The sequence below is a fragment of the Streptomyces sp. NPDC048483 genome (genome assembly GCF_040651455.1).
In the GTDB taxonomy this organism is placed as follows: Bacteria; Actinomycetota; Actinomycetes; order Streptomycetales; family Streptomycetaceae; genus Streptomyces.
Genome location: NZ_JBEZJZ010000053.1, coordinates 1 through 55,116 on the forward strand (window position 1 = coordinate 1; position 55,116 = coordinate 55,116).

At 71.3% G+C, this 55,116-nt stretch carries 50 protein-coding genes and 3 tRNA genes; 30 read left to right on the top strand and 23 right to left on the bottom strand.

The window, feature by feature from the left end; genetic code table 11:
- Nucleotides 1–151 precede the first annotated feature (151 nt).
- Nucleotides 152–1,819 (bottom strand): ABC transporter permease, encoded by a 1,668-nt coding sequence (locus AB0D04_RS24585; protein ID WP_362707059.1) that lies wholly within the window; start codon nucleotides 1,817–1,819, stop codon nucleotides 152–154.
- Nucleotides 1,816–2,808, bottom strand: coding sequence for an ABC transporter ATP-binding protein (locus AB0D04_RS24590; RefSeq protein WP_362707061.1), 993 nt, complete (start codon nucleotides 2,806–2,808; stop codon nucleotides 1,816–1,818). The genes AB0D04_RS24585 and AB0D04_RS24590 overlap by 4 nt, the downstream gene beginning before the upstream one ends.
- Nucleotides 2,809–2,902: 94 nt before the next feature.
- On the opposite strand from AB0D04_RS24590, the gene AB0D04_RS24595 reads away from it, so the two are divergent.
- On the top strand, nucleotides 2,903–3,448 hold the full coding sequence (locus tag AB0D04_RS24595) for a MarR family transcriptional regulator (RefSeq protein WP_362707063.1): 546 nt from the start codon (nucleotides 2,903–2,905) through the stop codon (nucleotides 3,446–3,448).
- A gap of 187 nt (nucleotides 3,449–3,635) precedes the next feature.
- On the opposite strand, the gene AB0D04_RS24600 is transcribed toward AB0D04_RS24595, so the two are convergent.
- Nucleotides 3,636–4,622: a hypothetical protein gene (locus AB0D04_RS24600; RefSeq protein ID WP_362707066.1), complete on the bottom strand. Its 987-nt coding sequence runs from the start codon at nucleotides 4,620–4,622 to the stop codon at nucleotides 3,636–3,638.
- Nucleotides 4,623–4,828: 206 nt separating this feature from the next.
- On the opposite strand from AB0D04_RS24600, the gene AB0D04_RS24605 reads away from it, so the two are divergent.
- The 6 genes from AB0D04_RS24605 (at nucleotide 4,829) to AB0D04_RS24630 (ending at nucleotide 8,462) form a co-directional block, all read left to right on the top strand.
- Nucleotides 4,829–6,115, top strand: a complete 1,287-nt coding sequence (locus AB0D04_RS24605) for an adenylosuccinate synthase (protein ID WP_362707069.1) — start codon at nucleotides 4,829–4,831, stop codon at nucleotides 6,113–6,115.
- Nucleotides 6,116–6,259: 144 nt separating this feature from the next.
- The gene (locus tag AB0D04_RS24610; RefSeq protein ID WP_362707072.1) at nucleotides 6,260–6,607 is read left to right on the top strand and encodes a DUF6247 family protein; all 348 of its coding nucleotides are present in this window, start codon (nucleotides 6,260–6,262) and stop codon (nucleotides 6,605–6,607) included.
- 80 nt (nucleotides 6,608–6,687) lie between these two features.
- On the top strand, nucleotides 6,688–7,539 hold the full coding sequence (locus AB0D04_RS24615) for a Scr1 family TA system antitoxin-like transcriptional regulator (RefSeq protein WP_362707075.1): 852 nt from the start codon (nucleotides 6,688–6,690) through the stop codon (nucleotides 7,537–7,539).
- Nucleotides 7,540–7,552: 13 nt separating this feature from the next.
- Nucleotides 7,553–7,738: a DUF397 domain-containing protein gene (locus AB0D04_RS24620; protein WP_362707077.1), complete on the top strand. Its 186-nt coding sequence runs from the start codon at nucleotides 7,553–7,555 to the stop codon at nucleotides 7,736–7,738.
- A 308-nt stretch (nucleotides 7,739–8,046) separates the two neighbouring features.
- Nucleotides 8,047–8,181 carry a hypothetical protein gene (locus tag AB0D04_RS24625; protein WP_362707080.1) on the top strand — a complete coding sequence of 45 codons (135 nt, stop codon included), beginning with the start codon at nucleotides 8,047–8,049 and terminating at the stop codon, nucleotides 8,179–8,181.
- Nucleotides 8,182–8,213: 32 nt separating this feature from the next.
- Nucleotides 8,214–8,462: a hypothetical protein gene (locus tag AB0D04_RS24630; RefSeq protein ID WP_362707082.1), complete on the top strand. Its 249-nt coding sequence runs from the start codon at nucleotides 8,214–8,216 to the stop codon at nucleotides 8,460–8,462.
- Nucleotides 8,463–8,513: 51 nt separating this feature from the next.
- On the opposite strand, the gene AB0D04_RS24635 is transcribed toward AB0D04_RS24630, so the two are convergent.
- Nucleotides 8,514–9,260 (bottom strand): hypothetical protein, encoded by a 747-nt coding sequence (locus AB0D04_RS24635; protein WP_362707085.1) that lies wholly within the window; start codon nucleotides 9,258–9,260, stop codon nucleotides 8,514–8,516.
- Between the two features lie 199 nt (nucleotides 9,261–9,459).
- Here AB0D04_RS24635 and AB0D04_RS24640 point away from each other — a divergent pair, with 199 nt between their 5' ends.
- From AB0D04_RS24640 to AB0D04_RS24650, 3 genes are all read left to right on the top strand, one after another.
- Complete coding sequence (locus tag AB0D04_RS24640; RefSeq protein WP_362707087.1) at nucleotides 9,460–10,416, top strand: DMT family transporter; 957 nt, start codon at nucleotides 9,460–9,462, stop codon at nucleotides 10,414–10,416.
- A 164-nt stretch (nucleotides 10,417–10,580) separates the two neighbouring features.
- Nucleotides 10,581–11,432, top strand: a complete 852-nt coding sequence (locus tag AB0D04_RS24645; protein ID WP_362707090.1) for a DUF4132 domain-containing protein — start codon at nucleotides 10,581–10,583, stop codon at nucleotides 11,430–11,432.
- Nucleotides 11,422–15,081 carry a hypothetical protein gene (locus AB0D04_RS24650; RefSeq protein WP_362707092.1) on the top strand — a complete coding sequence of 1,220 codons (3,660 nt, stop codon included), beginning with the start codon at nucleotides 11,422–11,424 and terminating at the stop codon, nucleotides 15,079–15,081. Before AB0D04_RS24645 ends, AB0D04_RS24650 begins: the two co-directional genes overlap by 11 nt.
- Here AB0D04_RS24650 and AB0D04_RS24655 read toward each other — a convergent pair.
- Nucleotides 15,078–16,919 carry a protein kinase gene (locus tag AB0D04_RS24655; protein ID WP_362707094.1) on the bottom strand — a complete coding sequence of 614 codons (1,842 nt, stop codon included), beginning with the start codon at nucleotides 16,917–16,919 and terminating at the stop codon, nucleotides 15,078–15,080. The genes AB0D04_RS24650 and AB0D04_RS24655 overlap by 4 nt on opposite strands.
- Before the next feature lie 158 nt (nucleotides 16,920–17,077).
- The gene (locus AB0D04_RS24660) at nucleotides 17,078–18,700 is read right to left on the bottom strand and encodes a serine/threonine-protein kinase (RefSeq protein ID WP_362707096.1); all 1,623 of its coding nucleotides are present in this window, start codon (nucleotides 18,698–18,700) and stop codon (nucleotides 17,078–17,080) included.
- Nucleotides 18,701–18,923: 223 nt separating this feature from the next.
- Here AB0D04_RS24660 and AB0D04_RS24665 point away from each other — a divergent pair, with 223 nt between their 5' ends.
- Nucleotides 18,924–19,601 carry a DUF4956 domain-containing protein gene (locus AB0D04_RS24665; protein ID WP_362707098.1) on the top strand — a complete coding sequence of 226 codons (678 nt, stop codon included), beginning with the start codon at nucleotides 18,924–18,926 and terminating at the stop codon, nucleotides 19,599–19,601.
- Nucleotides 19,598–20,392, top strand: a complete 795-nt coding sequence (locus AB0D04_RS24670; RefSeq protein WP_362707099.1) for a polyphosphate polymerase domain-containing protein — start codon at nucleotides 19,598–19,600, stop codon at nucleotides 20,390–20,392. Before AB0D04_RS24665 ends, AB0D04_RS24670 begins: the two co-directional genes overlap by 4 nt.
- Nucleotides 20,393–20,411: 19 nt before the next feature.
- On the opposite strand, the gene AB0D04_RS24675 is transcribed toward AB0D04_RS24670, so the two are convergent.
- Both AB0D04_RS24675 and AB0D04_RS24680 read right to left on the bottom strand, forming a co-directional pair.
- The gene (locus AB0D04_RS24675) at nucleotides 20,412–21,800 is read right to left on the bottom strand and encodes a HAMP domain-containing sensor histidine kinase (protein ID WP_362707100.1); all 1,389 of its coding nucleotides are present in this window, start codon (nucleotides 21,798–21,800) and stop codon (nucleotides 20,412–20,414) included.
- Between the two features lie 2 nt (nucleotides 21,801–21,802).
- Nucleotides 21,803–22,513: a response regulator transcription factor gene (locus AB0D04_RS24680; RefSeq protein ID WP_362707102.1), complete on the bottom strand. Its 711-nt coding sequence runs from the start codon at nucleotides 22,511–22,513 to the stop codon at nucleotides 21,803–21,805.
- Between the two features lie 136 nt (nucleotides 22,514–22,649).
- Between AB0D04_RS24680 and AB0D04_RS24685 the strand changes: the two genes are divergently transcribed.
- On the top strand, nucleotides 22,650–23,156 hold the full coding sequence (locus AB0D04_RS24685; RefSeq protein ID WP_362707105.1) for a hypothetical protein: 507 nt from the start codon (nucleotides 22,650–22,652) through the stop codon (nucleotides 23,154–23,156).
- Nucleotides 23,157–23,204: 48 nt separating this feature from the next.
- Here AB0D04_RS24685 and AB0D04_RS24690 read toward each other — a convergent pair whose 3' ends face one another.
- The gene (locus AB0D04_RS24690) at nucleotides 23,205–23,558 is read right to left on the bottom strand and encodes a hypothetical protein (RefSeq protein ID WP_362707108.1); all 354 of its coding nucleotides are present in this window, start codon (nucleotides 23,556–23,558) and stop codon (nucleotides 23,205–23,207) included.
- Nucleotides 23,559–23,754: 196 nt separating this feature from the next.
- Here AB0D04_RS24690 and AB0D04_RS24695 point away from each other — a divergent pair, with 196 nt between their 5' ends.
- The 3 genes from AB0D04_RS24695 (at nucleotide 23,755) to AB0D04_RS24705 (ending at nucleotide 26,716) form a co-directional block, all read left to right on the top strand.
- A complete protein-coding gene (locus AB0D04_RS24695; RefSeq protein ID WP_362707111.1) occupies nucleotides 23,755–25,131 on the top strand; it encodes an aspartate aminotransferase family protein in 1,377 nt (458 codons plus the stop codon).
- 152 nt (nucleotides 25,132–25,283) lie between these two features.
- Nucleotides 25,284–25,961 carry a GntR family transcriptional regulator gene (locus tag AB0D04_RS24700; protein WP_362707113.1) on the top strand — a complete coding sequence of 226 codons (678 nt, stop codon included), beginning with the start codon at nucleotides 25,284–25,286 and terminating at the stop codon, nucleotides 25,959–25,961.
- Between the two features lie 107 nt (nucleotides 25,962–26,068).
- Nucleotides 26,069–26,716, top strand: coding sequence for a hypothetical protein (locus AB0D04_RS24705; RefSeq protein WP_362707116.1), 648 nt, complete (start codon nucleotides 26,069–26,071; stop codon nucleotides 26,714–26,716).
- Nucleotides 26,717–26,759: 43 nt separating this feature from the next.
- Here AB0D04_RS24705 and AB0D04_RS24710 read toward each other — a convergent pair whose 3' ends face one another.
- Nucleotides 26,760–27,620, bottom strand: a complete 861-nt coding sequence (locus tag AB0D04_RS24710) for an SLATT domain-containing protein (protein ID WP_362707118.1) — start codon at nucleotides 27,618–27,620, stop codon at nucleotides 26,760–26,762.
- A gap of 322 nt (nucleotides 27,621–27,942) precedes the next feature.
- Here AB0D04_RS24710 and purD point away from each other — a divergent pair, with 322 nt between their 5' ends.
- From purD to AB0D04_RS24725, 3 genes are all read left to right on the top strand, one after another.
- Nucleotides 27,943–29,265: a phosphoribosylamine--glycine ligase gene (gene purD / locus AB0D04_RS24715; RefSeq protein WP_362707120.1), complete on the top strand. Its 1,323-nt coding sequence runs from the start codon at nucleotides 27,943–27,945 to the stop codon at nucleotides 29,263–29,265.
- Between the two features lie 490 nt (nucleotides 29,266–29,755).
- Nucleotides 29,756–31,501 carry a hypothetical protein gene (locus AB0D04_RS24720; RefSeq protein WP_362707172.1) on the top strand — a complete coding sequence of 582 codons (1,746 nt, stop codon included), beginning with the start codon at nucleotides 29,756–29,758 and terminating at the stop codon, nucleotides 31,499–31,501.
- Nucleotides 31,502–31,725: 224 nt separating this feature from the next.
- The gene (locus tag AB0D04_RS24725; protein ID WP_362707123.1) at nucleotides 31,726–33,204 is read left to right on the top strand and encodes a N,N-dimethylformamidase beta subunit family domain-containing protein; all 1,479 of its coding nucleotides are present in this window, start codon (nucleotides 31,726–31,728) and stop codon (nucleotides 33,202–33,204) included.
- Nucleotides 33,205–33,312: 108 nt separating this feature from the next.
- On the opposite strand, the gene AB0D04_RS24730 is transcribed toward AB0D04_RS24725, so the two are convergent.
- Nucleotides 33,313–34,212 carry a LysR family transcriptional regulator gene (locus AB0D04_RS24730; protein ID WP_362707125.1) on the bottom strand — a complete coding sequence of 300 codons (900 nt, stop codon included), beginning with the start codon at nucleotides 34,210–34,212 and terminating at the stop codon, nucleotides 33,313–33,315.
- Between the two features lie 270 nt (nucleotides 34,213–34,482).
- On the opposite strand from AB0D04_RS24730, the gene AB0D04_RS24735 reads away from it, so the two are divergent.
- The gene (locus tag AB0D04_RS24735) at nucleotides 34,483–35,397 is read left to right on the top strand and encodes a phosphoribosylaminoimidazolesuccinocarboxamide synthase (protein ID WP_362707128.1); all 915 of its coding nucleotides are present in this window, start codon (nucleotides 34,483–34,485) and stop codon (nucleotides 35,395–35,397) included.
- Nucleotides 35,398–35,487: 90 nt separating this feature from the next.
- On the opposite strand, the gene AB0D04_RS24740 is transcribed toward AB0D04_RS24735, so the two are convergent.
- From AB0D04_RS24740 to AB0D04_RS24775, 8 genes are all read right to left on the bottom strand, one after another.
- Nucleotides 35,488–35,560, bottom strand: a tRNA-Gly gene (locus tag AB0D04_RS24740).
- A gap of 34 nt (nucleotides 35,561–35,594) precedes the next feature.
- Nucleotides 35,595–36,197 carry a response regulator transcription factor gene (locus tag AB0D04_RS24745; protein ID WP_362707174.1) on the bottom strand — a complete coding sequence of 201 codons (603 nt, stop codon included), beginning with the start codon at nucleotides 36,195–36,197 and terminating at the stop codon, nucleotides 35,595–35,597.
- 11 nt (nucleotides 36,198–36,208) lie between these two features.
- Nucleotides 36,209–37,507 carry a histidine kinase gene (locus AB0D04_RS24750; RefSeq protein ID WP_362707130.1) on the bottom strand — a complete coding sequence of 433 codons (1,299 nt, stop codon included), beginning with the start codon at nucleotides 37,505–37,507 and terminating at the stop codon, nucleotides 36,209–36,211.
- A gap of 54 nt (nucleotides 37,508–37,561) precedes the next feature.
- Nucleotides 37,562–38,380, bottom strand: coding sequence for an ABC transporter permease (locus AB0D04_RS24755; protein ID WP_362707133.1), 819 nt, complete (start codon nucleotides 38,378–38,380; stop codon nucleotides 37,562–37,564).
- On the bottom strand, nucleotides 38,377–39,429 hold the full coding sequence (locus tag AB0D04_RS24760) for an ABC transporter ATP-binding protein (RefSeq protein WP_362707135.1): 1,053 nt from the start codon (nucleotides 39,427–39,429) through the stop codon (nucleotides 38,377–38,379). The genes AB0D04_RS24755 and AB0D04_RS24760 overlap by 4 nt, the downstream gene beginning before the upstream one ends.
- 173 nt (nucleotides 39,430–39,602) lie before the next feature.
- A tRNA-Gly gene (locus tag AB0D04_RS24765) sits at nucleotides 39,603–39,675 on the bottom strand.
- Nucleotides 39,676–39,749: 74 nt separating this feature from the next.
- Nucleotides 39,750–39,821 (bottom strand) — tRNA-Gly (locus AB0D04_RS24770).
- A 118-nt stretch (nucleotides 39,822–39,939) separates the two neighbouring features.
- On the bottom strand, nucleotides 39,940–40,260 hold the full coding sequence (locus AB0D04_RS24775; RefSeq protein ID WP_362707138.1) for an Lsr2 family protein: 321 nt from the start codon (nucleotides 40,258–40,260) through the stop codon (nucleotides 39,940–39,942).
- Nucleotides 40,261–40,558: 298 nt separating this feature from the next.
- On the opposite strand from AB0D04_RS24775, the gene purS reads away from it, so the two are divergent.
- The 6 genes from purS (at nucleotide 40,559) to AB0D04_RS24805 (ending at nucleotide 46,165) form a co-directional block, all read left to right on the top strand.
- A complete protein-coding gene (gene purS, locus AB0D04_RS24780; protein ID WP_046927287.1) occupies nucleotides 40,559–40,822 on the top strand; it encodes a phosphoribosylformylglycinamidine synthase subunit PurS in 264 nt (87 codons plus the stop codon).
- Nucleotides 40,819–41,499 (top strand): phosphoribosylformylglycinamidine synthase subunit PurQ, encoded by a 681-nt coding sequence (gene purQ, locus AB0D04_RS24785; protein ID WP_362707141.1) that lies wholly within the window; start codon nucleotides 40,819–40,821, stop codon nucleotides 41,497–41,499. The genes purS and purQ overlap by 4 nt, the downstream gene beginning before the upstream one ends.
- A complete protein-coding gene (gene purL, locus AB0D04_RS24790; RefSeq protein ID WP_362707143.1) occupies nucleotides 41,499–43,748 on the top strand; it encodes a phosphoribosylformylglycinamidine synthase subunit PurL in 2,250 nt (749 codons plus the stop codon). Before purQ ends, purL begins: the two co-directional genes overlap by 1 nt.
- 113 nt (nucleotides 43,749–43,861) lie before the next feature.
- Nucleotides 43,862–44,410, top strand: coding sequence for an ArsR family transcriptional regulator (locus AB0D04_RS24795; protein ID WP_362707146.1), 549 nt, complete (start codon nucleotides 43,862–43,864; stop codon nucleotides 44,408–44,410).
- A gap of 31 nt (nucleotides 44,411–44,441) precedes the next feature.
- Nucleotides 44,442–45,326 (top strand): M23 family metallopeptidase, encoded by an 885-nt coding sequence (locus AB0D04_RS24800; protein WP_362707148.1) that lies wholly within the window; start codon nucleotides 44,442–44,444, stop codon nucleotides 45,324–45,326.
- 41 nt (nucleotides 45,327–45,367) lie between these two features.
- A complete protein-coding gene (locus tag AB0D04_RS24805; RefSeq protein WP_362707151.1) occupies nucleotides 45,368–46,165 on the top strand; it encodes a sterol carrier family protein in 798 nt (265 codons plus the stop codon).
- Nucleotides 46,166–46,179: 14 nt separating this feature from the next.
- On the opposite strand, the gene AB0D04_RS24810 is transcribed toward AB0D04_RS24805, so the two are convergent.
- A complete protein-coding gene (locus AB0D04_RS24810) occupies nucleotides 46,180–47,697 on the bottom strand; it encodes a sulfatase-like hydrolase/transferase (RefSeq protein WP_362707154.1) in 1,518 nt (505 codons plus the stop codon).
- Between the two features lie 234 nt (nucleotides 47,698–47,931).
- A complete protein-coding gene (locus tag AB0D04_RS24815; protein ID WP_362707156.1) occupies nucleotides 47,932–48,186 on the bottom strand; it encodes a putative leader peptide in 255 nt (84 codons plus the stop codon).
- Between the two features lie 4 nt (nucleotides 48,187–48,190).
- On the opposite strand from AB0D04_RS24815, the gene purF reads away from it, so the two are divergent.
- Complete coding sequence (gene purF / locus AB0D04_RS24820; protein ID WP_362707159.1) at nucleotides 48,191–49,750, top strand: amidophosphoribosyltransferase; 1,560 nt, start codon at nucleotides 48,191–48,193, stop codon at nucleotides 49,748–49,750.
- 33 nt (nucleotides 49,751–49,783) lie between these two features.
- Nucleotides 49,784–50,854 carry a phosphoribosylformylglycinamidine cyclo-ligase gene (gene purM / locus AB0D04_RS24825; RefSeq protein ID WP_362707162.1) on the top strand — a complete coding sequence of 357 codons (1,071 nt, stop codon included), beginning with the start codon at nucleotides 49,784–49,786 and terminating at the stop codon, nucleotides 50,852–50,854.
- A 182-nt stretch (nucleotides 50,855–51,036) separates the two neighbouring features.
- On the opposite strand, the gene AB0D04_RS24830 is transcribed toward purM, so the two are convergent.
- Nucleotides 51,037–51,282, bottom strand: a complete 246-nt coding sequence (locus AB0D04_RS24830) for a DUF3073 domain-containing protein (protein WP_362707165.1) — start codon at nucleotides 51,280–51,282, stop codon at nucleotides 51,037–51,039.
- Between the two features lie 323 nt (nucleotides 51,283–51,605).
- Nucleotides 51,606–52,733 carry a Glu/Leu/Phe/Val dehydrogenase dimerization domain-containing protein gene (locus tag AB0D04_RS24835; protein ID WP_362707168.1) on the bottom strand — a complete coding sequence of 376 codons (1,128 nt, stop codon included), beginning with the start codon at nucleotides 52,731–52,733 and terminating at the stop codon, nucleotides 51,606–51,608.
- Nucleotides 52,734–52,986: 253 nt separating this feature from the next.
- Between AB0D04_RS24835 and AB0D04_RS24840 the strand changes: the two genes are divergently transcribed.
- Nucleotides 52,987–53,823 carry a hypothetical protein gene (locus AB0D04_RS24840; RefSeq protein ID WP_362707170.1) on the top strand — a complete coding sequence of 279 codons (837 nt, stop codon included), beginning with the start codon at nucleotides 52,987–52,989 and terminating at the stop codon, nucleotides 53,821–53,823.
- A 458-nt stretch (nucleotides 53,824–54,281) separates the two neighbouring features.
- The gene (gene bldC / locus AB0D04_RS24845) at nucleotides 54,282–54,488 is read left to right on the top strand and encodes a developmental transcriptional regulator BldC (protein WP_003949541.1); all 207 of its coding nucleotides are present in this window, start codon (nucleotides 54,282–54,284) and stop codon (nucleotides 54,486–54,488) included.
- The last annotated feature ends 628 nt before the right edge of the window (nucleotides 54,489–55,116 follow it).

Genomic DNA, 55,116 nt, shown 5'->3' on the forward strand with positions numbered 1-55,116 from the left:
CCCCGCGCGCGGCGCCCCCCCCGCCCCCGGGGCCCCCCCCCCCCCCAGCGCCCCCCGGGGCGGCCCCGCGCCGCCCCGGGCGGCGCGGCCCCCCCCGCCCCCGCGCGCCCCGCACGCCTGGGGAGGCGGCCCGGGGCGGGCCGGCCGGGGATCAGTCCATGTCGCGCCGGCGCAGTCCCGTCAGTCCCGCGACCATGAACAGCGCCGAGAGGCCCAGCAGCCAGAGGAACGGGGCGGCCGTGGTCCCGGCGCCGGGGAGCTTGGGCAGGTGGCTGAAGGGGGAGAGGTCCATCGCCCACTGGGGGAACTTCAGGCTCGGGCCGATCCAGCCGATGGCGAGGCAGCCGCCGACCACGGCCCAGACGGCGGTGGTGGCCTTGGGGAGCAGGCCGTAGACGAGAACCGCCACACCGGTGAGCGTCCAGACGGCGGGGACCTGGGCGAGCGCGGCGCCGAGGACGGGGCCGAGCTGTCCGGCGACGTCATGGGCGGTGATGCCGTAGCTGATGCCCAGGGCCAGGCCGCCGGAGCCGAGGATCACGGCGGTGCCGAGGTAGGCGACGGCCAGGTGGCCACAGGCCCAGCGGAGGCGGCCGACGGCGCCGGCCAGCACCGGTTCGGCGCGGTCGCCGGTCTCCTCGCTGCGCAGCCGGAGCACCGAACCGGCCGCGTAGATCGCCGCGACCATGCCCAGCATGCCCGTCATCGTGGCCAGGAAGGCGTCCGTCAGCCCCTGTTGGCCGCCCATCCGCTGGACGATCTCCAGGGTCTGCCGATTGCCGCCGACCAGGTCGGAGGCGCCCTTGGCGATGCCGCCGAAGACGGCGCCGGCGCACAGGAAGCCGAGCGTCCAGCCCAGCAGGGTGGTGCGCTGGAGGCGCCAGGCCAGGCCGGTCGGGCCGCTCAGCGAGCGGGGCGCGCGGGCCGGGCCGGGGCGGGCCGGCAGAAAGCTCATCCCGATGTCACGACGGGCCGTCAGGACGTAGGCGGCGCCGACGGTCAGGAGGGTCGCGGCGATGAACAGCAGGGTGACCCACCAGCGTTCGTCGGCGTAGGCCCGGAGGTTCTCGGCCCAGCCGATCGGGGAGATCCAGACGAGCGGGGAGGATGCTCCCCCGGCGCCCGCCCCGGAGGGCCCCGAGGCGGCGGCGTCTCCCGCGGCCCGCAGCGCGAAGGCGAGGCCGAGGACCGCACCGGTCAGCCCCTTGGCCAGCCGGGCGCTCTCGGTGAGCTGGGCGGCGATGGCGGCCAGCCCCGCGAAGAACATCCCCGCGCCGCCGATGGCGACCCCGAGAGCGAGTGAACCGGCCGCCGGCTGTCCCGACTTGGCCAGCCCGCCGGCAATCAGCACGGCGAGCGCGGCGTTCGCGATCAGGGCGGTCAGCAGCGCCGCCGTCAGCGGCGCACGGCGCCCCACCATCGCCGCGGACAGCAGCTCCTGACGCCCGGTCTCCTCCTCCTCGCGGGTGTGCCGTACGACGATCAGCAGGCTCATCACCCCGGCGAGCACCGCACCGAAACCGGCCATCCGCCAGGTGACCAGGCCGCCGATGGTGTCGCTGAAGATGGGGCCGTACAGCGCACGCAGCGAGGCGTTGGCGTTCATCGACGCCGCCAGCTCGGCGCGCTGGGCGGCAGTGTCGTACAGCGCCTCGAAGGACGCGCCCATGGAGGCGACGGCCAGTCCGAGGACCAGCACCCAGGCCGGGATCATCACCCGGTCACGGCGCAGGGCGAGCCGCAACAGGGCGCCGGTGCCTGCCAGATGACGGGGTTTACGGGCCGGGGCGAGGGCGGCCGCGGCTGCTACGGCGGTCATCGCGCGCTCGCCTCCTCGCCGCGCACGCCGTTACCGCGTACGCCGTCGCCCTGTACGCCGCCCCCGCGCACCTCATCCTGATAGTGCCGCAGAAAGAGCTCTTCCAGCGTGGGCGGAGTGCTGGTCAGACTGCGGACGCCGGATGCGCTGAGCGAGCGCAGCACGGCGTCGAGCTTGTCGGTGTCGACCTGGAGCCTGACCCGCAGGCCCTGGCCCCCCGCGATGGGCTGAGTGGCCACGTCATGGACACCGGGCAGCTGGGCGAGCCCGTTGGGCGGGCCCGCCAGCTCGGCGATGACGGACGTACGGGTGAGGTGCCGCAGCTGCCCGAGCGAGCCGGACTCGACCGTCCGTCCCTTGCGGATGATGCTGACCCGGTCGCACAGCGCCTCGACCTCGGACAGCACATGGCTGGAGAGCAGGACCGTACGGCCGCGGTCGCGCTCCTCGGCGACGCAGCTCTGGAAGACCCCCTCCATCAGCGGGTCCAGCCCCGAGGTCGGCTCGTCCAGGATCAGCAGGTCGACTTCGGAGGCGAAGGCGGCGACCAGGGCGACCTTCTGCCGGTTGCCCTTGGAGTACGTCCGCCCCTTCTTCGTCGGATCCAGCTCGAACCGCTCCAGCAGCTCGGCCCGCCGTGCGGTGTCGAGCCCGCCCCGCAGCCGGCCGTAGAGGTCTATGACCTCCCCGCCGGAGAGATTGCGCCACAGCGTGACGTCCCCGGGGACGTAGGCGACGCGGCGGTGCAGCGCGACCGCATCGCGCCAGGGGTCCTTGCCCAGGAGCTGAGCGATGCCGCCGTCGGCGCGCAGCAGGCCCAGCAGGACGCGGATGGTGGTGGACTTCCCGGCGCCGTTGGGCCCGAGGAAGCCGTGCACCTCACCGGCCTCGACGCTGAGGTCGAGGCCGTCCAGCGCGTGGGTCCGGCCGAACGACTTGTGGAGGCCGGCCACCCGGATCGCGACCGAGGGAGAGATTGCCTTCGTCATGATTTTGAAGATACGTTAGATTCACAAATTTGTGAAGTTAAGAAAGCGTATTAAGTTGGAGCTGCGGTTCTGATCAAGGGGAGATGATGCGGGCATGGCCGAGCGGGAACAGGAACAGCAACAGCGCGAGCAGGGCGAGCGGCAGGACGCCGGCCGGCGCGACGCCGAGGCGGTCTCGGAGTTCGTCGAACGGTTCGCCTCACAGCTCGTCGACGCCGGCATGCCGCGGATGCCCGCCCGCGTCTTCGCCTGCCTGCTGGCCTCCGACTCCGGCGTGCTGACCTCGGCCGAACTGGGCGAACGCCTCCAGGTCAGCCCCGCCGCCGTCTCCGGCGCGGTCCGCTACCTCTCCCAGGTCAACATGGTCGGCCGCGAACGCGAGCCCGGCTCCCGCCGCGACCGCTACCGCGTCCACAGTGACCAGTGGTACGAGGCCCTGACCCGCCGGGACAGCGTCCTCACCCGCTGGGAGGCCACCCTGCGCGACGGCGTGGCAAGCCTCGGCGAAACCTCCCCCGCAGGCCACCGGATCAGCGAGACCCTCGACTTCTTCGAGTTCCTGCAGGGCGAGCTCGGCGGACTGATGGAGCGCTGGCGCAACCATCGCGATCAGCTGCGGGCGGGGAACAGCGAGAGCTGACGGCAGGGGCGTGCCGCCTCTTGGTCCGTGTCGCGGCGGCGGAAGAAGGTGCAGCGGGCTGTAGTGCGCCCCGCTCGCGCCGTACCGCAGACTGATCCGCGTCCGGCCTCGACCGAAGCAGGAGCGATCCGGGCGAAGCGGTCGAGGCGATGGAGAGGCAATGGGGGAGCGGGCCCCAGGGACCCGCTCACCTCGGCACCGTCAGCCGCCACGCCCCCGCCTGCACCGTCCACGTACGCGTCCGCACCGGCCCGCCCACGACCGCATCCGCCCGGTAGTGGAAGTCCGCCCCGGACACCGTCACCGCCCGCGCCCGTGCCCGTACGGGCCGCGCCTCGCCCGGCCAGCGGACCTCGACCTCGGCCAGACCGCCGCCACCGTCCCGGCGACCCGAGGTGGCGGTGCCCTTCCAGCCCTCCGCCATTTCCGCCATCCCCGCCGTCCCCGACACCCCCGGCACCACCGAAACCGCCCGCACCGGCCGGTCCAGATCCGCCAGGACGACCCCGTCCGCCTCGATCCGCAGCCGGTGCGTCGGCACCCGCCCGCGCCGCCCGCCGAGCCCGAGCCCCGCCGTCGGGGCGAGCAGCGACAGGGCCGTACGGGCCGTCCGCGCCGCCGGCCCCCACCAGGACCGGTGGCCGTCAACGCTCCCGGACCCGTTCCCGGACCCGGCGTGCTCCACCGGGCGCGAGGCGGCCCCCGGCCGGTACGGCACCTCGGCCGGCTCCCCGTCCCCGTAGGGAATCCGCAGCCCGCCCAGCACAATCCCGTCGCTGTCATCGGTCAGCAGATCCATCGACCGCTCCTTGCCGTCCAGAACGGTCCGCGCCGCCGCCACCGTGTCCGTGGGCACCCCCAGCGCCCGGCTCAGCGCGACCGACGCCGGCGCGCCCACCGGGACCATGGCCACCGGCACCTGCCCCAGCTCCCGCTCCTTGTGCAGCAGCCCCACGACCCGCAGCAGCGCACGGTCGTCCCCGATCACCACCGGCCGCCGCTGCCCGCGCTTCGCCAGCGCCCGGGCAAACTCCTCCGGCCCCTCCGGAAGGCAGATCTTCGCCCCGGCCCCCGCACACAGCACATCCCGCGCAATCCGTACGGATTCCCCGTCCGTACTGCGCGCGACCGGGTCGATGACCACGAGCAGGGAATACCCCCGAACGGAGTCCACGGGAGAGTCCCCAGAAGGCTGCGCCGACACCTCGGTCCTTCCTCAGGTAGCATCTCGGTGCAAGAGCCCCTTGCGCTATTGCGCCAGGGGCTTCGTCTATTCCGGGGCACCGGTCCGACGGCACGCGCGATGACGTTGGCGTGAACACGCACGCTAACCCCATCCATGCACGTTGGACATGCCCCGCCCGGAAGGGGTGTACGCCTGTGCCCGCACTTGTGCTGCTCGGTGCTCAGTGGGGTGATGAGGGCAAGGGAAAGGCCACCGACCTGCTCGGTGGATCCGTTGACTATGTGGTGCGCTACCAGGGCGGCAACAACGCCGGCCACACGGTCGTCGTGGGCGACCAGAAGTACGCGCTGCATCTTCTCCCTTCCGGAATCCTCTCGCCGGGGTGCACCCCGGTCATCGGCAACGGCGTCGTCGTCGACCCCGCGGTCCTGCTCTCCGAGCTGAGCGGACTCAACGAGCGCGGCGTCGACACGTCCAAGCTGCTGATCAGCGGTAACGCGCACCTGATCACGCCGTACAACATCACCGTCGACAAGGTGACGGAACGCTTCCTCGGAAAGCGCAAGATCGGCACCACCGGGCGCGGTATCGGGCCGACCTACGCCGACAAGATCAACCGCGTCGGCATCCGCGTGCAGGACCTCTACGACGAGTCGATCCTGCACCAGAAGGTCGAGGCGGCCCTCGACGTCAAGAACCAGCTGCTCACCAAGCTCTACAACCGCCGCGCCATCGAGGCCGGCCAGGTCGTCGAGGAGCTGCTGACCTACGCGGACCAGATCAAGGGCTACGTCGCCGACACGACCCTGCTGCTCAACAACGCCCTCGACGAGGACAAGGTCGTCCTCTTCGAAGGCGGCCAGGGCACCCTGCTCGACATCGACCACGGCACGTACCCCTTCGTCACCTCCTCGAACCCGACCGCCGGCGGCGCCTGCACCGGCGCCGGCGTCGGCCCGACGAAGATCAGCCGCGTCATCGGCATCCTGAAGGCGTACACGACCCGCGTCGGCGCCGGCCCCTTCCCGACCGAGCTGTTCGACCAGGACGGCGAGGACCTGCGCCGCATCGGCGGCGAGCGGGGCGTGACCACGGGCCGCGACCGCCGCTGCGGCTGGTTCGACGCGGTCATCGCCCGCTACGCGACCCGCGTGAACGGCCTGACCGACTTCTTCCTCACCAAGCTCGACGTCCTCACCGGCTGGGAGCAGATCCCGGTCTGCGTCGCCTACGAGATCGACGGCAAGCGCGTCGAGGAGCTCCCGTACTCGCAGACCGACTTCCACCACGCGAAGCCGGTGTACGAGATGCTGCCGGGCTGGTCCGAGGACATCACCAAGGCCAAGACCTTCGCCGACCTGCCGAAGAACGCGCAGGCCTACGTGAAGGCGCTGGAGGAGATGTCGGGCGCCCAGATCTCGGCGATCGGCGTCGGCCCCGGCCGTGACGAGACGATCGAGATCAACTCGTTCCTGTCGTAGTGGCAGCCGTACGGGGTTGCCCGTACGGGTTGGCCTGACGGGCAAGGGCCCGCGCACCTTTTGTGGCGGTGTGCGGGCCCTTGCCTGTACGCGGCGGTCGTGTGCTTCCCTTTGGCGGTACGCCCGCCCGCACCGGAGGCAACCGTGAGCGCGCAACCCGATGGCTCGTATGGACCGCTGATCCCGATGCCGGACCTCACCCCGGACGCCTTGCGGTCGGCGGTCGCCAGGATCGCGCCGAGCCGGGTATCCGCCCTCACCCAGCACCTGTTCGAGGCGACGACGAACGTGCAGCGGACGCAGAGCCTCGCTCCGCTCCGCGCGTTCGTCCATTCATGGGCTGTCTTCATCGCGATCCAGCGCCACCCGCAGCGGGCCGCCCGCCTTCGCGAGCTGGAAGAGATCGTGGACGGGGGTGAGGCGGACCCGTCGGACGCGATCGACGAGGTCCGCCGGATCCGGGACGTGGCGGAGGCCGAGGCCGGGCTGTGAGCCGGTGGGCTGCCGCCACTTGGTACGGCTGAGCCGGTCCCCCGCAGCTAGTCTTTGCAGCGGAAAGGAGGGGGAGGCCGATGCCGGTGCGGAAGCCACCCACGGAGCGGCGTCGTCGGCTGGGCATGGAGCTGCGCCGGATGCGCGAGCACGTCGGGCTGACGATCAACGAGGCTGCTGTGATGCACCGTACGGACCGGACGACCGTCAGCAACACCGAGTCCGCCCGGTCCGGAGTCAGCAGTGACCGGGTGCGCGTATGGGCCGCCAACTACTCCTGCCCGGACGCTGCTTACATCGATGCGCTCGCGGAGATGGCCAAGGAACGCGGTGCGCACTGGTGGGACGAGTACCGGGGCGTCGTGGTCGCCGGTGCGCTCGACCTTGCCGAGCTGGAGCACTACGCCCATGCGCTCCGGTCCGTACAGATCACGCACATGCCGGGGCTCCTGCAGCACGAGGACTATGCGCGAGCAGTCTTCGGGGAAGCCGTCCCTCCTCTGAGCCGGCGCGATCTGGAGACCCGGATCGACTATCGGGTCAAGCGCCGTGCCGTCTTGGCGCGCGAACAGCCGCCCACGTGCACCTTCATCGTTCACGAGGCGGCGCTGCGGATGCAGTTCGGCGGCCGGGACGTTGCCCGGACCCAGCTCGACCACCTCCTGAAGGAGTCCGAGCGCGAGCACATCACGATCCGCGTGGTCCCGTTCTCCGTAGGCGGTTTTCCGAACGCCGGAAGCTCCACGCTCTACGTGTCGGGGCCGGTGCCGCAGCTCGACACCGTGCAGTCGGACACCGCCGTCGGGTCGGCGTTCCTGCACTCGGAGACGCATCTCGCCAACTACCGCACCGTGCTGGACCGTACGGAGGAGCGTTCGCTCGCTCCCGGAGCGTCGAGAGACTTCGTCCGCAACCTGGCACAACACATATGAAGGCGTGGCAACCGTGCAGATCCCATGGCGCAAGTCCTCGTACTCGACGGACGCCGACGGCACCAACTGTCTTGAGCTCGCCTCGCACGACGGCGGCATCCTGATCCGCGAGAGCGACGAACCCGGCGTCGTCATCAGGACCTCGTCGGCGACGGTGCGCGCGTTCCTCGCAGACGTGCAGGCGGACGACGTGCGCTAGCCGACCAACCTCGCCCCGAAGCCCTCCACTTCACGGTGGAGGGCTTTCGCATATGCCGATCACTTGGTGTTTCACGCAACATGTTGCCTGAGCGCGCATGCGGGGCTACGTTCTGTACGCATGGGAAAGCCCCGGCGGTGTGTCCGCACCCCGGGGCATGGCCAACGCTTACTAGGAGCGTCAACATGGCCCACCGTATCGGGTCCCTCTTCGCACGGACACTCGCCTGCCTACTCGCGGTGCTGGTGCCAGCAACTGGGTTAGGCCGCAAGGGAGTTGTCGTACGTCATCGGCACCCTGCCCGGCACATGACTCCGCCGCCCCGCCCCCCGTTCCCGCCCGACCTCCCCCTCCTCGACGAAGCCGGCCCCCTCGTCCGCCCCTACCTCCCCGCCTACGGGCGTCAGGTGGCGCACCTGGACCTCGCCGCGGTGATCGCATGAACGGCCCGAACGGCCTCCCGTACGGGCTCCGCGTGAGCCGCGTACCCGGCAAGCCCGTCTGCCGTGACATGGACGGTCACTACTCCCTCCACCTCTGGCTCCGCCAGGACGGCAAGTTCGACGGCGACCTCGCGCTCACCCTGTCCCCCGTAGAGGCCGAACTCCTCCACGCCCAGCTCTGCTTCGCGCTGGACGGCGAGCCGGTGACGACGTACGACGACCTCACGCCGGACTGCCGTAAGGATCCCCGGCGGATCGTCTCTCGGGTGCGGTGGCCATAAGGGGGAATTGATTACCTTGCGCCCCGCCCCCGGGAGTACGTCCGCGGAGTCCTAGGAGGACACCTCGTGCATTTCGGTGATGGTGCCCTTGGAGTCGAGGACGACGTCATAGAAGTTCTTGCCGTAGCAGTACTCCTTGTCGTCCTTCGGCGCCTGACCGCCGTCCCATGTCTCGTGATTCGGGTCCGCGCAGGTCTTGACGTGGCCGATGCCGGTGCGGGTTCCCGGCTTGTTGGCCAGTGCCTTCTCGTTATAGAGCTCGTCGTTGATGATCGTGACCTTGGCATTCATGTCGAAGGCGTACGTCTTCAGCGTCCCATAGGAGTAGAAATGGGGATCGTTCCCGCCGTCTTCGAGGCAGCCCTTCTTGGCTTGCTTGGCGATGACGTTGGCCATCGCGCCTTCGACATTGCGGACCCAGATGATCTGGTGCCCCGGCTTCAGCGGGAAGCACATACTGTCGTTGTTCCGCTTCTGGGAGCCCTGGCCAGGGGTCTTGCCAGCTTTGCCGTTGTCGTTCTCCTTGCCGCCAGCCTCTCGATCGCCGACGTTCTTCCCGGCGTCCGTCGGATTGGCGCTTGCTGAAGAGCCCGGGGCGGCGGACTTGTCGTCCTTCGGGCCGCAGGCGGTCAGCGAAACCGCCAGGGAGGCGATTCCGGCAGCTGCGAGAACGCATCGGATGGACCGGGTGGAAATGACGAACTCCTTATTTGTGGTGATCTGCCCACGCCCGCCAGGCGTGACCCGATGGCCAATCCGCAAGCCGCCCAAGACGGGCCGGTTGAACTCGCTGAACATCGTAAGGGCGTACGTGTGGCCCAAATGTCCTTGTCAGGTCATGGATTGACGCCTGGTCAGCAACGCCTCGAATAACGGTCGGCTGCGGCAACTCAATTTATTTACCGGCAATTTCGGTGATTCGGCCCCCAGATTCCTCGCCTCTCGTCCGCGGATATTTCGTTAAGGGCCGAAGCGTCCGCGCTCTAGCGTCACAGCCATGCCCATTCCGCCGGATACCGGCTCTCAGAAGCAATGGCCCGCCCTGGCCGCAGCGGGCGTCACCGTCGTCCTGTGGGCCTCGGCCTTCGTCTCCGTCCGCAGCGCCGGCTCCGCCTACTCGCCGGGGGCCCTGGCCCTTGGCCGGCTCATCGTGGGAGCCCTCGTGCTGGGCGCGGTCTGTCTGGTGCGCCGTGAGAGCCGGCCGCCGCTCCGCGCCTGGCCAGGCATCGCCTGCTCAGGTCTCCTGTGGTTTGGCCTCTATATGGTCGTGCTCAACTGGGGCGAGCGGGAGGTCGATGCGGGGACCGCAGCCATGGTCGTCAACATCGGGCCGATGCTCATCGCGTTGCTGAGCAGCAGATTCCTGGGCGAAGACATGCCGCGTCGGCTGCTGGCGGGCATGGCGGTGTCCTTCGCCGGCACCGTGATCGTGGGGATCTCGATCTCCGATGACGGTCACGCGTCCATACTCGGCGTGCTGCTCTGTTTGCTGGCCGCCGTCTCGTATGCGGGTGGAGTCGTCGCCCAGAAGCCCGCGCTTCGCCATGCCGGGGCCCTCCAGGTGACCTTCTTCGGCTGCCTCATCGGTGCGGTCGCGTGCCTGCCCTTCAGTGGCACCCTGGTGTCGGAAGCGGGGCGTGCCCCGCTGTCCGCGACCCTCAACATGATCTATCTGGGCGCCTTCCCAACGGCTCTGGCGTTCACCACCTGGGCGTTCGCGCTGGCCCGCACGACCGCGGGCCGTATGGGCGCCACCACCTATGTGGTGCCGATGCTGGTGGTGCTGATGTCCTGGCTGGTGTTGGACGAGCTGCCTGGCCTGCTCACGCTGGCCGGTGGCGCACTGTGCCTGTGTGGGGTGGCCGTATCCCGTGGGTTGTCCCGCACAGGGGCATCGGCCGCAGCCATGGCTGCCGAACGCGATGCGGACGCCGAGGGGGTGGCGGTGAGGTAGTGCGCGATGAGGTAGTGCGGGGTGACGGGGAGTTCGGCGACGACGGCGAGGCGCTCGCTGCCGTGTGCGGGGTCGGGTGTCCTCAATTGCAGGGCAGGACAGCTCAGTTGAGGGTGCATGGTCGGGCGGCCGGATTGTCAGTGGTGCCTGTCATAGTCGACGGCATGACGACTCCACTTGCGTGGGTGGCCGCGATTCACCGCCATGAGCTGGCGCTGGACGGGACGACTCTGCGATGCCGTAAGACCGATGGGCAGGTCCTCGAATCCATCCCGAGGGCCGTACGGGCCAGTCCGGTCGGCGAGCAGTTCGCCGCACTGCAGGAGTGGTTGGTGCGGCACGAGAAGGAGTGCCGGGCCACCGTGGAGTCGTGGTTGCTGGGCGGGGCGCCGGTGCCCGCCCGGCTCCTTGCCCGGGTGTGGCCGGATCCGGGCTGGCGGGCCTGCCTGGAGCATCTGCTGGTGGACGTCGGCGGTGAGGTGGGGCTGTTGGCGGACATGACGGGGGAGGGGCGTACGTGCCTCAGGAGGGCCGGCGGCACCTGCCAGGAGCCGCCGGTGGGGCCGGTGACGCTGGTGCACCCGGTGCTGCTGGACGAGGTCGGGCCGTGGCGGCAGGCCTTGGAGGAGCGGCACGTCGTCCAGGGAATCGAGCAGTTGGGGCGGCAGGTGTACCGGCAGCCGGAGGGGACGGATCCCGCGGCCACCGGCCTGGACGACCACCCGGGCGAGCACTTCCGGAAGCTGTGGCGCGCGAGGCTCAACGCCCTGGAGAACGGCATCGTCATACAAGGCGGCTTTGCGGTACTGGGGATCGTCGAGCGGGGCGTCCGGGTGCAGGTGCGCTGCTGGGTGGACGGCGCCGGTTCCGGATCGGACGACGGGGCCGGGCGGCTCCTGTGGGTGGATGAGGACGAACGGGCCGTACCACTGGGCGAGGTGGGGCCGGTGACGTGGTCCGAGGGGCTGCGGATGGCGGGACTGATCTACGGGGAGCCGAAGACCGATGACGAGTGATCCGAGTACGACCGTGGGCACCGGTGTGCCGGTGCTGGAGGCGGGACTGGCGCCCATAGGGACGCCGGGCGGTGAGGCGGTCACGGCCCGGCAGTATGGCCATCCGCTGCTGGGTGCGCGGCCCGTCGTCCGGCTGACGGGGCAGACCGTCGCGCCTCTGGAGGACCGGCTGCTGGCCGAGGCAGGGTTCTCGGCCCCGGAGGCGGGGGAGCCCGTGGCGGCCGGGTATCGCCCGGAGCCGCTCCGCTACCCGGCGTGGGCGCTGGTCCACGACCTCGCACACGCCGAGGTCGGGCTGGCGGCGGGCGTCGAGATGGCGCGGGCCGAGCGGCTGGTTGCCCCCAGTCCTGGACCCGCGCTGGAGATGTTCCAGCAGATCGAGGCGACCCTGCCCGATGATCACCGGCCGGTGTACTGGGAAGAGGTCGGCCGGCTGTTCCTCGCCGTCGGGCGCGACAAACAGGCCACGATGATGTTCGGCCGGGCGCGGAAGGCCGGCCGGCATGCCTCCGTGGCCGCCGATCCCGCCCGGCGGCGCGCGGTGTTCCTGGAGTTCGCGCTGGCCGGGGCGCTGTCGGCCAAGGACATCAAGGCGTACGTCGGCGAGCTGGAGCAGGGGCCCGACCCGGTCGAGGCGTACCGCGCGCTGCGGGAGCTGGCCGTACGGCGGACGACGGGCGGCCTGGCGCCATGGCCCGAGATGCTCAAGCAGATCGGCAAGCTCGCCAAGGCCGCGGGGCTGGACGTCGTCACCGAACAGCGGCTGCTGCTGGAGAGTCTGGTGGACGCACCGGCGCTGTGGCGGGCGGCGGACGGGTTCTGGACGACGCAGCGCAAGCTGCTGGCGCCTGCGGTCGCCGCCTCCGCAGCGCTGAAGAAGGCGTTGCTGTGGCGGCTGACGACGGCGGCTCCGTCGGACCTCGACGGCTGGTGGTGCGGTCTGCTCGAGGAGGCCGGTGCACCGGCCGAGCTCGCGGGTGACGCCGGGGAGTGGCTGTCCGGCATGCTCGGCCGGTACGGCGGGGCCTCCGCCCCCTCGGTTCCCGAGGGGTTGCTGCGGCTGATCCCGGGGCTTGCGGCGGGTATCCGGGAAGAGGGGACGCCGGTACGGTTCGGCCCCGACACCCCGGAGGAGTATTCCGAGATCGACGCCGTGGCGCTGCTTCGTTGCCTGGAGGCGGGGATCCCCGTGGCGGACCCCGGCCCGAAGACGTACCTGCGGAACTGGCAGGGGCCCGCCCGCGTCGATCTGCAGGCGCTGATCGAGGACGTACGGTTCGGACCGGTGCTGGCCCGGTCCGTTCCCACTCAAGGCGACAAGTTCCGTGCGCTGTGGGGGAAGAAGGCCGTGCGGCCTCTCCTGGGGGAGACCATCGAAGCGGAGCTCGAGCGCGCGCGGTCGGGCGGCCTGGAGGACGCGAACAGGGCGCTCCGCTGGCTGGACGAAAACATCCGTGGGGACATGCTGAAAGAGATTCCGGACCTGTCCGCCCGGATCGCGGATCTCGACCTGGTGACGCCGCTGACCCGTACGCTGCGCGCGGGCATCCTGGACGAGCTGGGCTGGCCCGCCCTGGACGAGGCCGCCGCAGAGCTCAAGGGCGACAGCTGGTGCCGGCCAAGCTGGCCCGTCCTGGTGGTGCACGACCGCACAAAGGCCATCGCGATAGGGCCGGGCGGCCGCATCGCGGAACACCGGCTGCGGGTGCCGCGCGGAGCCGGCCAATTCAGCTACGACGTCCAGGTCTTCTTCTCCGACGGACAGTTCCTGGTCTGCCACTACATCAATGGGACGCAGACGCACTACTGGTCGGAGGCGCCGGACGAGACCTTCGGCGTACGGCCCGGGATATGGAAGTCGTTCTACTACGAGCCCGATCAGCCCGGCTACACCTTCATGGCGCCGAGCGGACGGCGGTTCATGGGCCACCGCGTCCTCGATCCCCGCGAGGAACGGCTCGGCCCGAACGGCCATATGTTCCACGACGGCCGGGAGTTCTGGTGGCACGCCACGGACGGGCTGGAATCGCAGGTGCACCGCGTCGATCTGGCGACCGGTGAGCTGGTCGACGCCGGTCTGCCGGAGTTCTTCGATCCGTCGCTGCTCGGCAAGGGCGAGCGCTGGCGCTTCGATTCCTCGTCGCTGGCGCCGCTTCCGTACGGCGTCAGCGGGTCGCCGCTGGGCAGCGACGGCACTCATGTGGGCCTGCGGGTCGCCGAGGACAGGGCCACCGGACGGGTCCGCTATCACCGCGTCGACGGCGTCCAGGGCGCGTTCGACGGGGCCGGAACCACCGCTGTGTGGGGGCTGCTCGACATACCGGGTGCCGAGCGGCGGCTGGTGCTCAGCGGAGGCGTCAGGCGTTACGACCCGGTGCTGGCCCGCGACGCCGACACGGGCGAGCTGTACTGGGCGGCGGAACGGACGAACAACGGGTACACGGACAACGCGCCGCCCCCGGTGGCCGCCGGGACGCGGCTCATACCAACGCCCGCCTTCTGGCACTTCCTCACGCCACGCGACCCCGCCGGCTCGCGGGCCCTGCGGCAGATCACCGAGAACACGGTGCGGCGCCTGCTGAAGGCCGCGGCCACCTCCGAGGAGGCCCTGCGGACCGCCGTCGGAAAGCTGCTGCCCGAGGTCGGCCATCCGCTGCTCGTACGGGGCGTCGTCGGGTGCGTCCAGGAGGCCGCCGAGAAGCGCCGTTTCCGTGATGCCTTCATGGGCCGTCTGAACCGGGTCAGGATCCCGCGGCTCAAGGTGCAGGAGGAGGACCTGGGCGGGGCGCTGGCGGGGCTGGTCAGCAAGTACAACCAGGGCTACCGCGGCACGGCGGTGCAGATCGAGCTCACCTCGGCGTTCTTCGCCGGTGCGATCGACGGGGAGATCGCGATGGAGCGCTGGGCGGACCGTTCGAGCACATGTGACTGGACCGAGCTTCCCGGCCGGATCGGGGGCCTCGGGGTCCGTGCGGTGAGCGCCGTCACCAGTGGCGTGCACCGTCGGGCGCTGGCTCGGCTGCTGAGGTTCTGGGCCCTGTCGCCGCTGGCCGAACCGGGTCTGCAGCGCGGTCTGTTGGACGGTGAGCAGCGGGCCGCGCTGTCCGATGAGGACGGCAAACTGCTGCCGTTGGACATCACCATGCTTCACGGCAGATGGGGACGATCCCATTCCGGTGCCGCCCGGGACATCGCGGCGTTTCTGCAACGGGGGACCGTGCCCCGCCCCGCCGGTTTCATCGACGTCCAACCGGTGCCCGAAGGCTGGGCCACGCCCGAGCGGCTGCACCGACTGGTGGACGAACTGGAACGACGCGGGCCGGTGCCCTTCGACCCCGACGCGGCCGCCCGGCTCGCCGAAGCCACCGACCTCGACCGCGCCGCGGCGACCCTGCTGCTGACCGGTCTGCCGCACATCTCGGACGACAGCTACAACTTCCTGCCGCCGGAGACCCGTAAGGCCCTCGGGCTCAAGGTTGCGGAGGCCAAGGCCGCCCGGGACAGGCTGCGGTGGTGGTCGATGGAGGGCGCCGCCGGCCTGCAGTTCTACGACGCCGCCATGCCCGACGACCCCGCCGACCTGTGGGACCAGGCCGCGATGGCCGAACGGCTGGCGCAGGCGTGGAAGGGGGTGGGGGCCCAGCCCTAGGAACCCTTGGAGTACGTCCGCGGCTGCTTGTCCCCGCCCAGGAACTCGCGCCGCAGCGTCCCGTCGTCGTTGAGGCGGAGGACCGAGGTGCTGCTCGGTACGCACCCGGGTGCGGCGTGGTCGATCACCGACGGGCCGACCGTAAGGCGTCCGTCCTCCGCCGCGTAGAGGGCGGCATGGGCGGTGCAGCGGCCGGCCGGGCCGTCGGTGACCGAGGTCAGGACCGTGCTGCCCGCCGGGGCCCGCTTGAGGGTGAGGCGCTGGGCGCCGGTGCCGTCGGAGGTCGGGCGCTGCCAGGTGCCGACGAGGGCGGCCGGGACGGTCCCGGTGGCGGGACCGGCGCGATGGAGGGTGGCGGTGCGGCCCGCCGCCGCCCACCTCAAGGTGCCCGCGCCGCCCGCCTCCAGGGTGTGCTCGCCCAGGGCGGCACAGCGGCCCGCCGGGACGGACCGTACGACCTTGGTGTCCAGGCGGAGGGCCGGGCGGCCGTCGTGGGTCGTGACGGCCACCAGCTTGCCGTCGCTGCGGCACTCGTAGGTCGCACCGAGGCTGGTGCTGTTGGCGACCACCTCGCCGACCTTGCCGTTCGCGATGACGAAGCGGCGCTGCTGGCCGGTCGGGGTGCCGTCCCGCAGGACCTCGCCGGACCAGGTGCCGATGTAGCGGGCGGGAATGTCGGTGGCGGCGCGCTCGCCGTTGCTCGCGCCGCCGGTCAGGAGAGGGACGGCGACGGCCGTGGCCGCCGCCGCGACGGCGGCCGTGGCGGCGAACGGAAGCCAGCGCCGGCGGCGTCGCGCGGAGGGGGCGTCGGCCTCCGGCTCCGGCGTCGGCCGCGGCGCGACCCTGGTCGTCGTCAGCGTCGGCGGCTGGCCGCCCGGCGGGGTGTCCGTGTCCAGGAGGCGTACGGCGTGCCGCCCGAGGCTCGCGATGAGTGCGGCGGGCAGCCAGGGTGAGGCCGCCGAGCCACCGGGCACGGAGTCGCCGGCCACCAGCCCGAGCCGGCCGATGATCTCCTCGGGTGCGGGCCGCCCCGCCGGGTCCTTGACGAGGCAGTCCTCGAGCAGGCCGCGGATCCCCTCCGGGGCGCCCGTCAGATCCGGTGCGTCCTGGGCGATTTTGAACATCACCGCATGCACGCCCGAGGAGGCGCTGCCGAACGGCTGCCGCCCGGTCGCCGCGTACGCCAGCACCGAGCCGACGCAGAAGACATCGCTGGCCGGGCCGATGCGATGGCCCTGGACCTGCTCGGGCGACATGAAGCTGGGCGACCCGACGACCATGCCCGTACGGGTCTGGGTCTGATCGCCGACCGCGTCCAGGGCGCGGGCGATGCCGAAGTCGATGACGCGGGGGCCGTCGATGGTGAGCAGGACGTTGGACGGCTTGAGGTCGCGGTGGACGAGGCCGACGCCGTGGATGTCGCGGAGGGCGCAGGCGAGGCCGTAGGCGAGGCGGCGGAGCGAGAATTCCGGCAGCGGGCCGTACGTTCCCGCACGGCCGTATCCGTCGTACGAGGTGCCGACGACCTCGCTCAGGGGCGGGCCCGCGATGTAACCGGTGGCCACCCACGGAACCTCGGCCTCCGTATCGGCGTCCAGTACGGGCGCGGTCCAGCGGCCGCCGACCCGGCGCGCCGCCGCCACCTCGGCCCGGAAGCGCTCCCGGAACTCCTCCTCGGCCGCCAGCTCGGCCTTCACCAGCTTCACCGCGACGGTCCGGCCGCCCTCGGAACGGGCGAGATAGACCCGGCCCATCCCGCCGCTGCCGAGGCGGCTGAGCAGCCGGTAGTCCCCGATCCACTGCGGATCGTCGGCCGTCAGCCCGTGCAGGCCGTCCATCGGCGCGCCCTCCCCCGTCTCGTTCCCGTGCCTGTGGCGCGTTCCGGCAGCAGGCGTGCCGTCCGCATGAGGGTAGGCCCCGCCGGATCGCACAACGGCAGAGAGAGCGTTACGAGGAAGGAACGATCTACGAGGTCATCCCGCTTTTCCGTACGGGGTCATCCCGTCCTGCGGTACATCAGCGGGGCCTTGCCGTCGTCCGTGACGCGCCGCAGCTCGCCGTCCACCAGCTCCAGCCTGCTCGAGGGGCCGGGCATGCAGGTCGGCGCCTCCCCCGACACCACCGTGGACCGCTCGAGGCGGACCGGCGGCCCCGGATCCTTCAAGGTGGCCGCGAAGGTGCAGGCGAACGTGGCCCCGTTGATCGTCAGCGTCAGTACGGGGTCGTCGGGCGCGCCCTGTTTGAGCGTGAAGCGCCGGGCGTCGGTGGCACCGGAGACGGCCGACTCCCATGTGCCCAGGTAGTTCGCGGGAATCCGCCGGTTCCCGGCGGGCTGCGCCGCACCCCGGCCCGGCTTGCCGCCGTTCGCGGCCGCCGGCTGTACCCCGTCGTCCTTGCCGCTCAGCAGGGCGTACGCGCTGACCCCACCGGCTCCGAGGAGGACCAGCGCGACAGCGGCCACCAGGCCGGCGTTCACACGGCGGCGGCGCCGCGGGACGGGAGCACCCGGTGCGGGCGGGGCGTGCCCGCCGGGACCCTCGGCGGCGTGGGGCGCGAACGGTGAAGCGGCTCCGCCCCGCGCGATCCGTGTGGGTGCCCCGTCCGTATCGCTTTCGGGGTGCTCCGCCTCCAACAACTCCACGGCATGCCGCCCCAGCTGCGCGATCAACGCCCCTGGCAGCCAGGGCTCGTCCTCCGCAGCATCCTCCGTGACGGAATCCTCCGCCATGGCCAACAGCTGTGCCGGAGTGGGGCGTTGGGCCGGGTCCTTGGCCAGGCAGGCGGCCACCAGGGCGTGCAGCCCCGGCGGCAGCGCCGACAGATCGGGCTCCTCCTGGGCGATGCGGTACATCACCGCGTGCACCCCGCTGGTGGCCGGCCCGAACGGCTGCCGCCCGGTGGCCGCGTAGGCCAGGACCGATCCGAGGCAGAAGACATCACAGGGCGGGCCGATCGTGTCGCCGCGCACCTGCTCGGGCGCCATGAAGGCGGGGGAGCCCACCGCCGCGCCGGTGTGGGTCACGCCGTTGTCGGCCACCGCCTCCAGGGCGCGGGCGATGCCAAAGTCGATGACGCGGGGGCCGTCGATGGTGAGCAGGACGTTGGACGGCTTGAGGTCGCGGTGGACGATCCCGGCGGCGTGGATCGACTGGAGCGCGCGGGCGAGCCCGGCCGCCAGGATGCGCACGGTCCGCTCGGGCAGGGGGATGGGGGTACCTCCCGCTCGGGCGGAGCCGAGAGTGGGGGAGCTGCCGCCGACCACCTGCTGAAGGGAGGGCCCGGCTATGTAGCCGGTGGCGACCCACGGCGTCCCGGCCTCGGTGTCCGCGTCCAGTACGGGCGCCGTCCACTCCCCGCCGACCTGCTGCGCGGCCCGCACCTCCCGCCGGAAGCGCGCCCGGAACTCCTCCTGGTGGGCCAGCTCTTCGCGGACGAGCTTGACGGCGACGGTACGCCCGCGGTCCGAACGGGCCAGGAACACCTTCCCCATCCCGCCCTCGCCGAGCCGCGCGATGAGGCGGTAGTCCCCGATGCGGTGCGGGTCCCCGGCGTTGAGCGGCGCCAGTCCTCCGGGCCGGCCACCCCGCCCCCGCTGCCCCGTACGTCCCCGCTGTTCCACGATCCCTCGCCCTTCCCCCGTATCCGCCCTGCCCGCGGCCCCGCGTCCGCGGTGAGGATATCCAGGCACCCACGGGAGCGGAGAGGCGGCGCGCCCCGGCTCTGAAACCAGCGGAGAGGCGGCGCGCCCGCGGGTTCTTTAACCGGCGGCGGGGGGCGCGCTTAACCCCGTCCTTCCTAGCGTTCCCGGCGACCGATGACCGACGGAGCGGAGGAGTGCAGACATGGAGAGTTACGGCCAACTTGCGGCGAGACTGGCGATCGATCTGGCCGCGGTGAGCGTGCTGACCTTCGCCGTCTACTACCCACGCCACCGGCGGCGCGATCTGGTGCCCGCCTATCTCGCGCTCAATGTCGCGCTGTTCTCCGTGGTCGCGGCCCTGGCGCGGGTCGGCGAGGGCGGCGGCATGGCGCTCGGCTTCGGCCTCTTCGGGGTGCTGTCGATCATCCGGCTGCGCTCGGACTCCATCCAGCACGAGGAGGTCGCGTACTACTTCACGACCCTGGTGCTCGGGCTGCTGTGCGCGCTGCCGCACCTTCCGCTCGCCGTCGCCGGGGGGCTCGCCGCGCTGCTGCTGCTCGTCATCCACGTCGCCGACCATCCACGACTGCTGGCCGGCACCCGCCGCGCCGTGATCACGCTGGACGTGGTGCACTCCGGCGAGGACGCCCTCCGTGCCGACCTGACCCGACGCCTTGGCGAGCCGCTGACGTGGACGGTGAAACAGGTCGATTTTGTCCGGGACTTGATGGTCGTGGATGTCAGGTTCCGCGTCCCGGAACTTTCCGCGGGTACGGAACGTACAACGCGTACCGCGCCTGCGGCAGATGCCGCCGCGCAGCCCACTCCCCGGCCCCGCACGATCCCCCGTCCCCACGCCTCTGCCAAGGAGACCGTGTGATTCCCGCCGTACGAGCCATCGCCCGCGCCGCCATGGCCGCGCGCCCGGTCCCGCTCGCCGACGTCCAGGCACGGGCCGAGCTCCTCTCCCGCTTCGACAACAGCTATCTCGTCCCGGTCGATGTCTTCACCGCCTTCGCGGCCGAACTCACCGACCGCCGCCGCCCCGGCGGCCCGTTCGCCGCGCTGTGCATCAACGGCCGTCGCTGGTTCGGCTATCACTCCGTCTACTACGACACCCCCGACCTGCGGTGCTACCACGACCACCGGCAGGGCCGACGGCTGCGCTACAAGATCCGCGAGCGGCTCTACGAGGACACCGGGGAGCGGCAGTTCGAGATCAAGCTCAAGGGCCGGCGCGGCGAGACGGTCAAGCACCGCCAACCGCTGCTGCCCGGCGACGCGGCCCTCGGCCCGGCCCCGCGCGGCTTCCTCGCCTCCGTACTGGACCGCTCGTACGGCATCGAGGCTCCCAGCGAACTGGGCCGCTCCATCGAGACCGACTACACCCGCGCCACCTTCGTCGCCAACGGCCAGCGCATCACCTGCGACGCGGCGCTGCTGTGCCGGGACCTGGAAACGGGCCGCACGGTACGCGCCGACGGCGGGCTGGTCCTCGTGGAGACCAAGACCGCCGGTCATCTGACGGAGGCGGACCGGCTGCTGCACGGCTACGGCGTGCGGGCCGCCGACTTCACCAAGTACTGCGGCGCGCTGTCGGCCCTGCGCCCGGACCTCACCGCGAATCAGTGGACGCGGGCGGTGCGTACGGCATTTCCCGCGGCGGCTTGAGCGCCAACGTCAGCTGGTTTCACGTGAAACCGTCTGTTTCACGTGAAACCATCGGTCTCCGCAGGCAGTTGGCCGCCCCGTCCGTCATCCCGTCCGTCACCCCGTCCGCCGCGCTTCCGAACGTCGCCGTGATGCGGGCGCCGCCCCCCGGCCCGCTGCCGAACTCCACCGCACCGCCCGACTCCTCGGCGGCACGCCGCACAATGTCCAGGCCCAGCCCGGTGGAGCCGCCGCTGCTGTTCCCGCGCTCGGGGACATGCCCGTCGGGGAATCCGGGCCCGTCGTCCTCGATGACCAGCCGCCCGCCCTGCGCCCCGCGGACGACCGTCAGACGCATTCCGGCTCCCTCCGGCGTGTGGTCGAAGACATTGCCGATCAGGGCGTCGACCGCGGCGGCCAGCTCCGGCCCCTCGACCCGTACGGGCACCGGGGCGCCGGCCGGGGGAGCGGTGCAGGCCAGGGCGCGGCCCTGGTCCTCCGCCAACGGACGCCAGAAGTCGGACCGTTCACGGGCCACGGCCGCCAGATCGGCGCACACCGGCCCGCTCTCGCCCTCCCGCAGCGGCTTACGGGCCGTACGGATCACCTCGTCCACGCTGCGCTCCAGCGCCGCCACATCCGCCGCGATCCGCTCCGCCTCCGCCGGATCGCGCAGCCCCTCCGCATCCAGGCGCAGCGCGGCGACCGGCGTCCGGAGGCGGTGGGCGAGATCGGCGGCGCTCTCGCGTTCGGCGGTCAGGAATCCGTGGATGCGCTCGGCGAGATGGTTGAGCTGGCCGGCCACCAGGCGGAGTTCGGGCGGGCCGGACGGTGCGGCGCGGGCGGTCAGATCGCCGCCGGCCAGCCGGTCCGCGACATCGGCCAGCCGACGGGTGGAGCCGACGAGGCGGGAGCCGAGGCGGTCGGCGAAGACCAGGCCGAGCAGGATCAGCCCGGCGCCGATCCCGGCGAAGGCGAGGGAGGAGGCCAGCGTCCCGGAGTACAGCTGCTGGTCGGTGAGGCCGACCTGGACGACCGAGGTGCCGCCGGACACGCCCTGCACGGGGACCAGGACCGCCCGGCCGCCGCCGGAGGGCTCGTACGAGAACGCCCGCCCGTAGCGCGCCAGCCGCACCGCGTCGGTGACCCGCGCCGCCGGGCCCAGGACCGTGCCGTCGGCGAGGATCACCGACGTACGGGGCAGGTCGGGGCCGTTGGCGGAGGCGACGAGGGTGGCGGCGGGACGGCGGCCGGAGGCCTCGGCGAGGGTCTGCCCGAGACCGGTGGCCAGCGAGTGGGCGCGCGCGGTGGCGTCGGCCGTAGCGCGGTCGACGGCGTGACTGCGGGCCAGCAGCGACAGCGGGACGAGCAGCGCGGCGAGGACCAGGGCGGTGGTCGCGGCGGTGAGCAGGAGGATGCTGCGGCGCATGCCTAGCGCTCCCGCCCGGCGTGGCCCGGGCCCCCGTCCGGCGGGGCGAGCTTCACGCCCACCGTACGCACCGTGTGGAGATAGCGCGGCCGCTGCGCCGTCTCCCCCAACTTCCGCCGCAGCCAGGACAGATGGACGTCCACGGTCTTGTCGGCCCCGCCCAACGGCTGCTGCCACACCTCCGCCAGCAGCTCGCGCCGGGAGCACACCTGTCCGGCGTGCCGGGCGAGATACGCCAGCAGGTCGAACTCCCGCGGCGTCAGATCCAGCGCCGCCCCCGCCAGCGTCACCTCACGCGCCGCCACGTTCAGCCTCAACTCCCCGACACGGAGTGCCGGTTCGGGCTTCTCGGCGCCCAGCCGCCGCAGTACCGCCTTGATCCGGGCGTCCAGCTGGGCGGCCCCGAAGGGCTTGACGATGTAGTCGTCGGCGCCGTCCCCGAGGACGGCCACCATGTCCGGCTCGTCGTCCCGCGCGGTGGCGACGATCACCGGGACATCGCTGATCGCGCGCAGCATCCGCAGGACCTGCGCGCCGTCGACATCGGGCAGCCCGAGGTCGAGCACGACCAGGTCGGGGCGGTCCGTGACGGCGGTCTCGAGTCCGGACATGCCGGTCGCGGCGGTGGCCACGGCATGGCCGCGGTCGCGCAGCGCCCGCAGCAGCGCACCGCGCAGCTGCGGGTCGTCCTCGACGACGAGTACATGGGGCATGAAGCCACCGTAGCCAGCGCCGGCCGGCGAACGGGAGGGCGGGCCAGGGGCTTTGAGCGGGCCTTAACCGGGCGTTAGGGAAGCGTGCGGCAGGCTGCTGTGGAGCGGGAGGCCGGACGAGAGAGGGGCGGTGGCCATGGCGTGGCGCGGGACGGCGACGGCGGCGGCATGGATCGGTGTGCTGGCCGCCGCGGGCGGGTTGGGCGCGTGGACGCTGGCCCATACGGACACCGGCTCCGAGGGCCGCCACGCACGGGCCGACCCGCTGGACGACGCCGCCGTACGGGAGCGCCTGGCCCAGGCCCGTTCCGCCGCCGAGCCGACCGTGCCGCCACCCCCTTCCCCGTCGGCCACCACCGCGCCCGCGCGCACCGTACGCGTCACCGGCGGCAGCCTCACCGCCGTATGCCGGCCCGACGGCCGGGTCTACCTCACGGCCTGGAGCCCCGACGCCGGGTTTCACGTGGACGAGGACGTCGCCCGCGGACCGGCCGCCGTCGCCGCCCTCGAATTCGAACCGTCGGACGACGAGGCCGGTGCGGACGACGGTGCGGCCGACGAGGACCTCCCGTACACCATCCGCTGCGCCGACGGCCGCCCCAAGGCCACACCGGCGGCCGACCACGACGAGGGAGACGACTAGGGCGACGGCCAGGGCGGCGACGGTCGGTCCGCGTTCCGGGCGGCCTCCCTACGGCCCGATGATCCGGCGCTCGACCAGCCACCGGGTCAGCTCCGCAGGACGGGCGAGCGGCCGTTGACCGCCCCACGCGCTCCAGTCCAGCCCGCTGCCCAGATGCCACGTCAGCACGCCGAGGACCGCGCCCCGCTCTCCTCGCACCGTGAACGTGACATCGCCCCGGCACATGCAGACGAAGCCCCCGAGTGTGCCGGCGACCTCCAGCAGACCGGCCAGCTCGGCGATCTCGGCGGCATCGCCCACGACGACGGCCCGTACCCGCTCGTCCGGCCGGACGGGGCACACCTCGACCGACCGGGCCGCCGCCCACACGCCGTCGATCTCCCTCAGGCTGCCCGCGACCATGCCCCACCCCTCCGCCCCCTGGAGGTTTCTCCAACCCCCGCAGACATTCCGGCCGTCCCGTAGACATTCTGTCCGCGCGCGTGGTGAGCGCCATACACAGTGTCGGTACCGGTCAGCGGAAGGTGATCCTTAGGCTGAAGGCGTTCGCCGGGCCTGTCCACCGGCGGCCCGAGCGACCCGATCCGAGGTACTGACCGTGACCACGACGCCCTCCGCCTCCGCCGCCGACCCCGCCGCCGGGGCCGCCGTCAAGGCCGCCGACCGCGCGCACGTCTTCCACTCCTGGTCCGCGCAGGGCCTCATCGACCCGCTGCCGGTCGCGGGCGCCGAGGGCTCGTACTTCTGGGACTACGACGGCAACCGCTACCTCGACTTCTCTTCCCAGCTGGTCAACACCAACATCGGCCACCAGCACCCCAAGGTCGTCGCGGCCATCCAGGAGCAGGCCGCCAAGCTGTGCACCATCGCGCCCGGCTTCGCCGTCGACGTCCGGTCCGAGGCCGCCCGGCTGATCGCTGAGCGCACCCCCGGCGACCTCGACAAGATCTTCTTCACCAACGGCGGCGCGGAGGCCGTGGAGAACGCGGTCCGGATGGCCCGCCTGCACACCGGCCGCAGCAAGGTGCTCTCCACCTACCGCTCGTACCACGGCGCCACCGCCGCCGCGATCAACCTGACCGGCGACCCGCGCCGCTGGCCCTCGGACACCGCCTCGGCGGGCGTCGTCCACTTCTGGGGCCCGTTCCTCTACCGCTCGCCCTTCCACGCGGAGAACGAGGCGCAGGAGTGCGAGCGCGCCCTCGCGCACCTCGAGCAGACCATTGCCTTCGAGGGCCCGCAGTCCATCGCGGCGATCATCCTGGAGACCGTCCCCGGCACCGCCGGGATCATGGTCCCGCCGCCCGGCTACCTGGCCGGCGTCCGCGAGATCTGCGACCGCTACGGCATCGTCTTCATCCTCGACGAGGTCATGGCGGGCTTCGGCCGCACCGGCCGCTGGTTCGCCGCCGACCACTTCGACGTCACCCCTGACCTGCTGACCTTCGCCAAGGGCGTCAACTCCGGGTACGTCCCGCTGGGCGGCGTGGCGATCAGCGCCGAGATCGCGGCCACCTTCGACCAGCGGCCCTTCCCCGGCGGTCTGACCTACTCCGGGCACCCGCTGGCCTGCGCCTCCGCCGTCGCCACCCTCAACGCGATGGCCGAGGAGCGGATCGTGGAGAACGCCGCCGAGATCGGCGAAAAGGTCATCGGCCCCGCGCTCCGCGAGATCGCCGAGCGCCACCCCTCGGTGGGCGAGGTCCGCGGCCTGGGCGTCTTCTGGGCGCTCGACCTGGTCAAGAACAAGGAGACCCGCGAGCCGCTGGTGCCGTACAACGCGTCCGGCTCCGCCAACGCCCCGATGGCCGAATTCGCGGCGGCCTGCAAGCGCGGCGGTCTGTGGCCGTTCGTGAACATGAACCGCACCCATGTCGTCCCGGCCTGCACGATCACCGAGGCCGAGGCCAAGGAGGGCCTGACCGCCCTCGATGAGGCCCTGACGGCCGCGGACGCGCACACCGACGCGGCCTGAGCCGGGAGCCGTGGACCGGCGGCCGCGCACCCGGCCCGGGACGCATCGTCCCAGGTACGGCGCGTGGCCGCCGCCGCCCTCGCCTATCGTGGGCCGGGGCCGCTTCCCACCTGCGCGGTCATGAAGTCGAGTCGTCGAAGGAGACGGACACGATGGCCGCCGGCGGAGACAGCTCAGTCATACGGCGCAGCACCCTGCGCCAGCAGATCGCCGACGCCCTGCGGGACGAGGTCCTGGCCGGCCGGCTGCCGTCCGGCCACCCCTTCACCGTCAAGGAGATCGCCGAGCAGTACGGCGTCTCCGCCACCCCGGTCCGCGAGGCGCTGCTCGACCTGTGCGCCCAGGGCCTCCTCGACATCGAACAGCACCGCGGCTTCAAGGTGCACGCCTTCACCGCCGACGACTTCGTCGCCATGGTCGAGGCCCGCATCCTGGTCATCGAGGGCATCTTCCGCAGCGGCGCCGAACGCGCGCTGCGCGCCACCCCCGCCGAGGTGCTGATCTCCATCCGCCGCCGCGCCGACGAGGCCGAGCGGGCCGCACGGGCCGGCGACCTCGACGTCCTCATCGGGTACGACCTGCGGTTCTGGCGCGAACTCGGCAGCATCGTCGGCAACCCGTACATCAGCGACTTCCTCGACCGCCTCCGCGTCCAGACCTGGATGTTCATGGTGCCGCTGCTGCGCCGCGCGGACGATCTCGGGAGTCATCTCTGGCACGGCCACAGCGAGTTGGCCAGGGCCCTCGTCCAGTACGACGTGGCCGGGGCCCAGCGGCTGATCGCCGAGTACAACGAGCACTCACTGACCCTCGTGGGAAAGCGCGGCTAGCACTACGCTGTGCCGACTCGGCCGTAATGGGCCGTATCCGTGCCCGTACCGCTGTCCGTACGGGCGCGCCGGTGCCCCGTCCCCCGACCGGAAGCGAGCCCTCACTCGTGGCATGTGACCTGTGGCTGGTGCCCCTCGTAGACGTGCTGTGCCACAGCCCCGACAACCCGTTCTCCGAAGAGATCGCCGCCTACGACAAGGCCCTGACGGACGCGGGCCTGCCGCCGGTCCCGGTGTTCAGCTACATGCCGGGCCTCTCCGGCGATGTCGCACCGGTCGCCGGCTTCGACTACGACGCGCTGCACTTCCTGCGCCGCGCCTACCTCCTGCGCCTGTGCGGCCTGGAGGTGACGCCGGTGGACGAACTGGGCGGCGACTACGAGCAGTTGCTGGAGATGTTCGAGGCGACGGCGCAGCAGTCCCATCTGGTCTGGCACTACGACCATGCGGGCGCCTACGTCCCGGTCGACTTCCCGCATCCGCTCGCCGACGACGAACTGCTGGAGGGCGGCGGCCCGCTGGGCTCCTCGCACGGGCTGCTGCGCGAGCTCGAAGTGGTTGCGCCGTCCTTGGGTATCGATTCGGCCAATCCGCCGGCCGCACCGGACCCGCCGGCTGGGCCGACGTCCCTGGAGGAGCGGGCGGCCGTCCCCCTGGACGACGGTCCGTTCGCCAGGGAGCGGCATGTCTGGCTGGGGCTGCACGCGGCCGCCACCAGGAGCCTGGGACAGGGCTCGATGATCGTCTTCAGCTGACGGCCTCACCGGTGCGCCGGGCCCCTTCCCGGCGCACCGGCCCTCAGCGCCCCTGCTCCGGCGGCCGCTGCCGCGGCATGTTCGGCCGGGTGCCCGGCGGCAGCATGAACCGCGCCGGCGGCCCCACGGCCTCCTGCCGCGGCGCCGCCCACGGAACCAGCGTCTGCGTCGCCGACGGCACCGGCCCGGCCCGGAACTCCGCCATCCAGTCCGCCGTCTCGGCCCGTACGAGCTCCCCCAGGTCCTCGTTGAAGCGCCGCAGCACCCCCAGGCAGCGCTCCGCCGCCTCGCTCGCCGTGCCCTCCGCCGGGCCGAGCACCTCGCGCACACTCTCCGACGCCCAGTCGAACTGCAGCGCCTCGAGCCGGCGGTGAATGGCCTGGGCGGTGGCAAGATCCCGCATCCACCCGGCCGTCACCCCGAAATACCGGTCGCAGCCCACACACACCGCCGCCACCAGCAGCGACAGATAGCCCCAGGGCGTTCCGCCGTCCCAGGCCCCGGTGAAGTCCAGCAGCGGCAGCAGCCCGCCGACCGACACTCCGGCCGCGGCACCCAGCCGCAGCGCCCGCGCGCCGCGGCGCTTGGCCTGCCGGTCGTGCAGATACCAGTCGGCGGCGCGCAGCGCGCCCTCCTCGGTCCACAGATAGAGCGCGTCCAGGCGGTCGGCCGGCTCCCCCCAGTCGCCGAGCGGGAACAGCCGTCCGGCGAGGTCCTCGCGGCCACGGGCCGGACCGCCGTCCGGCTCCCGGCCGTAACCGTCATGGCGGCCCCGCTCCCGCTCCCGGAAACGACGCCGGTCCCGGTCGCGATACCGGTCCCAGCGCCACTCGCGGCCCTGCCCCCGCCTCTGCCCGCCCTCCCTCCGGGGAAGCCCCTCGGGCTGCATCTCCGGCTGACTCACCCGTGCTCCCTCTATACGGATCCGTGCGGCGCGCGCGATGGGGGTCCCTCCCATGCCTTTCGGCCATGGTGGAGTACGAGACGGCCGTTGCGCGCAGCCCCCATTCCTACCGCCGAACGGTTGGCGTCTCTCACAAGATCGCCCGATTTCCGCCCAGAAGTGGTGGTGGATCCGGTATAAGGCGACCGGGCACCTCACTCGAAAGAGTTGCCCTCAAGAGTTGCCCCGGTGACGGCGGATGCTTTCCGGCCGTCCGGCGCTCTTGTGGGATCGAGGCATGGCCGCCCTCCGGACGCTTGGTGCATTCGTCTAGGCTGACTCCGTGAAGGTCCTCGTCATCGGCGGCGGCGCCCGCGAACACGCCCTGTGCCGCTCCCTGTCCCTCGACCCCGACGTCACCGCGCTGCACTGCGCTCCCGGCAACGCCGGTATCGCCGAGGTGGCCGAATTGCATGGGGTCAACGCCCTCGACGGCCAAGCCGTCGCCGAACTCGCCGTCGGCCTGGAGGCCGACCTGGTCGTCGTCGGCCCCGAAGCCCCCCTGGTGGCGGGCGTCGCGGACGCCGTACGCGACCGCGGCATCCCGGTCTTCGGCCCCTCGGCCCAAGCCGCCCAGCTGGAAGGCTCCAAGGCCTTCGCCAAGGACGTGATGGCCGTCGCGGCCGTCCCGACCGCCCGCAGCTACGTCTGCACCACCCCCGAAGAGATCGACGAGGCGCTGGACGCCTTCGGTGCCCCCTACGTCGTCAAGGACGACGGCCTGGCGGCGGGCAAGGGCGTCGTCGTCACCGAGGACGTCGGGGCGGCTCGCGCACACGCCCTGGCCTGCGTGTCACAGCGTCGCGAAGCGACTCCTTCTGGGGCGGTGGCGGGCGGCGGGCGGGCGGTCATCGAGGAGTTCCTGGACGGCCCCGAGGTCTCCCTCTTCGCGATCACCGACGGCGAGACCGTCGTCCCGCTCCAGCCCGCCCAGGACTTCAAGCGCGCCTACGACGGCGACCAGGGCCCCAACACCGGCGGCATGGGCGCGTACAGCCCGCTGCCCTGGGCCGACCCCAAGCTGGTCGACGAGGTCATGGCCAGTGTGCTGCAGCCCACCGTCGACGAGCTGCGTCGCCGCGGCACGCCGTTCTCCGGGCTGCTGTACGCGGGCCTGGCGATCACCTCGCGCGGCGTCCGCGTGATCGAGTTCAACGCGCGCTTCGGCGACCCGGAGACCCAGGTCGTCCTCGCCCGCCTCAAGACGCCGCTCGCCGGTCTGCTGCTCGCCGCCGCCAACGGCACCCTCGCCGCCCTCCCGTCGCTGCGCTGGAGCGACGGCGCGGCGGTCACCGTCGTCATCGCCTCGCACAACTACCCGGACACCCCGCGCACCGGCGACCCGATCTCGGGCCTGGCCGACGTCGCCGAGCAGGACGCTCCCACGGCGTATGTGCTGCACGCGGGCACCAAGCGCGACGACTCCGGAGCGGTACTGAGCGCGGGCGGCCGGGTGCTGTCCGTCACCGCCACCGGCTCCGACCTCACCACCGCCCGGCAGCGCGCCTACCGTGCGGTCGGCCGGATCTCCCTGGACGGCTCCCAGCACCGTACGGACATCGCCGCCAAGGTGGCGGGCGAGGCCGCGGGGGACGCCGCCTCGTAGAGCTGGATCGCGGTGCTGGGTCGCGGGCAGGGGCCCGGCAGGGGCCGGTACGGGCCGGTTCGGGCCCGCACCGGCCCGTCGGCCTGGGCCGCAGCCCTTTCCCGGCTCGTTTCCGGCCCGGTTCCCGGCTTTACCCAAAGCCATTCCATCGAGTGACGACGTCGGATATCCGCTGACGTGACCCACACCCCCAACTAGGGTGCCGCGCAAGCGTCCTACGGTGGCCGCGCCGGAAATCGGCACGGCTGCCGCGGCGGCGTCCGGCAAGTGGCTCACCGGCATTGCGATGTCAGTGGCGGGTGCCACAGTGGTGGGTGAGTGAGCTCGCTCACCCCGCACAACGCGCAAGTTTCGTCCGTCCGTCCCGTGTTCTCTCCGTCCGGTTCCATCAGGACAGCAGGGGGTGTACAGGCTCGTGGAAAGTCCGGAAACAGGCGTCCTGGCGGCGCGCGCCCGCGCCCTCGCCGTGCTGCGGATCCGCAGCGCAGCGATGGCCGCGGCTCTGCTGCCCGCGGCGGTGGCGGTGGTGCTGTTCGCGGGCCGCGCGACCGGCCATCTCGGCGCGGGCGGCGGCTGGGACACCGCCTGCTGGGCGGTGAGCGGCCTCGCGGTCCTGGTGCTGCTCCTGGCGGCGCTGGTCACCGCGGTCATCGCCCGCGCCAGACCCGCGCTCAGTCCCTCCGTGCCGATCTCCGAGAAGTCGGCCCCCGATCTCTACCGTCTGGTGCGCGATCTCGCCGAGCGCCTCGAGGTCCCGGCGCCGTCCGCGATAGCGCTCACCCCCGACTGCGACAGCTGGCTCGAGGACCGTACGCACCGCGCCCACGGCCCGCCCCGTCCCGCCGAGGGCCGCCGGGCGCAGGCGCCGGTGCTGGTCATCGGCTCGCCGTTCCTGTGGTGGATGCGGGTCGCCGAGCTGCGCGCCCTGCTCGCCCCGGTGGTGGCCGGCACCGGCCCGTCGGCGCACCCGGACATAGCGGCCGCCCGCCGCTTCATCCGGGGCCTGGACGCCGCCGTGGCGGTCTCGGCCCGTGCCGCGGGCCCGCTGCGGGGCCTGCCGCTCCGGTTCGTCGGCAAGGTGGCGCGGCTGTTGCTGAGGGCCTGCCGCGACCACGCCACGATCATGGAGCGCGGGGTCGCCGCGGCCGCCTCCGAGCGCGCCCAGGGCGTCGACTACGGCCTGCGGATCGTCGCCCAGGAGCAGGTCGGGCTGGCGTATGCGGGCTGGGACCGGCTGCTGACCCGGGTGGCGCTGCCCGCCTGGCGGATGGGCCGCTGGCCCTCGAGGCTGGACGCCGGGGTTGTTTCCGCGCTTACCGAGCTCTCCCGCCGCGACCGCCTCGCCGAGGGCTTCGCCTCGCGCCTGGGGGAGCGGCCCGCCTGCGACCTCCTGGAGGAGCCTGGCGCCATCGACCGCGCCGCCTCCCTCCTGGCCGCCCGGCTCTTCCACGGCGGCCCGGCCGAGCCCGGCCCCGACTGGTCCCCGGTGGGCTGGAACCAGTACCCGGAGGAAGTGGTGGACCGCAAATGGCGGCTGGAAGCGGCCCGCCTGCACCGGATCCTCGACGAGCTTCCGCCGACGGACCTCCCGGCGGCGGGCCCCACGGCCGGTGCGGCGACGACGGCGGGCCCGACCCGCTCCTACGCCCGCACCCCCGCCCGTACGGCCGCCGGCCGGCGGTCCCCGTCCCACCGTGCCGCCGACCACACGTCCACCGGCCCCGCCGCCCCCGGCGATCTGCCCGTTTCCAACGGTCTGGCGGCCCCGGCGGGCCCGACACTCGCCCGGGTGATCGACCGGCTGGCCCGCGACGACCGCGCGGGCGACCTGGTCGCCGCCCGCCTCGGGGCGGAGGTCGCGCGCGAGGAACGCGAGGAAGCGGCCCGCCAGGCCGCCCTCGGCACCTTTGCGCAGGACGCCGCCGCGGGCGTGGCCTGGGGCGACGGCCTGGCCGAGGGTGGCCTCCCGCTCTTCCCGCTGCAACCGCCCCGTACGGGCCGCGAGTTGCTTGCCGACCATGTCACCGCCATGGTGTGCTGTGCGGCCGTCGACACCGCGGGCGCCGCCCCGGGCCTGGACTGGCTGGACGGCCCGGCCCTGCTGGTCGACGGCGCCCGCCGCGCCGATCTCGGCCTCCCGGTGCTCAGCCTGGTGGACGACGGCGACGCCGAACCGCTCCGCGGCTGGCTGACCATGGTCGGCGTGCGCCCGGAGAAGCCGGTCAGGCTGGTGTGAGCCGGGGCCCCGACCCCGGCCGCACCGGCTGAATGTTCCCCTCCAGTTCGCGTTTCGGGGCCAACGACCTCTAAATTCACGACGAAGGGTGACGGAGTGGGTGCGTAATGTGATGTGCTGGTGCATGGGGCCGCATGCGCGCGGCGGGGACATCACGCAACCCGCTGTACCGAAACGGCCGGTGTCGGCCGCGGCCAAGGGGCGACACGGGAGGGGAGCGGAAGGTGGGCACGGAACAGATCAGGCGCTGGGAGTCGGGCGCACTCGCCCACGCGGTCACGGACCCGTTCGGGCAGGGGCCGCTGCCCTGGCTGCGCGGCAGCGAGAACTACTTCGACTCGGGCCGGGTCGTGCCCTGGTACGTCGATCCCGCCGTGGCCCAGGGCGATCTGCGGGTCCCCGCACCGCGCAAGCACAACGGCCCGCGCACCGCCGATGACGTCCGCCGCCAGATCAAGGGCTTCGCGAGCACCGGCGCGGTGGCCCCCGGCGAGGCCATCGACTTCCGCGTCTCGGTCGACCCCCCGCAGCCGTTCAGCATCGACGTCTACCGCATCGGCCATTACGCGGGCGCCGGCGCCTCCAAGATCACCACCAGCCCGCGGCTTTCCGGCATCGTCCAGCCGGCCCCGCTCACCGTCGACCGCACGATCTCGTGCCACCACTGGTGGCTGTCCTGGCGCCTCCAGGTCCCCACGTACTGGCAGCTCGGCGCCTATGTCGCCGTCCTGACCACCGCCGACGGCTACCGCTCCCACATCCCCTTCACGGTCCGCGACGACCACCCCGCCGACCTGCTCCTGCTCCTGCCCGACATCACCTGGCAGGCGTACAACCTCTACCCGGAGGACGGCCGTACGGGCGCGAGCCTCTACCACGCCTGGGACGAGAAGGGCGCGCTCCTGGGCGAGCAGGACGCCGCCACCACCGTCTCCTTCGACCGCCCCTATGCCGGCGCCGGACTGCCCCTGCACGTCGGCCACGCCTACGACTTCATCCGCTGGGCCGAGCGCTACGGCTACGACCTCGCCTACGCCGACGCTCGCGATCTGCACGCCGGCCGCGTCGACCCGACCCGCTACCGGGGCCTGGTCTTCCCCGGCCACGACGAATACTGGTCGGCCCCCATGCGCCGCACCGCCGAGCGCGCCCGCGACACCGGCACCTCCCTGGTCTTCCTCTCCGCCAACACCATGTACTGGCAGGTCGAGCTGTCCCCGTCCCCCTCGGGCCCGGACTCCCTGCTCAACTGCCGCAAACGCCAGGGCCCCGGCCGCCCCGCCCTCTGGCGGGAGAACGGCGACCACGAGCAGCGCCTGATGGGCATTCAGTACGCGGGCCGGGTGCCCGAACCGGCCCCGCTCGTCGTCCGCAACGGCGACCACTGGCTGTGGGAGGCCACCGGCGCCCACGAAGGCGACGAGCTCCCCGGCCTGGTCGCGGGCGAGGCCGACCGCTACTTCCCGCGCACCACCCTCCCCGAACACACCCGCCGCATCCTGCTCGCCCACTCCCCGTACTGCGACAGCGAAGGCACGACCCGCCACCAGGAAACCTCCCTCTACCGCGCCCCCAGCGGCGCCCTGGTCTTCGCCTCCGGCACCTTCGCCTGGTCCCCGGCCCTGGACCGCCCCGGCCATATCGACCCCCGCGTCCAACGCGCCACGGCCAACCTCCTGGACCGCATCTGCAAACGCGACTGAACCCCGCGCCCCGGCAAACGGCCGGGCCAGGACCCGCATCCCTGCTGCCCCGCCGCTGCCCGGACGCACCGCCGGCCGCGCCATGAGCCCGACCACCACCCGCAGGCCCTACTGCGAAGCGATCGGCCCCAACTCCCGTGCCAGCGCGACCGTCAGCGCGCGGAAGATCCGTACCTCCGGATTGGGGTCCCCGGCCCGGGTCGCCAGCACGCTGTGCGCCCAGGGAGCGTCCAGCACCGGTACGTACGCCGTGCCCGGCCACGGGTAGAAGCGCGCGAACGACTTCAGCGCCGAGCCCGCGCCCCGCCCCGCCGCCACGCTCGTCAGGCAGTCCTGCGGGGTCAGCGCGTAGTCGAGACCGCGCCGTTCGCCCGCGCCGAAGTACAGGTATGCGGAGAACGGCCGCGGCGTATGCGGAGCCAGCCGCAGGTACGGCAGGTCGATGATGTCCGCCAGCCGCACCCCCTCCCGCGCCGCATCCGCGAGCGAGGATGCCGCCGACACCGCCACGATCCGCTGCTCGGTCGTCAGCACATCGACCTCGATCCCCTCCTCCTGGATCAGCGGCCGTACGAAGGCCACATCCACCCGGTCCTCGCGCAGCGCGCTGCAGTGCTCGGTGAATGTCAGCTGCACCAGCGACAACGGGACGTCGGGCCGTGCCCGCCGGAAGGCGCTGACCGCGGCCGGAGTCACCTCGGCCGACCCGTGCCCCATCACCCCGACCCGCAGCGGCCGCTGCGGCGCCGCCCCTTGCGCCACCTCCGACACATCGTCCATGGCGGCATTGGCCGCGGCGAGCAGCGCACGGGCATGTGAGACGAGCCGTCGCCCCGCCGGGGTCGGCACCACCGGATTGCGCTTCAGCAGCGATGTGCCGAACTCCCGCTCCAGCTGCTGTACGTGGCCGGTCACCGCCGCGGGCGACAGAAACAGCCGCGCTGCCGCTCGTCCGAAGTGCTCCTCCTCGACCACCGCCAGGAAGGAAGACAGCCGTCGCAGATCCATACGCAGCACGATAAGCGGAGGCCACACCCGATTCCCGGGGCCGTTCACCTTTCCTGAACGGGGAAGGCACCACAGCCCGCGCGACACGTACACCTGCCTCCTGGTGCGGCCACGGCACCCCCGAGCGCACCGCCTGCCGCTCTCGCCTCGTGGCCCTCCGCGGACCCCGTACGGCGTCCCGACCACTCACCCGGCGACCCTGAGGCGAAGATCCCCTTCCGCATACGCGAGAATCGAAGCGACTCCTGGATCAACCTACGCGGAGGCAGCGTGTCCGGTTTCGTAGAAAAGCCCGAGCCCGTGCAGGTCCCGGGTCTCACCCACCTGCACACGGGCAAGGTGCGCGACCTCTACCAGAACGCCGACGGCCAACTGATCATGGTCGCCACCGACCGCCAGTCCGCGTACGACTGGGTGCTGCCCACCGACATCCCGGACAAGGGCCGCGTCCTGACCCAGCTGTCCCTGTGGTGGTTCGATCAGCTCACCGACCTGGTCCCCCACCACGTCATCTCCACCGACGTCCCGGCCGGCGCCCCCGCCGACTGGGAGGGCCGCACCCTCGTCTGCACCTCCCTGGCCATGGTCCCGGTTGAGTGCGTGGCCCGCGGCTACCTCACCGGCTCCGGCCTCGCCGAGTACCGGCAGTCCCGTACGGTCTGCGGCCTGGCGCTGCCCGAAGGCCTGGTCGACGGCTCCGAACTGCCCACGCCGATCTTCACCCCGGCCACCAAGGCCGCCGTCGGCGACCACGACGAGAACGTCTCCTACGAAGCGGTCGCCCACCAGGTCGGCGCCGAGGTCGCCGCCGAGCTCCGCCAGACCACCCTCGCCATCTACCGCCGGGCCCGCGACATCGCCCGCGAGCGTGGCATCATCCTGGCCGACACCAAGTTCGAGTTCGGCTTCGACGAGCGCCCCGGGGGCGAGAAGGTGCTGACCCTGGCCGACGAGGTCCTCACCCCCGACTCCTCCCGTTTCTGGCCGGCCGACCTGTGGGAGCCGGGCCGCGCCCAGCAGTCCTTCGACAAGCAGTTCGTCCGCGACTGGCTGACCTCCCCGGCCGCCGCCTGGGACCGTACGAGCGAGCAGCCGCCGCCCGCCCTCCCGCAGGACGTCGTCGACCGCACCCGCGCCAAGTACATCGAGGCCTACGAGCGCCTCACCGGCCTGACCTGGACATAACCCGGCTCGGCCCGCGGGGGGCCAAGGGGCGGGCACACGAAAAGGCCCCGGTCGGTATTTACCGGCCGGGGCCTTTCCGTTCTTCCTCTGAGCGGACGACGAGGCTCGAACTCGCGACCTCAACCTTGGCAAGGTTGCGCTCTACCAACTGAGCTACGTCCGCCTGCCCGCCGCCGAAGCGTGCGGTGCGGGGTCCACTATAGCCAACCCCGCTCGCGCGCGATGCGTGCCGCCGCATGGCGGTTCTCCGCACCCAGCTTCGCGGTGGCCGACGAGAGGTAATTGCGCACCGTCCCCTGTGACAGCGCGGCCCGCTCCGCGATCTCCGCGACGGGCGCCCCGGCCCCGGCGAATTCCAGCACCTCCGCCTCCCGGACGGTCAGCGGCGAGTCCCCGGCGCTTATCGCATCCGCCGCCAACTCCGGGTCGACATAGCGGTTTCCGGCATGCACGGTACGAATGATCTCCGCCAGCCGCTGCGCCGACACCGTCTTCGGCACGAACCCCCGCACCCCGGCCTCCAGCGCCCGCTTCAGATGCCCCGGCCGCCCATGACTCGTCACGATCATGGACCGGCACTCCGGCACCTCGTCCCGCAAAGATGTGGCCACCGCCACACCGTCCGCCCCCGGCATCTGCAGATCCAGCACCGCCACATCCGGCCGATGCGCCCGCCCCATCGCCCGGGCCTCGGGCCCCGACGCGGCCTCCGCCACCACCAGGAGATCCTCCTCCAGCGACAACAGCGCCGCCAGCGCCCCCCGGATCAGATGCTCGTCATCCGCCAGCAGCACCCGAATAACCCGGTCACTCACTCGTCCCTCACTCCACCCACCCCGTCACCCACACCAACAAGGTCACCGTCGGCCGCCCCCACCGGCAGCTCAACCGTCAGCCGATAGCAGCGATCGGGCTGCGGCCCCGCTGCCAAGGTCCCGCCCAAGGGCTCGAGCCGTTCCCGCAAACCCTTGAGGCCGCTGCCGGACGAGGGCTGGGCCACGCTCCCTGCGGGCGTCGAGACTCCGTCGTTCTCCACGGTCATCACCAGTACGGAGCGCTGCGGATCGATACGGGTCCGCAGGGTGCACCAACGGACGTCCGTGGCGTGCCGCAGCACATTCGTGGTGCCCTCGCGGACGACCCAGCCGAGCGCCGACTGCACCGCCGACGGCAACTGTGCCCCCTCCCCGCCTTCAATACGGCAGTCCACCCCGGCCGCGAGCAGTATCGAGCGCGCCCCGGCCAACTCCGCCTGCAGATCGGCCTTCCGGTATCCGCGCACCACTTCCCGCACCTCCCGCTGGGACTCCTGGGCGATCCGCTGCACCTCCACCATCTGGTCCACGGCCTCCGGCCGCTCCCGCCGCGCCAGCTGGACCGCCAGCTCGCTCTTCAGGGCGATCACCGCCAGATTCCGGCCCATCACGTCATGCAGATCCCGGCCGAACCTCAGCCGCTCCTCGGCCACCGCGAGGCGTGCCTGGGTGCTGCGCAGCATGTCCAGCTCCCAGAACACGGACAGCAGCCACCCCGTCGGCCGCGCTATCACGAAGCTCCACAAGCCGCCGCCTACCAGGAGGACCGCGAAGGCCAGCCCGCCCACCCATTCCTGTATCCCCAGGCCGGTGAGCACCGTGACGACCGCGCCCGCGCCGACCAGTGAGGCCAGATATCTCCGCTTCGACATCAACAGGCTGCAGGCCATGTAGAACAGCGTGGGTATGGCGGTCGCCGCCAGCGTCATGGCGGCCAGCCCGCCCTCGGCCCACTTCTCCCTGATCGCTATGTGGGTGAACACGCAGGCCTCGGCCATGACGGTCAGTACGCCCGAGACGATCAGCAGCCGAAACGGCGTCGGCCCCTGCTTGAGATAGCGCTGCAATGCACGGTTCAACAGCCTGATCATCAAGAGCCCTTGCGCCACGGTCAGCCCCAGCGCGATGCCGGCCAGAACCAGGAGCAGTGGCCGGCCGTCGGACTGGCCGAGGACCGGCGCCACACCGAAGAGAACCGCCAGCCAGGGGATGAGGTACAGCGTCCAGCGGTAGTAGAAGTCGACCTGGGAAAACCGTGTCCGTGCCCCCCACTTCGCCCGCACAACTGCCCACATGCGCCCCGCCCCCGTCATCCCGATCGCCCTACGCCCGCTCGCCGCCGTATGCCGCTAGCGCCGCGGCTCCCAGCGGAACCACCGCCGCACAGCAAACACTGCGAGTCCCGCCCACACCAAGCCAACGACCAGCTGCTTCAGAGTGTCCCCGGCGTCCGCTCCACCGCTCCAGCCTGCGCGTATCAGCTCCATCGCCGCTGACAGCGGCAGCAGTTCGAGTACGGCGGCGACCCGGTCCGGCATCACGTCCAGCGGAACGACCATCCCGGACCCGGCCAGCGACAGCATCATCATCGGCAGCACCACCAGCTGTGCGGTTTCGGCCGTCCTGGCGAGGGCGGACGACACCGCGGCGAACGCCACGACCACGACCATCCCGATCAGGACCCCGGCGATCAGCAGATGCGGGGCATCGGGCGGCTCGACATCCAGCGCGACCGAGCCCAGGGCGACCAGCAGCACACACTGCACCAGTCCCACCACCGCCGACGGCAGCGCGGTCCCGGCCAGTATTTCCAGGTCCCGCAGCTCGCCGGTGCGCAGCCGCTTGAGCACCAGCTCCTCGCGGCGCGCGACATAGGCACCGGTCATGTTCGAGTAGACGCCGAAGAGCAGGACATAGCCCAGCGTCGCGGGCAACAGGGCCGTGCCCAGTGACAGCCCCATACCCGACAGGTCCATTCCGGCGAGCGCCGATTTCATGGCAAACGCCATCGCGATGGGCATGATCAGCGTCATGTACAACGCGGTTTTGTTACGGCCCAGAAGCGTCAACTCCGCCCGCCCGAGGGCGAGTAGCCGCGCCCCCGCACCGGTTTCCGTGCGCCCTTCCGCACACGATTCGACATCGGCCACGCATACCTCCGCACTCATACGCCCACCACTCCCTCAGCCATCTCCTTCTCGGTCTCTGTCTCCCTCTCGAAGTCCTTCTCCGCTCCCTTGGCGATGTGCAGAAATGCCTCTTCGAGGGACGCGGATCTGACATCCAGGCCGCGCAGCGCCATCCCCTTGTCCTGCGCCCACACCAGCACTTCGGTGGCGGCCCGCTGCAATTCGTCCGTCCGCAGCCGGACCGTGCGCCCGGACGTCTCGTGCCCGATCACGCCCAGCTCTCCCAGCGGCGGAAGATCCCCGACGGAGAACCCGTCGGGAAGCTCGAAGGAAATATGCGAGGGCTGTGTGGCAACCACCTCCGAGACCCGCCCGGCCGCCGCTATCCGGCCGTGGTGCAAGATCGCGAGCCGGTCCGCCAGCTCCTCGGCCTCTTCCAGGTAGTGCGTGGTCAGCACGACCGTCGTCCCGCCGTCGCGCAGCTCCCGCACCAACTCCCAGGTCTCGTGCCGCGCCTCGGTGTCCAGCCCGGTCGTCGGCTCGTCGAGGAACAGCACCTCGGGACGCCCCAGCAGGGCCAGCGCGAGATCCAGTCGCCGCCGCTCGCCCCCGGACAGCTGCTTGACCCGGACATCCGCCCGCCGCGTCAGCCCCACCATCCGGAGGGACTCGTCCACCGGCCGCGCCCCGCTGGTGCACCCCGCCCACATCCGCAGCGTCTCGGCGGGCGTCAGCTCGGACGGAAAGCCACCCTCCTGCAACATGACGCCGATCCGCGGCCGCACTCTCCGCCGCTCGGTGAACGGGTCGTGGCCAAGCACCCGCACCCGCCCCGCGGTCGGCGCGGCCAGCCCCTCCAGCAGCTCGACCGTGGAGGTCTTGCCCGCGCCGTTCGTCCCCAGCAGCGCGAACAGCTCCCCCCGGCCGACGGAGAAGTCGATCCCGCGCACCGCCTCGAAGCCTTTCCGCGCGTTCGAGCGCCGGCCGGCGGCCTCGTAACATCTGCGCAGCCCCGTGACATCGATCACGTCGACGCCGGAAGAGTCGGACTTGCCGGCACCCCCGCTGAATTGCTCTCCGAAGTTCATGTATCCAGCGTTCCGCCGCTTCCGCGCTTCCGGCAGTGCGACCTGTCATCGCAGCCGATGACAAATGTCAGTTGCGCTCGGACGGAAGCGGGGAAGGGGGCGCCGGGTAAGAGGGCTGGCCAACGGGAAACGAAGAAGGCCCCGGTCGCGATGACCGGGGCCTTCTTTCTTTGAGCGGACGACGAGGCTCGAACTCGCGACCTCAACCTTGGCAAGGTTGCGCTCTACCAACTGAGCTACGTCCGCAGGCATCCACTCGGCTTTCACCGAGCGGCGCGACAGCTACTCTACCTGATCGTTAGGACCGGTTGGACTGTCAGAGCGGGTGACAGGGATTGCACACTGCGCCTCCCCCTTGGAAAGGGGGCGCTCTACTACTGAGCTACACCCGCGTGACTCCGTGGGATCCGGCCTTTCGGCCTCGCCCCTCGGCGTGCTCCAGACTCTAGCTGATCAGTAGGGGTGCTGTGCAAGTCGGCTGCACGCGGCCGCGGAGTGCCGGCAAGTTGGTTAGTGATTGGCGGCGTTGAAGGCCTCGTAGACCTTCTTGGGGATCCGGCCGCGTGGGGGGACGTCCATCTGGTGGGACCGGGCCCAGGCCCGGACCGCCGCGGGGTCGGGGGTCACCGCGGTCCGGTGGTAGGCCTTGCCGGACTTCGACCGCTTGCGGCCCGCCTCGACGAAGGGGGCGAGTGCACCGCGCAGTTTCTTCGCATTGGCGGGATTGAGGTCGATCTCGTACGACTTCCCGTCCAATCCGAAGGCGACCGTCTCTGCGGCTTCTCCGCCGTCGATGTCATCGGAGAGCGTTACTACTACGCGCTGCGCCACGGATATCGGTCCTTTCGTGCAGCAACCCCGCGTTGACTTGGGGTGATGCTGCAGATCCGGCTGATTGGGATCAATGCTTTTTCATTTGTACAGCGATGAGCATTGCATTGTGAAGCCCAGTTAATTTTCTCAGCGTGTCCTCCGCAATCCGGACCCTAGATCTTTTCGAGGATTTTCCTTGCCGCGCACTCCGGCCGATACCGGACCGTGATGGGCACGTCGGATATCTATGCGCGTAGATTTTCGAACACGGTACTGTGAGGACACCGCCTTACGCACCACACCACCGGGAGTGCCAGTGGCACGCGTCGTAGTCGACGTCATGCTCAAGCCGGAGATCCTCGACCCGCAGGGGCAGGCGGTGCAGCGCGCACTGCCACGCCTGGGATTCGAGGGGATCGCCGACGTCCGTCAGGGCAAGCGTTTCGAACTCGAGGTGGAGGGTCCGGTCGACGAAGCCGCCCTCGCTCGCATCCACGAGATGGCCGAGACCTTCCTCGCAAACACCGTCATCGAAGACTTCACCGTTCGGGTAGATGAGCCGGCCGAGGCCAGGTCATGACCGCTCGTATTGGAGTCATTACCTTTCCCGGCACGCTCGACGACCGCGACACCCAGCGCGCGGTCCGAGTGGCCGGCGCCGAAGCGGTGCCGCTGTGGCACCGCGACAAGGACCTCAAGCAGGTCGACGCCGTGGTGCTGCCCGGCGGCTTTTCCTACGGCGACTACCTGAGGGCCGGGGCCATCTCCCGTTTCTCGCCGGTCATGGACACCGTTATCGAGCAGGCCAAGGCCGGCATGCCGGTTCTCGGTATCTGCAACGGCTTCCAGGTGCTCACCGAGACCCACCTGCTGCCCGGCGCCATGCTGCGCAACAACCATCTGCACTTCATCTGCCGCGACCAGAAGCTGCGGGTGGAGAACGCGGACACCGCCTGGACGACCGATTACGCGGCCGGCCAGGAGATCTCGGTACCGCTGAAGAACATCGACGGCCGGTACGTCGCCGACGAGCGCACTCTCGACATGCTGGAGGCCGAGGGCCGCGTCGCCTTCCGCTACCTGGACGGCAACCCCAACGGCTCGCTCCGGGACATCGCCGGCATCACCAATGAGGCGGGCAATGTCGTCGGCCTCATGCCGCACCCGGAGCACGCCGTCGAGCCGCTGATCGGTACGGGCCGTACCGACGGCCTCGGATTCTTCACCTCGATCCTGAAGAAGCTGGTCAACGTCTGATGACTCTGGACACCGTCAAGCACGCAGCCCAGACCCCCGAGGTCGAGCAGCCCTGGGCCGAACTGGGCCTCAAGCAGGACGAGTACGAGCGCATCCGCGAGATCCTCGACCGCCGTCCCACCGGTGCCGAGCTCGCCATGTACTCGGTCATGTGGTCCGAGCACTGCTCCTACAAGAGCAGCAAGGTCCACCTCAAGCAGTTCGGCGAGAAGGCCCCCGAGAACGACGCCCTGCTCGTCGGCATCGGGGAGAACGCCGGCGTCGTCGACGTCGGCCAGGGCTACGCGGTCACCTTCAAGGTGGAGTCGCACAACCACCCCTCGTACATCGAGCCCTACCAGGGCGCGGCCACCGGGGTCGGCGGCATCGTCCGCGACATCCTCGCGATGGGCGCCCGCCCGGTCGCCGTCATGGACCCGCTGCGGTTCGGCGCGGCCGACCACCCCGACACCAAGCGGGTGCTCCCCGGTGTTGTCGCGGGCATCGGCGGCTACGGCAACTGCCTGGGCCTGCCCAACATCGGCGGCGAGGTCGTCTTCGACTCCTGCTACCAGGGGAACCCGCTGGTCAATGCCCTGTGCGTGGGCGTGATGAAGCACGAGGACATCCACCTCGCCAAGGCGTCCGGCGCCGGCAACAAGGTCATCCTCTACGGCGCCCGTACCGGCGGCGACGGCATCGGCGGCGTCTCGGTCCTGGCGTCCGAGACCTTCGACGACACCAAGCCCGCCAAGCGGCCGGCCGTCCAGGTGGGCGACCCCTTCCAGGAGAAGCTGCTCATCGAGTGCACCCTGGAGATCTTCAAGGAAAACCTTGTCGACGGCATCCAGGACCTCGGCGGCGCCGGGCTGTCCTGTGCCACCAGCGAGCTGGCCAGCGCCGGTTCCGGCGGTATGCGCGTCGAGCTGGACACCGTTCCGCTGCGCGACTCCTCCCTCTCGCCCGAGGAAATCCTCATGAGCGAGTCGCAGGAGCGCATGTGCGCGATCGTCGAGCCCGGCAAGGTCGACCGCTTCCTGGAGATCTGCGAGAAGTGGGACGTCATCGCGACCGTCATCGGTGAGGTGACGGACGGCTCGCAGCTGGAGATCTTCTGGCACGGCGAGCAGATCGTGGACGTACCGCCGCGCTCCGTCGCCCACGAGGGCCCGACCTACCACCGGCCGTACGCGCGCCCGGACTGGCAGGACACCCTCCAGGCGGACGACGCGGGCAAGCTGGCGCGGCCGGCCGACGCCGAGGCGCTGCGGGCGCAGGTCCTGAAGCTGGTGGCCTCGCCCAACCAGGCGTCCAAGGCGTGGATCACCGACCAGTACGACCGGTTCGTCCAGGGCAACACCGTGCTCGCGCAGCCCGAGGACTCCGGCATGGTGCGCATCGACGAGGACTCGAACCTCGGTGTCGCGGTGGCCACCGACGGCAACGGCCGGTACGCCAAGCTCGACCCGTACGCGGGCGCGCAGCTGGCGCTGGCCGAGGCGTACCGCAATGTCGCCGCCTCCGGTGCCAAGCCGCTCGCCATCTCGGACTGCCTGAACTTCGGCTCGCCCGAGGACCCGGCGGTGATGTGGCAGTTCGCCGAGGCCACCCGCGGTCTCGCCGATGCCTGCCAGACGCTGGGCACGCCGGTCACCGGTGGCAATGTCTCGCTCTACAACCAGACCGGTGACGTGGCGATCCACCCGACGCCGGTGGTTGCGGTGCTGGGCGTGATCGATGACGTCAACCGCCGTACGCCGGTGGCATTCGCCGACGAGGGCCACCTGATCTACCTCCTGGGCGACACCCGCGAGGAGCTGGGCGGCTCGGCGTGGTCGCAGGTCGTGCACGACCACCTCGGCGGTCTGCCGCCGAAGGTCGATCTGGCCCGTGAGCAGCTGCTGGCCGAGATTCTGATCTCGGCGTCGCGGGACGGCATGGTCGACGCGGCGCACGACCTCTCCGACGGCGGTCTGATCCAGGCCCTGGTGGAGTCGTGTCTGCGCGGCGGCAAGGGCGCCCGCATGGTGGTGCCCGACGGCCTCGACCCGTTCGTCTTCCTCTTCTCGGAGTCGGCGGGCCGGGCGATCGTCGCCGTGCCGCGCAGCGAGGAGCTGCGCTTCACGGACATGTGCGGTGCGCGGGGGCTGCCGGCCACTCGTATCGGCGTGATCGACGGCGCGGAGATCGACGTCCAGGGGCAGTTCAGCATTCCGCTGGGCGAGCTGAAGGACGCACACGAGGCGACGATTCCGAACCTGATCGCCTGAGCCCTGCTCTTCCGTACGCCTCACGAGACGGCCCGCCGGTACACCCGGCGGGCCGTTCCGGCTTTCCGGGGACGGGGCTTGCCAGGAATTACGTAATTACGTAATCTCCAACTGTGGATCTTGAGCAGCGGGTCGTGGATCTGGAGCGCCGGCTGGCCGCGCTGGAGCGCGCCGCCGAGCGGACGGCCGGGCCGGCGTACGGCCCACCGGCGCCCTCGCCCTCGCCCTCGCCCGAACGGGACCCCGGCGACGACTTCTGGGCCTTGCACGGCCTGAAGGAGCAGCTCGCCGAACTGGGCGCGGACAACGGCGGAGTGATGTTCGCCGGTGCCGTACGGACTCCGACCGGGCACCGCTACGAATGGCAGTACGGCCTGGGCACCGACACCGTGCTGGACGGCGACTGGGGCGATGCCGCGGAGTCCTTCGCGGCGCTCGGCCAGCCCGTACGGCTGCGGCTGCTGCGCGAGATCCTCGGCGGCCGGTGCACCGCCGCCGAACTCACCGAGCTCGACGGCACCGGCACGACCGGCCAGATCTACCACCACCTGCGGCAGCTGACCGCCGCCGGCTGGCTGCACACGGCCGCCCGCGGCCGCTACGAGGTGCCCGCCGCCCGGGTCGTCCCGCTGCTGGTGATACTGACCGCCGCCGGGCGCTGACCCCGCCCGGCCGATTCAAGGGGGAACACCGATGAAGTCCCAGACCCAGCCCGCCCGGACCCGGTCCGCCGGATCCCGGTCCTGGCGGAAGATCGCCCAGTGGGCCGCCCGCATCTGCCTGTTGGCATGGGTGGTGACACTCGTCGCGAGCCACTTCGTCGACGGCCTCGACTGGTGGCGCTGGCTCCCGCTCGGCCTGTGGCTGCTGATCGGATTCGGGGTGAACCGCCGGGCCGCCGAGGCCGAGGAGCGCCCGGTGACCGCGTCCACCGTCGAGGCGGTAGCGGTCGCCGCACCGGTCACCGGCCGCTGGAAGGCGCTGAACAGCCCCGCCGACAAGGTCCCCAGCCATGGCACCCGCGCCTATGGACAGGCCTACGCCATCGACATCACGGCGGAGCCGGAGGACGGTTCCCGCCCCGGCTTCGGCTGGTGGCCCGTGGCGCGGCGCAGCGAGGACTTCCCGGCGTTCGGTGCGGATCTGCTCGCCGTCGCCGATGCCACCGTCGTCCGCGCCGAGCACGGCCAGCGCGACCACCTCAGCCGGACGTCCTGGCTCGCGCTCGCCTACTTCTTCCTCGTCGAGGCGCTCGTCCGCTCGCTGGGCGGCTCCCGGCGCGTGATCGGCAACCATGTGATCCTCGACCTGGGCGAGGGGACGTACGCGCTCTACGCCCACGTCCGGCGCGGCTCGCTCACCGTCCGGCCGGGCGACCGGGTGCGGGCCGGGCAGTCTCTCGGCCAGTGCGGCAACTCCGGCAACAGCACCGAACCGCACGTCCACTTCCAGCTGATGAACACCGCCGACCCGGACACCGCCGACGGCGTGCCCTTCACCTGGCGGGATGTCGGTGTCCCGCACAACGGCGAGACGTTCGTGGTCGCCGGTGCGCCGGCGCCGGTGCCCGGCCGCTGAATTCCGGGGCGGCTGTCAGTGGTGCCGCCTACGCTCATCACATGTCATCCGCCGCCCGGAAGCCGCGCGTTCGTCAGTACGACGCGAAGAAGACCCGTGCCGCCGTCACGGCCCAGTTCGATCATGTCCGGGAGGCCGTGCAGGGGCTTGCGCCCGAGCAGTTCGCGCTGCCGACCCGGCTCGGGGACTGGACCGTGCGGGAGCTGGTGGCGCATCTGTCGATGGCGGTCGGCAGCGTGGCGCGGAATCTGCGGGAGCCGGCCCCGTCGCGGGTGGAGACCGAGCTGATGGACTGGCCGTTCGCGACCGCGCCGGTGGCGGCCGGGATCGACGCCGACACCCGCGCCCTGGCCGCCGCCAACGACCCGTACGACCTGCTCACACGCACCGCCGAGGGGCTCGCCGACGCGCTCCCGCAGGCCGCCGACGACCGGGTCATGACCACCCGCGTCGGCGCGATGCGGCTGGCGGACTACCTGGTCACCCGGTGTATCGAGCTCGTGGTGCACACCGACGACCTGGCGGCGGCCACCGGCACGGAGATCCCGTACGACCGGCAGGCCCAGGCGATAGCCACCCGGCTGCTGGCCGATGCGCTGGCGGTCAAGGCGCCCGGCGGATCGGTCGAGGTCCGGGTGCCGCCGTTCGCGGTGGTGCAGTGCGTCGAGGGGCCCCGGCACACCCGTGGCACCCCGCCGAACGTCGTCGAGACCGACCCGCTGACCTGGCTGCGCCTCGCCACCGGCCGTACGGCATGGGGCGAGGCGCTGGACGCGGCGGCCGTCAGCGCCAGCGGCGAGCGCGCCGACATCGGCGGGTATCTGCCCGTACTGAGCTGATCAAGGCGGCGCGGTTACTTCTCCGGATAGGCCAGCAGCGTCCCGTCCACCGCCTCCCAGGCGGCCCGCAGCCGCCCCAGCAGCTGCTTCTCGTCCGCCGCCTTGTCGGCCTGTTCGCGGGGGTCGTTCGTCACGTCGAAGAGCCGGTCCTTGCCGTCCTTGCCCCGGTAGTACTTCCAGTCGCCGCGGCGCAGCGCCCGCTCGCCGCGTACCCGCCAGAACAGATCGCGCTCGGCGAGCCGCTCGCCGCGCAGCAGATAGCCCGCCAGGCTCGTACCGTCCAGCGGGTACGCGCGGTCCGGCCGGGCCCCCGCGATCTCCAGCAGGGTCGCCGTCCAGTCCGGCGTGAACACCGGCTCATGGCTGACCTGGCCGCCGGCGAGCCGGGAGGGCCAGCGCACGATGGTCGGCACGCGGATGCCGCCCTCCTGGAGCGAGGCCTTGTTCCCGGACAGCGGCCAGTTGTAGGACCAGCGCTCGCCGCCGTTGTCGCTGGCGAAGAAGACGAGGGTGTCCTCTTCCTGGCCGGAGCGCCTGAGGGCGGCCAGCACTTCGCCGATCGAGCGGTCCAGGTCCTCGACCATCTCCCGGTACTTCGCCAGCGAGCCGCCGTCCTGGTGCCACAGGGCGCCCGGCTCGCCCGCCTTGATCCGGCGGACGATCTTCGCGCTCTCCTCCCTGTCGCCGTCCGCGATCCAGGGCCAGTGGGGAGTGGTGAAGTTCAGGTTGAGGAGCCAGGGCCGGTCCGTACGGGTGCCGGCCTCGGCCTCGGCCCGCCCGGTGACGTAGTCGACGGCCCGCTCGGTGATGATCCGCGTGTAGTAGCGCAGGTCCTTGTATTCGGCGTCGCCCTCGTAGAGGTCGTACTCCCCGGCGAGCCCCAGCTTCGAGTAGTACTCCAGCGCCCCGCCGAAGTTCCCGAAGAAGGTGTCCCAGCCCGACTTGGTGGGGCTGTAGTCCGGCAGATAGCCGCAGTGCCACTTGCCGATCAGCGCCGTCGCATAGCCGGCGCCGCGCAGCAGGGAGGCGAGGGTGGGGTGGTCGGGGGCGAGGCCGGCGCTCTTGTCGGCGATCGGCTCGGCGAGGCCGCCCTCGGTACGGCCCGGATAGCGGCCCGTATAGAGCGAGAAGCGGGTGGGGGAGCAGGTCGCGGAGCCCGCATAGGCCTGGGTGAAGCGGACGCCCTGGCGGGCCAGCCGGTCCAGGTGGGGGGTGCGGATGTCCGGCGAGCCGTAGGAGGACAGATCCGCCCAGCCGAGGTCGTCGCCCAGGATGAACAGGATGTTGGGGCGGCGCGAGCGGCGGCCGGGGGTGGCGTGGAAGGGGCGCTCCGCAAAGCCGGGCACCTCGGCGGCGGCAGCGCTCGGCGCGCCCGCGGCGGCGAGCCCGCCCACGGCGGCCGCGGCACCCACACCGCCGGCCAGGCCGCCGAAGCTGCGGCGCGATAGGGCGGAGCGTGCGGAGGTGTCCGACTTTTCGGGCACCGAAGGCCGGGCGGGGCGGGAAGGGTGGGCAGGGTCGACGGAAGACATCGGTTCGGCTCTCCAGAGAGGTCGTGATGGGCCGTGATGCGGCGCGTCGGCCCCCGGGGACGGCGGCGGGCGGGAGGGCGTCGCGTATCTCACACGGACAGGACGCGGCTATATACGGCAAACACCGCATACGCAGAAAATCCGGCATGCCGGGCGAGACGGTGAAGGTGAGAGAAGGTGCAGCTCAGGGGGGTAGCGGAAGGCCCCGTAGAGGTCCGTCGCTACCCGCGGCGACTACACAGACGCGCAGCGACAGAGGGCGCCGGCGACACGACCGAGGTCGATGTGGCGGCGCCGTACGAGGGGCCGCGCGAGGCGGGGCACCCGGCGGCACCCCAGGTGCGCCAAGGGCTGCGGGGTCTGCATGAGGAGAAATCCTGGCCGCGGCCGCGCGGCCGCGTCAAGCACGCTTAACGCTGCGTTCATGTACTCATCCAGGTTCGGGACCGTCCCCGGTTCGGATGAATCCGCGACCTGCCCTAGACTCATGGACGTGCCACGTGGTGACGGACGACTCAACCACGACCTGCTCCCCGGCGAGAAGGGCCCCCAGGACGCTTGCGGCGTCTTCGGTGTCTGGGCTCCGGGCGAAGAGGTCGCCAAACTCACCTATTTCGGGCTGTATGCGCTGCAGCACCGTGGACAGGAGTCCGCGGGCATCGCGGTGAGCAACGGCTCCCAGATCCTCGTTTTCAAGGACATGGGCCTGGTTTCCCAGGTCTTTGACGAGACTTCCCTCGGCTCCCTCCAGGGCCATATCGCCGTGGGCCATGCCCGCTACTCCACCACCGGTGCCTCGGTGTGGGAGAACGCCCAGCCGACGTTCCGTGCCACCGCGCACGGCTCGATCGCGCTCGGCCACAACGGCAACCTGGTCAACACCGCCGAGCTGGCCGAGATGGTCGCTGCGCTGCCCCGCGAGGGCGGCCGCGCGACCCAGGTCGCGGCCACCAACGACACCGACCTGGTGACGGCCCTGCTGGCCGGCCAGGTCGACGAGGACGGCAAGCCGCTGACCGTGGAGGAAGCCGCGCCCCGCGTGCTCCCCAAGGTCATGGGTGCCTTCTCGCTCTGCTTCATGGACGAGCACACGCTCTACGCCGCCCGCGACCCGCAGGGCATCCGCCCGCTGGTCCTCGGCCGCCTGGAGCGCGGCTGGGTGGTGGCCTCCGAGACCGCCGCCCTCGACATCTGCGGCGCCAGCTTCATCCGGGAGATCGAGCCCGGCGAGATGGTCGCCATCGATGAGAACGGCCTGCGCAGCAGCCGCTTCGCCGAGGCCCGTCCCAAGGGCTGTGTCTTCGAGTACGTCTACCTCGCCCGCCCGGACACCGACATCGCCGGCCGCAATGTGTACCTCTCCCGCGTGGAGATGGGCCGCAAGCTGGCCGCCGAGGCGCCGGCCGACGCCGACCTGGTGATAGCGACGCCAGAGTCCGGCACGCCCGCCGCGGTCGGCTACGCCGAGGCCAGCGGCATCCCGTACGGCTCCGGCCTGGTCAAGAACTCCTACGTCGGCCGGACGTTCATCCAGCCCTCGCAGACCATCCGCCAGCTCGGTATCCGCCTCAAGCTCAACCCGCTCAAGGAAGTCATCCGCGGCAAGCGCCTGGTGGTCGTCGACGACTCGATCGTCCGCGGCAACACCCAGCGTGCGCTGGTCCGGATGCTCCGCGAGGCCGGTGCCGCCGAGGTCCACATCCGGATCTCGTCCCCGCCGATCAAGTGGCCGTGCTTCTTCGGCATCGACTTCGCCACCCGCGCGGAGCTGATCGCCAACGGTCTGTCGGTCGAGGAGATCGGCAAGTCGCTGGGCGCCGATTCGCTGGCGTACATCTCCATCGACGGCATGATCGAGGCGACCACGATCGCCAAGCCGAATCTGTGCCGCGCCTGCTTCGACGGCGAGTACCCGATGGAGCTGCCGGACCCGGAGCTGCTGGGCAAGCACCTCCTGGAGTCGGAGACCACGGCGCCGACCAAGTCCGACGTGGACGGCGTCCAGACGCTCACGGCCGGAGTCGGCGGCGCCGACGCGCTGCGTCGCCCGTAGAGCCGTACCCACCCGAAACGAAAGTTCTCAGCCATGTCCGGTGAATCAACTGGTGCCAGCTACGCGAGCGCGGGCGTCGACATCGAAGCCGGCGACCGCGCCGTGGACCTCATGAAGGAGTGGGTGAAGAAGGCCACCCGCCCCGAGGTCGTCGGCGGGCTCGGCGGTTTCGCCGGCCTCTTCGACGCCTCCGCCCTCAAGCGGTACGAGCGCCCGCTGCTGGCCTCGGCCACCGACGGCGTGGGCACCAAGGTCGACATCGCCCGCAAGATGGGCGTCTACGACAGCATCGGCCACGACCTCGTCGGCATGGTCGTCGACGACCTGGTCGTCTGCGGTGCCGAGCCGCTGTTCATGACGGACTACATCTGCGTCGGCAAGGTCTACCCCGAGCGGGTCGCGGCGATCGTCAAGGGCATCGCCGAGGGCTGCGTCCTGGCCGGCTGCGCGCTGGTCGGCGGCGAGACCGCGGAGCACCCGGGGCTGCTGGGCGCGGACGAGTTCGATGTCGCCGGCGCCGGTACGGGCGTCGTCGAGGCCGACCGGGTGCTGGGCGCGGATCGCATCCGAACGGGCGACGCGGTGATCGCGATGGCATCCTCCGGACTTCACTCCAACGGGTACTCGCTGGTCCGGCACGTGCTGTTCGACCGGGCCGGGATGGCCCTGGACCGGGAGGTCCCGGAGTTCGGCCGCACGCTCGGCGAGGAGCTCCTGGAGCCCACCAAGATCTACTCGCTGGACTGCCTGGCCCTGACCCGTACGACCGACGTGCACGCCTTCTCGCACATCACCGGCGGCGGGCTCGCGAACAACCTCGCGCGGGTCATCCCGGACGGCCTGCACGCCACCGTCGACCGCGCCACCTGGACGCCGGGCCCGGTCTTCGACCTGGTCGGCGCGGCGGGCTCCGTCGAGCGGCTGGAGCTGGAGAAGACCCTGAACATGGGCGTCGGCATGATCGCCGTCGTGCCGCAGGAGTCGGTGGAGGTCGCCCTGACGACGCTGGCGGACCGCGGAGTGGACGCCTGGGTCAGCGGCGAGATCGTCGACCGGGGCGAGCACACCGAGGCCGTGACGCTGACCGGGAACTACGCGAGCTGAGCCGGCCGATCTACGGGGCCGCCGCACCGCCGGCGGCCCTATCGGCCATCCGGGTGTCCGGCCAGGCGATGACCCGAACAGCTGCGCTCGCCTGAGCAGCACAGAACCCGGTCCTGGGCAGATGCCCAGGACCGGGTCCTCGATGCTTTCTTGGTGCCGCGTACGCGTGAGCGTGCAGAACGTCAAGCGCGACGACGCTGGTCGGAGGAGTCTCCCTCGTCTTCGTCGTCATCGTTGTACCGATCCGCGTACTGGGCGTACGGGTCGTCGTCCTCGTCATCCTCGAACGGTTCCCCGTTCGGCGGCTGCTGGCTCGACGGCGATGCACCCAGCTCGTCGGCCAGTCGTGAGAGATCCGTCCCACCGCTGCTGTACTTCAGCTGGCGGGCGACCTTTGTCTGCTTGGCCTTGGCCCGGCCGCGCCCCATGGGTCGACCCCCTCAATGACGGGGCTCAGTGGCCCCAGAGTCTTGACACGCGTTCATGATTCAGAGCGGACTCTCGCACAGAGAGACCGGCCCGTAGAGCTTTAACGGTACCTGCTTCCGCGGCCATACGGTACGTCGCCCGCATCACCCACCGCTCGGCATGACCTGCAGGTCGCCCTTCCCCCACTGGTCACCTGCGATTTTAACCTGTCCTGTACGGCGACCCGCCGACGGGTGGTGAGGGATGTCTCCCCAATCACCCATGGCGGGCCGCACAAGGGCATGTTTTCGGCCAGGAGATCGTTGTTCGAGCCCCGGGCGGGTCAGGCGCGGTTGCCCTCCTTGGCCTCGGCCATCCGCGCCTCGGCGAGCCGGTCGGCCGCCGCGGCCGGCGGAATGCCGTCCGCCTTCGCGCGAGCGAATATCGCCAGCGTGGTGTCGAAGATCTTCGCCGCCTTGGCCTTGCACCGGTCGAAGTCGAATCCGTGCAGCTCATCGGCCACCTGGATGACGCCGCCGGCGTTCACGACGTAGTCGGGGGCGTAGAGGATGCCGCGGTCGGACAGGTCCTTCTCGACGCCGGGGTGGGCGAGCTGGTTGTTGGCCGCGCCGCACACCACCTTGGCGGTCAGCACCGGCACCGAGTCATCGCTCAGCGCGCCGCCCAGGGCGCACGGCGCGTACACGTCCAGGCCCTCGGTGCGGATCAGCGCCTCGGTGTCGGCGACCGCGGTCACCTGGGGGTGCCGGGCGAGGATCCGGTCCACCGACTCGGCGCGGACGTCCGTGATCACGACCTCGGCGCCGTCCTGGAGGAGGTGCTCGACCAGATGGTGGCCCACCTTGCCGACCCCCGCGATGCCGACCGTACGGCCGCGCAGCGTCGGGTCGCCCCACTGGTGCTGGGCCGAGGCGCGCATGCCCTGGAAGACGCCGTAGGCGGTCAGGACGGAGGAGTCGCCGGCGCCGCCGTTCTCGGGGGAGCGGCCGGTGGTCCACTTGTTCGTACGGGCGACGACGTCCATATCGGCGACGTAGGTACCGACATCGCACGCGGTGACATAGCGGCCCCCGAGGGAGGCCACGAACCGGCCGTAGGCGAGCAGGAGTTCCTCGGTCTTGATCACATCGGGGTCACCGATGATCACGGCCTTGCCGCCACCGTGATCCAGCCCGGCGAGCGCGTTCTTGTACGACATGCCGCGCGAGAGGTTGAGAGCGTCCAGCACGGCCTCCTCCTCGGAGGCGTACGCATGGAAGCGGGTGCCGCCGAGGGCGGGGCCCAGGGCGGTGCTGTGAATGGCGATCACTGCCTTGAGGCCGCTGGCGCGGTCCTGGCAGAGAACGACCTGCTCATGGCCGCCCTGTTCCGTACGGAACAGGGTGTGCAGGACGCCGCCGTCGGCGCTGACGGCGGCAGGACGTACGTCGGTCACTGTGGTGACTCCCATATGTCGCGGAGGACGCCCCCCTGCGGGTGGGGAGGGCCGGTTGTGAAGAGCGTAAGACCTGCGGGGCGCGCTGATCGGCCGGGTACGGGGGATCACCCCCTCGCGGGGGAGGGGCGTGGGACGATTTGCCGTATCCCAGGTCGGCGGGGCAGAGAACTCCAGGCGGCGGGCTCCCCCTTGAACGCAGAACGCAGCGAACGCAGTGCACGTACTTTGAACGGATCCCAACGGACTTCCCTCTGAAGGAGCGGGCGTGGCCTTGGCGTCGTCGGTGATGGTCCCGTATATGGCATATCTGCGGGTCTATGAGCCGCTGGCAGCGTTCCCCGAGCCGGAGCGCTCCCACTGGGCGCGCTATGCCAAGCGAGCGGACACCCCCACCGCGCAGGACGAGCAGCGCCGGGCGCTGGCCGATCTGCTGCCGGTGCCCCCCGTGCCGGTGCCGGTCCACGAGAGCGCCGACGCCTTCATCGCCGTCGTGGACGACGTGGTCTGCGTCTGCCCGTGGCGCACCCGGCTGCGCGGCTGGCAGGCGCTGGAGGGGCTGGAAGAGTTGCTTCCGGCGGCGGTGCTGGATGCGGCGCTGCCCCCGGTGGTGCGCCGGCAGGCGGTTACCGACTACGAGCAGTGGCGCGAGCGCAACCCGGACGCGCGGCCCTGGATCCGGGTCGCCACCTGGCATGTCCCGGTCCGCTGGTTCGTGCTGTTCGACGACGCCGAGCGCGAGTTCACCAAGGGTGACGCGGGGCATCTGCTGCGTTACCGGACGCCAATGGTGCAGGCCAGGCGGCGGGTCGCGCGCGGACTCCGGACGCTGCGGGACTCCCTCGAAGAGGGTCCGCTGATCGACGGCCTGGTAGATGTGGGGCGCTGGCTCGAAGAATTCCACCCGCGTTCTCTCGTGGAGCTGGATTACGGAGGCCTGGTGCACGCGGTGCCCGAAGGGCAGCTCGCCGAGGACCGCTCCGCCGCGGAAGTGGCGGAAGGACTGGCGGCGCTGCGCGACGGGGACGGCGAGCGGGCCGGCGCCGCCTACGAGAAGCTCTCGGAGCGGTGGCGCGCGGTACGTGAGCGCCAGTTCTCCAGCTAAGGGCGGCGGGCGCGGGACGTAGGTCCTGATCCGGGCTATTGGCGCAAGCGTGACCTAAAGCACTGACTTCGGGCCTTGCCTCCAAGACGTACCCTCGTGCCAAAATAGGACAAGGAGCCTTACTGGGGCTCCTTCCGTCCAACTAAGGGCGGATAGATCGGTATTGCGTTCCTTGAGGGGTCTCGTGACGCCTGATTACGTTGTGACTGATCGTCACGGTCGCGTGACTGTCCGTTATGGCATGGTCCATCGGCTTCCGCCGAGGTTGAACACCTGAGAGGGCAATTCCATCGGTTTGGCCGACGTGGCTGGACAGATGGTGTAGTTGTAGTGCCGAGGACAAGCCGTTCGTCCTATAACCGACTCGGCCCGCGTCCGCCATTTCGGGCAACGCGGGTCAAGGTGCAGAATTTAGAGGAAAGAACCGTGATGGTTCGGTTCTCCCGAGGAGGCCGCTCATGACCGCTCGCACCCCTGACGCCGAGCCGCTGCTTACCCCCGCTGAGGTTGCCACGATGTTCCGCGTGGACCCGAAGACGGTGACCCGCTGGGCCAAGGCAGGCAAGCTCACGTCCATCCGCACGCTCGGAGGGCATCGGCGTTACCGCGAGGCTGAGGTCCGCGCACTGCTCGCGGGTATCCCGCAGCAGCGCAGCGAGGCCTGAATAACCGCATAACCAGGCCATTTTCGGGCCCCCCAACCCGGGAAATGCCGACATCGCACCACAAAGCTCGACCTGCTCCACCAAGCACTACAGCTTCATACGACGCGGCGCCTGCCCCAACAGGCTCCACACCCGCTTCATCTGGGTACGTCACCGATCGCGCTGGACTCCGCCGGGTCCAGCGCGATCTTTTTGTGTACGGCCGCTCTCCGGCCGCTCATGGCGGCCGGGTCGGCCCGGCGCCGACGTCGCCTCCGGTGGCGGTCAGGACGCCGTCAGGGCCCCTGGAGGGGGCTCTCTGTGGCGACCTGGCGCTCTCGATTCGAAGTCCTCAAAGGGCAGTGCAATTGCACATATTAAATTGACCGCTTGTAGGGAGGGTGTAAGTTCCCCACCCCGTGAAACTTGTTCGGTGACACCCGTCACACGCCACGGTTCTTGAAGCGGGCGCGGTGACTGGGGTAGTGAACTTTTCCCGCTCACCACCCAACAGCCTCCCACCGCAAGGGCGGTGGGGCAGACGGCGTAGGTCACCGACCGGGCATCTGGGACCTCCAGGCCCGCTTCCCCCGCGTGTGAGCCACCTGCCCGCCCAATGGGCCCGGCCGCCCACTTCGCCCGTACGCCC

Bases quoted from the DNA above. Each gene is read 5' to 3' on its own strand.
- AB0D04_RS24815 (WP_362707156.1), bottom strand. From the start codon at position 48,186: ATGAGTCTAGGGCAGGTCGCGGATTCATCCGAACCGGGGACGGTCCCG.
- AB0D04_RS24595 (WP_362707063.1), top strand. From the start codon at position 2,903: ATGGCCGAGCGGGAACAGGAACAGCAACAGCGCGAGCAGGGCGAGCGG.
- AB0D04_RS24760 (WP_362707135.1), bottom strand. From the start codon at position 39,429: ATGAACTTCGGAGAGCAATTCAGCGGGGGTGCCGGCAAGTCCGACTCT.
- AB0D04_RS24675 (WP_362707100.1), bottom strand. From the start codon at position 21,800: ATGCGCCGCAGCATCCTCCTGCTCACCGCCGCGACCACCGCCCTGGTC.
- AB0D04_RS24625 (WP_362707080.1), top strand. From the start codon at position 8,047: ATGACTCCGCCGCCCCGCCCCCCGTTCCCGCCCGACCTCCCCCTCCTC.
- AB0D04_RS24640 (WP_362707087.1), top strand. From the start codon at position 9,460: ATGCCCATTCCGCCGGATACCGGCTCTCAGAAGCAATGGCCCGCCCTG.
- AB0D04_RS24585 (WP_362707059.1), bottom strand. From the start codon at position 1,819: ATGACCGCCGTAGCAGCCGCGGCCGCCCTCGCCCCGGCCCGTAAACCC.
- AB0D04_RS24755 (WP_362707133.1), bottom strand. From the start codon at position 38,380: ATGAGTGCGGAGGTATGCGTGGCCGATGTCGAATCGTGTGCGGAAGGG.
- AB0D04_RS24645 (WP_362707090.1), top strand. From the start codon at position 10,581: ATGACGACTCCACTTGCGTGGGTGGCCGCGATTCACCGCCATGAGCTG.
- bldC (WP_003949541.1), top strand. From the start codon at position 54,282: ATGACCGCTCGCACCCCTGACGCCGAGCCGCTGCTTACCCCCGCTGAG.
- AB0D04_RS24810 (WP_362707154.1), bottom strand. From the start codon at position 47,697: ATGTCTTCCGTCGACCCTGCCCACCCTTCCCGCCCCGCCCGGCCTTCG.
- AB0D04_RS24750 (WP_362707130.1), bottom strand. From the start codon at position 37,507: ATGTGGGCAGTTGTGCGGGCGAAGTGGGGGGCACGGACACGGTTTTCC.
- AB0D04_RS24685 (WP_362707105.1), top strand. From the start codon at position 22,650: ATGGCGTGGCGCGGGACGGCGACGGCGGCGGCATGGATCGGTGTGCTG.
- AB0D04_RS24720 (WP_362707172.1), top strand. From the start codon at position 29,756: ATGGCCGCGGCTCTGCTGCCCGCGGCGGTGGCGGTGGTGCTGTTCGCG.
- purQ (WP_362707141.1), top strand. From the start codon at position 40,819: ATGACCGCTCGTATTGGAGTCATTACCTTTCCCGGCACGCTCGACGAC.
- AB0D04_RS24830 (WP_362707165.1), bottom strand. From the start codon at position 51,282: ATGGGGCGCGGCCGGGCCAAGGCCAAGCAGACAAAGGTCGCCCGCCAG.
- AB0D04_RS24665 (WP_362707098.1), top strand. From the start codon at position 18,924: ATGGAGAGTTACGGCCAACTTGCGGCGAGACTGGCGATCGATCTGGCC.
- AB0D04_RS24800 (WP_362707148.1), top strand. From the start codon at position 44,442: ATGAAGTCCCAGACCCAGCCCGCCCGGACCCGGTCCGCCGGATCCCGG.
- AB0D04_RS24615 (WP_362707075.1), top strand. From the start codon at position 6,688: ATGCCGGTGCGGAAGCCACCCACGGAGCGGCGTCGTCGGCTGGGCATG.
- AB0D04_RS24835 (WP_362707168.1), bottom strand. From the start codon at position 52,733: ATGGGAGTCACCACAGTGACCGACGTACGTCCTGCCGCCGTCAGCGCC.
- purL (WP_362707143.1), top strand. From the start codon at position 41,499: ATGACTCTGGACACCGTCAAGCACGCAGCCCAGACCCCCGAGGTCGAG.
- AB0D04_RS24805 (WP_362707151.1), top strand. From the start codon at position 45,368: ATGTCATCCGCCGCCCGGAAGCCGCGCGTTCGTCAGTACGACGCGAAG.
- AB0D04_RS24655 (WP_362707094.1), bottom strand. From the start codon at position 16,919: ATGGACGGCCTGCACGGGCTGACGGCCGACGATCCGCAGTGGATCGGG.
- purM (WP_362707162.1), top strand. From the start codon at position 49,784: ATGTCCGGTGAATCAACTGGTGCCAGCTACGCGAGCGCGGGCGTCGAC.
- AB0D04_RS24590 (WP_362707061.1), bottom strand. From the start codon at position 2,808: ATGACGAAGGCAATCTCTCCCTCGGTCGCGATCCGGGTGGCCGGCCTC.
- AB0D04_RS24635 (WP_362707085.1), bottom strand. From the start codon at position 9,260: ATGTTCAGCGAGTTCAACCGGCCCGTCTTGGGCGGCTTGCGGATTGGC.
- AB0D04_RS24680 (WP_362707102.1), bottom strand. From the start codon at position 22,513: ATGCCCCATGTACTCGTCGTCGAGGACGACCCGCAGCTGCGCGGTGCG.
- AB0D04_RS24700 (WP_362707113.1), top strand. From the start codon at position 25,284: ATGGCCGCCGGCGGAGACAGCTCAGTCATACGGCGCAGCACCCTGCGC.
- AB0D04_RS24690 (WP_362707108.1), bottom strand. From the start codon at position 23,558: ATGGTCGCGGGCAGCCTGAGGGAGATCGACGGCGTGTGGGCGGCGGCC.
- AB0D04_RS24650 (WP_362707092.1), top strand. From the start codon at position 11,422: ATGACGAGTGATCCGAGTACGACCGTGGGCACCGGTGTGCCGGTGCTG.
- AB0D04_RS24730 (WP_362707125.1), bottom strand. From the start codon at position 34,212: ATGGATCTGCGACGGCTGTCTTCCTTCCTGGCGGTGGTCGAGGAGGAG.